42 protein-coding genes (1 of these 42 running past the window's edge) are annotated in these 57,671 nt (G+C 57.8%); 11 read left to right on the top strand and 31 right to left on the bottom strand.

The window, feature by feature from the left end:
• The 4 genes in view from mukB to cmoM are tightly spaced (each overlapping or abutting the next) and all read right to left on the bottom strand, a layout consistent with a single transcriptional unit that may run on beyond the window.
• On the bottom strand, positions 1-3,443 hold the 5' portion of the coding sequence (gene mukB, locus KHQ23_RS10325; protein WP_023328689.1) for a chromosome partition protein MukB. It extends 1,006 nt beyond the left edge of the window; the window shows 3,443 of its 4,449 coding nt (coding positions 1-3,443); it begins with the start codon at positions 3,441-3,443; its stop codon lies beyond the left edge, outside the window.
• Entirely contained in the window at positions 3,443-4,147 is a 705-nt protein-coding gene (gene mukE / locus KHQ23_RS10320; RefSeq protein ID WP_004150840.1) for a chromosome partition protein MukE, read from the bottom strand. The genes mukB and mukE overlap by 1 nt, the downstream gene beginning before the upstream one ends.
• Positions 4,128-5,450: a chromosome partition protein MukF gene (gene mukF / locus KHQ23_RS10315; RefSeq protein ID WP_002898189.1), complete on the bottom strand. Its 1,323-nt coding sequence runs from the start codon at positions 5,448-5,450 to the stop codon at positions 4,128-4,130. Before mukF ends, mukE begins: the two co-directional genes overlap by 20 nt.
• On the bottom strand, positions 5,447-6,247 hold the full coding sequence (cmoM, locus tag KHQ23_RS10310; RefSeq protein WP_002898187.1) for a tRNA uridine 5-oxyacetic acid(34) methyltransferase CmoM: 801 nt from the start codon (positions 6,245-6,247) through the stop codon (positions 5,447-5,449). Before cmoM ends, mukF begins: the two co-directional genes overlap by 4 nt.
• 121 nt (positions 6,248-6,368) lie before the next feature.
• Here cmoM and elyC point away from each other — a divergent pair, with 121 nt between their 5' ends.
• Entirely contained in the window at positions 6,369-7,148 is a 780-nt protein-coding gene (gene elyC, locus KHQ23_RS10305) for an envelope biogenesis factor ElyC (protein ID WP_032434231.1), read from the top strand.
• Here elyC and KHQ23_RS10300 read toward each other — a convergent pair.
• From KHQ23_RS10300 to KHQ23_RS10240, 13 genes are all read right to left on the bottom strand, one after another.
• Positions 7,125-8,018: a YcbJ family phosphotransferase gene (locus KHQ23_RS10300; protein WP_002898182.1), complete on the bottom strand. Its 894-nt coding sequence runs from the start codon at positions 8,016-8,018 to the stop codon at positions 7,125-7,127. The two genes, elyC and KHQ23_RS10300, sit on opposite strands and share 24 nt — an antisense overlap.
• 137 nt (positions 8,019-8,155) lie before the next feature.
• Complete coding sequence (kdsB, locus tag KHQ23_RS10295) at positions 8,156-8,902, bottom strand: 3-deoxy-manno-octulosonate cytidylyltransferase (protein WP_004191127.1); 747 nt, start codon at positions 8,900-8,902, stop codon at positions 8,156-8,158.
• Complete coding sequence (gene ycaR, locus KHQ23_RS10290) at positions 8,899-9,081, bottom strand: protein YcaR (RefSeq protein ID WP_002898177.1); 183 nt, start codon at positions 9,079-9,081, stop codon at positions 8,899-8,901. The genes kdsB and ycaR overlap by 4 nt, the downstream gene beginning before the upstream one ends.
• 63 nt (positions 9,082-9,144) lie before the next feature.
• On the bottom strand, positions 9,145-10,374 hold the full coding sequence (locus tag KHQ23_RS10285) for a winged helix-turn-helix domain-containing protein (RefSeq protein ID WP_032434229.1): 1,230 nt from the start codon (positions 10,372-10,374) through the stop codon (positions 9,145-9,147).
• A gap of 54 nt (positions 10,375-10,428) precedes the next feature.
• Positions 10,429-11,409, bottom strand: coding sequence for a tetraacyldisaccharide 4'-kinase (gene lpxK / locus KHQ23_RS10280; RefSeq protein ID WP_016946992.1), 981 nt, complete (start codon positions 11,407-11,409; stop codon positions 10,429-10,431).
• Positions 11,406-13,154: a lipid A ABC transporter ATP-binding protein/permease MsbA gene (gene msbA / locus KHQ23_RS10275; RefSeq protein ID WP_002898170.1), complete on the bottom strand. Its 1,749-nt coding sequence runs from the start codon at positions 13,152-13,154 to the stop codon at positions 11,406-11,408. The genes lpxK and msbA overlap by 4 nt, the downstream gene beginning before the upstream one ends.
• Positions 13,155-13,190: 36 nt before the next feature.
• Positions 13,191-15,455 carry a ComEC family protein gene (locus KHQ23_RS10270; RefSeq protein ID WP_038989491.1) on the bottom strand — a complete coding sequence of 755 codons (2,265 nt, stop codon included), beginning with the start codon at positions 15,453-15,455 and terminating at the stop codon, positions 13,191-13,193.
• A gap of 205 nt (positions 15,456-15,660) precedes the next feature.
• Complete coding sequence (ihfB, locus tag KHQ23_RS10265) at positions 15,661-15,948, bottom strand: integration host factor subunit beta (RefSeq protein ID WP_002898165.1); 288 nt, start codon at positions 15,946-15,948, stop codon at positions 15,661-15,663.
• A gap of 151 nt (positions 15,949-16,099) precedes the next feature.
• Positions 16,100-17,773 carry a 30S ribosomal protein S1 gene (gene rpsA / locus KHQ23_RS10260; protein ID WP_002898162.1) on the bottom strand — a complete coding sequence of 558 codons (1,674 nt, stop codon included), beginning with the start codon at positions 17,771-17,773 and terminating at the stop codon, positions 16,100-16,102.
• A 133-nt stretch (positions 17,774-17,906) separates the two neighbouring features.
• Positions 17,907-18,590: a (d)CMP kinase gene (gene cmk, locus KHQ23_RS10255; RefSeq protein WP_002898160.1), complete on the bottom strand. Its 684-nt coding sequence runs from the start codon at positions 18,588-18,590 to the stop codon at positions 17,907-17,909.
• A 174-nt stretch (positions 18,591-18,764) separates the two neighbouring features.
• Entirely contained in the window at positions 18,765-20,048 is a 1,284-nt protein-coding gene (gene aroA, locus KHQ23_RS10250; RefSeq protein ID WP_002898157.1) for a 3-phosphoshikimate 1-carboxyvinyltransferase, read from the bottom strand.
• A 73-nt stretch (positions 20,049-20,121) separates the two neighbouring features.
• Positions 20,122-21,210, bottom strand: a complete 1,089-nt coding sequence (serC, locus tag KHQ23_RS10245; protein WP_002898155.1) for a 3-phosphoserine/phosphohydroxythreonine transaminase — start codon at positions 21,208-21,210, stop codon at positions 20,122-20,124.
• A gap of 188 nt (positions 21,211-21,398) precedes the next feature.
• The gene (locus KHQ23_RS10240; protein ID WP_073553333.1) at positions 21,399-22,091 is read right to left on the bottom strand and encodes a DUF421 domain-containing protein; all 693 of its coding nucleotides are present in this window, start codon (positions 22,089-22,091) and stop codon (positions 21,399-21,401) included.
• A 115-nt stretch (positions 22,092-22,206) separates the two neighbouring features.
• Here KHQ23_RS10240 and ycaO point away from each other — a divergent pair, with 115 nt between their 5' ends.
• From ycaO to pflA, 4 genes are all read left to right on the top strand, one after another.
• On the top strand, positions 22,207-23,967 hold the full coding sequence (ycaO, locus tag KHQ23_RS10235; RefSeq protein WP_047694865.1) for a 30S ribosomal protein S12 methylthiotransferase accessory factor YcaO: 1,761 nt from the start codon (positions 22,207-22,209) through the stop codon (positions 23,965-23,967).
• A gap of 385 nt (positions 23,968-24,352) precedes the next feature.
• On the top strand, positions 24,353-25,210 hold the full coding sequence (focA, locus tag KHQ23_RS10230) for a formate transporter FocA (RefSeq protein ID WP_002898150.1): 858 nt from the start codon (positions 24,353-24,355) through the stop codon (positions 25,208-25,210).
• Between the two features lie 51 nt (positions 25,211-25,261).
• A complete protein-coding gene (gene pflB / locus KHQ23_RS10225) occupies positions 25,262-27,544 on the top strand; it encodes a formate C-acetyltransferase (RefSeq protein ID WP_002898148.1) in 2,283 nt (760 codons plus the stop codon).
• Positions 27,545-27,735: 191 nt separating this feature from the next.
• Positions 27,736-28,476 carry a pyruvate formate lyase 1-activating protein gene (pflA, locus tag KHQ23_RS10220; RefSeq protein WP_002898145.1) on the top strand — a complete coding sequence of 247 codons (741 nt, stop codon included), beginning with the start codon at positions 27,736-27,738 and terminating at the stop codon, positions 28,474-28,476.
• Between the two features lie 162 nt (positions 28,477-28,638).
• Here pflA and KHQ23_RS10215 read toward each other — a convergent pair whose 3' ends face one another.
• The 9 genes from KHQ23_RS10215 to lrp form a co-directional block, all read right to left on the bottom strand.
• Positions 28,639-29,787 carry an MFS transporter gene (locus KHQ23_RS10215; protein ID WP_004150843.1) on the bottom strand — a complete coding sequence of 383 codons (1,149 nt, stop codon included), beginning with the start codon at positions 29,785-29,787 and terminating at the stop codon, positions 28,639-28,641.
• 274 nt (positions 29,788-30,061) lie between these two features.
• Positions 30,062-30,925, bottom strand: a complete 864-nt coding sequence (locus KHQ23_RS10210) for a dimethyl sulfoxide reductase anchor subunit family protein (protein WP_004150844.1) — start codon at positions 30,923-30,925, stop codon at positions 30,062-30,064.
• Between the two features lies 1 nt (position 30,926).
• Entirely contained in the window at positions 30,927-31,544 is a 618-nt protein-coding gene (locus KHQ23_RS10205) for a DMSO/selenate family reductase complex B subunit (protein WP_004150845.1), read from the bottom strand.
• A gap of 10 nt (positions 31,545-31,554) precedes the next feature.
• Complete coding sequence (gene dmsA / locus KHQ23_RS10200) at positions 31,555-33,993, bottom strand: dimethylsulfoxide reductase subunit A (protein ID WP_032434225.1); 2,439 nt, start codon at positions 33,991-33,993, stop codon at positions 31,555-31,557.
• Positions 33,994-34,193: 200 nt separating this feature from the next.
• Positions 34,194-35,486: a serine--tRNA ligase gene (serS, locus tag KHQ23_RS10195; RefSeq protein WP_032434223.1), complete on the bottom strand. Its 1,293-nt coding sequence runs from the start codon at positions 35,484-35,486 to the stop codon at positions 34,194-34,196.
• 90 nt (positions 35,487-35,576) lie between these two features.
• Complete coding sequence (rarA, locus tag KHQ23_RS10190; RefSeq protein WP_002898137.1) at positions 35,577-36,920, bottom strand: replication-associated recombination protein RarA; 1,344 nt, start codon at positions 36,918-36,920, stop codon at positions 35,577-35,579.
• 8 nt (positions 36,921-36,928) lie between these two features.
• Entirely contained in the window at positions 36,929-37,540 is a 612-nt protein-coding gene (gene lolA / locus KHQ23_RS10185) for an outer membrane lipoprotein chaperone LolA (RefSeq protein WP_002898132.1), read from the bottom strand.
• A gap of 122 nt (positions 37,541-37,662) precedes the next feature.
• Positions 37,663-41,937: a DNA translocase FtsK gene (gene ftsK / locus KHQ23_RS10180; protein WP_080463795.1), complete on the bottom strand. Its 4,275-nt coding sequence runs from the start codon at positions 41,935-41,937 to the stop codon at positions 37,663-37,665.
• 135 nt (positions 41,938-42,072) lie between these two features.
• Positions 42,073-42,567 carry a leucine-responsive transcriptional regulator Lrp gene (gene lrp, locus KHQ23_RS10175; RefSeq protein ID WP_000228469.1) on the bottom strand — a complete coding sequence of 165 codons (495 nt, stop codon included), beginning with the start codon at positions 42,565-42,567 and terminating at the stop codon, positions 42,073-42,075.
• A gap of 532 nt (positions 42,568-43,099) precedes the next feature.
• On the opposite strand from lrp, the gene trxB reads away from it, so the two are divergent.
• The 5 genes from trxB to infA all read left to right on the top strand — a co-directional run bounded on the left by trxB (position 43,100) and on the right by infA (position 48,989).
• Positions 43,100-44,068 carry a thioredoxin-disulfide reductase gene (trxB, locus tag KHQ23_RS10170; protein ID WP_002898019.1) on the top strand — a complete coding sequence of 323 codons (969 nt, stop codon included), beginning with the start codon at positions 43,100-43,102 and terminating at the stop codon, positions 44,066-44,068.
• A gap of 114 nt (positions 44,069-44,182) precedes the next feature.
• On the top strand, positions 44,183-45,949 hold the full coding sequence (cydD, locus tag KHQ23_RS10165; protein ID WP_002898017.1) for a cysteine/glutathione ABC transporter permease/ATP-binding protein CydD: 1,767 nt from the start codon (positions 44,183-44,185) through the stop codon (positions 45,947-45,949).
• Positions 45,950-47,671 carry a cysteine/glutathione ABC transporter ATP-binding protein/permease CydC gene (gene cydC / locus KHQ23_RS10160; RefSeq protein ID WP_032434221.1) on the top strand — a complete coding sequence of 574 codons (1,722 nt, stop codon included), beginning with the start codon at positions 45,950-45,952 and terminating at the stop codon, positions 47,669-47,671. It begins immediately after the preceding gene.
• A gap of 44 nt (positions 47,672-47,715) precedes the next feature.
• A complete protein-coding gene (gene aat, locus KHQ23_RS10155) occupies positions 47,716-48,417 on the top strand; it encodes a leucyl/phenylalanyl-tRNA--protein transferase (RefSeq protein WP_002898014.1) in 702 nt (233 codons plus the stop codon).
• Positions 48,418-48,770: 353 nt separating this feature from the next.
• On the top strand, positions 48,771-48,989 hold the full coding sequence (gene infA, locus KHQ23_RS10150; protein ID WP_001040187.1) for a translation initiation factor IF-1: 219 nt from the start codon (positions 48,771-48,773) through the stop codon (positions 48,987-48,989).
• Positions 48,990-49,108: 119 nt separating this feature from the next.
• Here infA and clpA read toward each other — a convergent pair whose 3' ends face one another.
• Entirely contained in the window at positions 49,109-51,388 is a 2,280-nt protein-coding gene (clpA, locus tag KHQ23_RS10145) for an ATP-dependent Clp protease ATP-binding subunit ClpA (RefSeq protein WP_002896522.1), read from the bottom strand.
• A gap of 30 nt (positions 51,389-51,418) precedes the next feature.
• Positions 51,419-51,736, bottom strand: coding sequence for an ATP-dependent Clp protease adapter ClpS (gene clpS, locus KHQ23_RS10140; RefSeq protein WP_002896520.1), 318 nt, complete (start codon positions 51,734-51,736; stop codon positions 51,419-51,421).
• 325 nt (positions 51,737-52,061) lie between these two features.
• Here clpS and cspD point away from each other — a divergent pair, with 325 nt between their 5' ends.
• On the top strand, positions 52,062-52,283 hold the full coding sequence (gene cspD / locus KHQ23_RS10135) for a cold shock-like protein CspD (RefSeq protein ID WP_002896516.1): 222 nt from the start codon (positions 52,062-52,064) through the stop codon (positions 52,281-52,283).
• Positions 52,284-52,359: 76 nt separating this feature from the next.
• On the opposite strand, the gene macB is transcribed toward cspD, so the two are convergent.
• The 3 genes from macB to KHQ23_RS10120 form a co-directional block, all read right to left on the bottom strand.
• On the bottom strand, positions 52,360-54,300 hold the full coding sequence (gene macB / locus KHQ23_RS10130; protein ID WP_004150848.1) for a macrolide ABC transporter ATP-binding protein/permease MacB: 1,941 nt from the start codon (positions 54,298-54,300) through the stop codon (positions 52,360-52,362).
• Entirely contained in the window at positions 54,297-55,412 is a 1,116-nt protein-coding gene (macA, locus tag KHQ23_RS10125; protein ID WP_004191152.1) for a macrolide transporter subunit MacA, read from the bottom strand. Before macA ends, macB begins: the two co-directional genes overlap by 4 nt.
• A 146-nt stretch (positions 55,413-55,558) precedes the next feature.
• Positions 55,559-57,217 carry an ATP-dependent endonuclease gene (locus KHQ23_RS10120; RefSeq protein ID WP_004176693.1) on the bottom strand — a complete coding sequence of 553 codons (1,659 nt, stop codon included), beginning with the start codon at positions 57,215-57,217 and terminating at the stop codon, positions 55,559-55,561.
• Between the last annotated feature and the right edge of the window lie 454 nt (positions 57,218-57,671).

Below are 57,671 nucleotides of genomic sequence, written 5' to 3'. Positions count from 1 at the left end.
GAGCGCAGCTCATCGGCGGAGAGATAGGCCAGCTCGCGGCGATGCAGACGACGTTCGACGCCGTTGTCTTTCACCAGACGCATCACCGCGCACCAGCCCGCCTTGGCGGTCACCACCTGCTCGCGCATTTCGCAGTAATCGCGCTCCAGCTTGCGCAGTTTACGGGTCAGGTTGTCCATTTCCGCTTCGCAGAAGGTCAACGCTTTCTCCAGCTGATTGCGTCGGGAGCGGTTATTGCTCAGCTGCATGTGCAGTTCATCGCGACGCGCGCGAGCACGCTCTTCCGCGCCGGCGTCGGCGCGCACGCCAATGTCCTGCAACTCTTTATACAGATCGTTGAGCAGCTCTTTCTTGGTGTCATACGAGCTCTTCAGCGAGGCCAGCACCTGATTGTACTGACTAAGCTGCGCCGCATGGGCACGCATCGCGTCGCGCGCGCGGCTGCGTTCGGACTCCGCCTGCTCCAGACGCTGGCGCAGCTTCTCGTTGAGATCGCTGTTGCCGCTGAGCATTTCCGCCGAATCGGAGTAGCTGAAGTGGGCCCTGCGCTGCACAACTTCCGCCAGGGCAAAAGCCTGCTGACGCGCATCGCGCTGGGTTTGCTGCGCATAGGCGTAATCTTCTTTCAGCTGCTCAAACTGCTCCGGATCGCTCTGCAGCACCGAAACAATAGGCTCCAGCTTCGCCAGCTGGTTACCGTGCTGCTGAATAAAGCGCGCGGCCTCCTGCGCTTCGTCCAGACGTTCCTGGATCTCGTCCACGCGGTCGGCCAGCGTATCATCCGCCAGCAGGTTCAAGCGCGGCAGCAGGCGGTTGAGCGCCGACACGCCCTCTTTCGCCTGCTCGTACTGCACACGGTTCTGTTGGTTATCGCTTTCATGGGCGCTCAGCGCACGCTCCAGCTCGCCGCGGCGGCTGTTGAGTTTGCGGATCTCTTCTTCCGGATCGTCCTCGAAAGCCACCGCCAGATGGCTGCCGATAAAGCGGCTGAAGGCCTGGTGCAGGCGCTGGGTTTTCTGCACATCGAACGACAGGGTCGCAAAACGCTCTGACAGCGATTCACGCTCGGCATGCAGGGTTTCAATGCGGTTTTCACGTGCCGCGCGGCCAAACAGCGGCAGCGACGGGAAGCGCGAATAACGCCACTGGCGATCGGCAATCTTCACCACCACCGCTTTTTCCAGCTCGTCGACGCTGAATACGCTGTCGTCAAAGGATTGCGGATCGCCTTCGATCAGATAGAGATCTTCCGGGCAATCTTCCAGCCCCTCAAGCTGCTCGGCTACCCGCGACAGATCCGGAACCACGATCGCATGGCGCGACGGACCATACAGCGCGGAGAAGTACGGCGCATCGTCGAGGCTAACATCATCGTAGATCTCGGACAGCAGAACGCCGCCGAACCGTTCCGCCAGGGCGTTGAGGCGCGGATCTTCCGAACCGCCCGGCTGGCTGAGACGCTCGATTTCTTCGTCGATGGCGCGCTTGCGGGCGCCGACCTCGTCACGTTCAACGATAGCCTCTCGTTCACGCTCCAGCAGCTGCTGCAGGTATTCGGTGACCTCCTGGCCGGACGCAAACTGCTCGCCGCTTTGCTCGCACAGCTGGTTAAGGCTGTTCTGCGCCGCCAGCCAGACCGGCGCCCGACGCATCAGCGTCTGGGTACGCGACTGCAGTTGCTCCAGCTCCTGACGCAGCGCCATGCGCTGCTCCTGAGCATTGGAGACGCTGTCGGACAGCGACGCGATGCGCGCTTCCAGCTCCTGATGCAGCGTTTCCAGATCGTCGATATCGTAACGTTTACCCTGGCGTTTGCAGAACTCGGCCAGCTGACGCTCAGCGTCCTGCTGCTCGCGCAGACGCTGTTCAAGCTCGTTGAGGCGGCTGCGCAGCCCCTGCGCCTGCTCGGCCTGGTGGCGCTGGTTCACGCCGTCGCGCAGCAATTCGCGCGCCACGTCCCAGGCTTCATTGCGCGCCAGCGGGCCGTTAATCGCCGCCACCAACTGGTAAGCCTGTTCAAACTGGCTGTGCGCGGTTTGCGCCACGCTCATTTTCTGTTCCAGCGACAGCATTTTCTCCGTCGCTTCCTGCTCTTTCGCCTGGAAGGTTTCCAGCCACTCGTCGGCGCTCTCCGGGGTCAGATCCGGCAGATGGCACAGCGCCTTCGCGCGCTCCAGCGCCTGCAGCGCCTGGTTATACTGAATGGCGCGGGTCTGCTGCACATCGAGCGCCTGCTGATAGTCGGCGAGCTGGCTTTTCAGCTCATCCACTTCCAGCTCGGCGGCCTCAGCGCGGGCTTCGTTCTCTTCCTGACGATCGACGGCTTCCGCCACCACTTCATTCTGCTCTTCCAGACGGATCTGCAGCTCGTCGAGATCCGCTTCGTAGCGCTCGATTTTTTCCTGCTGACGCAGCGCAGTCTGCACCAGGTTCAGGTGATCGCTGGCGGCCTGGTAATCGGCTTCCAGATCGCCCTCCGCGCCGTTATGCTCCTGCAGTTCGCGCGCCATGTCGACGTGCTTATACTGCTCAGCCGCCAGCTGCGAACGCGAGGTGAAGAGATCGCGGCGATACTCCAGCGCCTTATCCAGGTGAATGCGCCTCTCGTTGGCGTGACGCATATAGTCCGCCGCCACGTAGTTGGTGGCTTCGCTGATCAGGTGTTTAAACAGATCGCGGTCGGACTGGGTAACGCGAATGGCTTCCAGCGTCATGCGGTTTTCCCGCAGCGCCGCTTCCATATCCTGGAACGCTTTACGCACGCCGCTGTTTTCCGGCAGCAGGTAGTCGCGCAGCGAGCGGGTAATGGTGCTGGAGATCCCGCCGTACAGCGAGGCCTCAATCAGGCGGTAGTACTTGCTACGATCGGAGGCGGAACGCAGGCGACGCGCCACCACGCCCAGATCGAACATTAGCGAGTGATATTCGGTGATCGAGTTGAACTGTTTAAACTGGACCCCTTCCATCGCCTCGAGTTTATCTTTCAGCTCGTTGAGGCTCACGACGCGCGCCTGGCGATCGTTCAGCGTTTCGGTCAACAGCTGGGTCGGCAGGATAGAGGTCGGCAGTCCCTGAATGGCGAAAGGTTTAATATCGACTTTACGATCGCGCCCGGCGACCTGCTGCAGGCGCACGCCGACCACCACGCGCTGGTGGCGGGAGTTGATCACATCGAGTACCGAGTAACACACCCCGGCGCGCAGCTTACCGTGCAGGCCTTTATCGCGTGAGCCGCTGGTGGCCCCCGCTTCGGTGGTGTTACGGAAGTGCAGCAGGGTTAAATCCGGGATCAGCGCCGTGACGAAGGCCGCCATGGTCGTGGACTTACCCGCGCCGTTCCCCCCGGAGAGGGTGGTCACCAGTTCATCAAGATCAAAGGTCCGGGCAAAGAAGCCGTTCCAGTTAACCAGCGTTAGCGAGCGAAACTTACCGCGTTCAATCATTACTCTTCCTCCCCGCTATCCGGCTGGTTTTCTTCATTCTCATCATTGAGCTGCAGGTGATTTTCCAGGGCCATCGCTTCCCCGTCGCGGATCAGACGGCGCTGCGCTTCGCGCGGGTCGTCGCCGGCGCGCACATCGGCGCCAAAGCGGAATACCGATTCGGTAATGCGAAACTTGCTGCTATCGTGGCCCATAAACCACACCATCCCCAGACGGCGTAAGCGGTTAAGCGAGGCCCGCATTTTTTCCTGCAGCTTCTGGCGGTCCAGATCCGAACCGGTGGAACGGTTGTTCACCAGCTTCAGCAGCCTGGATTCATCGGCCAGGGTCAGCAGCTCGTCATAGAGCTCCTGCTGGGTAAAAATCCCTTCGTTCGCCAGGCGCTCCGGGCTGAGATAGAGATAGCAAAGAATTTTGCCCACCATCATATCCAGCTCGGACAGTACCGAGCGCGAAATCAGCGTGGTGGACCGCGGGCGCAGGTAGAAGAATCCCTCCGGCGCGCGGATCAGCTCGACGTTATAGCGAGCGTAAAACTCTTCCAGGTAATCCTGAAAATCCATCAAAAATGCGTGATTATCCAGCTCGTCGAGACCGATATGACGGCCCGCGCGCAGGGCGCTGTCCAGCGCCGGAAATAACGGATTGGCCAACGCCTGCGCCAGCTTAACCGGCATCACTTGTTCAATATTTGTCAATGACATGCGCCTGTACCTTGGCTCCGTAATCATTAATCGGCTGCCATTTTGCCGGCAGTCCGGTGAAATCTGCCTGGGCGACGCCCAGCTGTACCGCCTGATCCACGACGATCCGCGCCACGTCGAAGTGACGCCCGCGCGGATACTGCGCCAGGAACTCCCGCGCCACCAGGCCGAGATCCAGCGGTATTCCTTTCTCTTTATAGACCGCCAGCTGCGCTTCGATCAGCGCCGCCAGCTGCTCGCGAATTTCGTTAAACTCTTCAAATTCGAGGTCCGCCGGCAGCTCGCCGGTGACCTCTTCATCGCGCAGGGCCATCTCTTCATCGCGCATATCCAGCAGGCGGTCGGCGTTGGCGTAAGTTAGCGCCCACGGTTCATCAAAATAGGTCTGTACCGACTGGCGCAGACGCTGGGCGAAGACGCGGTTCTTATCCATATCGATAGCGGTACGGATAAACTTGTGCACATGGCGGTCGTAGCCGATCCACAGGTCAATCGCCTGCTGACCCCAGCTGACGATGCGGTCGAGCTTGCTTTGCAGATCGAACACCAGCCGATCGACAAAATGGAGATCGTCGCGCGCCATGGTCGAGTCCTGAATGCGCAGCAGGTTCGCCTGCAGCTTATCCCCTGCCGCATCCAGCGTATCCTGCAGTTCGCGCAGGGTGCCGGAGGTTTCCGACAGCAGCAGTTCACAGCTGGAAATCGCCGCGCGCCAGTCTTTATTCAACAACTGCGCGATATCGTCTTTCACCAGCTGCTGCTGCTCATCCATAATGCGCTGCGTCAGGTCGATGCTGTCGAAAATTTCCGCTACGGAATACTTCAGCGGCGCAAAAACGTTGCGATGCCAGTGGAATTCATCACCGCCCTCTTCCGCGGCGTCCGCCGCGCGCTTCAGCTCGCCGGCGACGATCGACAGCTGCATCGAGAGACGCAGCGTCGAGAATTCGCGCTGACGGATATAATAATCGGTGATCCCAATCCCCAACGGCGTCAGGCGATAGATCGCATTGCCTTCGGTAATTTCGCTGGTAAAGCGGTTCAGCAGACGCTGGCGCACCAAATCGTTGATCGCGTTATTGGCGCGCTGGCTGATGGTTTCGCTGGTCTGCTCAAACGCATCACTGACGTGGCGGAACGCATCCACCAGTTCACCCTCGCTCATTTCCCCTTCCAGTCGTTCACCATTCAGAGTGGCGATCGCCAGCAGGAAAGAGAGTCTGTCGACCGGTAGCGAGATTGAAAAATCATTTTTTCTGGCCCAGGCAACCAGTTCGGGGACTGTCTGGGAAAATTCACTCATACTTTATCCTTGCATCTGCGGCTATGAGCCTGGCTCTTAAGCGCGGTGACATGAATATAACGGCCCAGGCTGAGATACGGCTCCTGACGACAGTAGCGCGTCTCCAGCGCCAGCAGCGCCGCATAGCTGTCATGCTGTTGGCGTTTTTCACGCAGATAATCATGAAACACCCGCACGCCGGTTTTGCTGACGATCTGCCAGCCAATCTCTTCCAGCCAGTGATAAACCTGCTGTGGTTCACGCGGATAATCCGGCGACAGCGTGCGTTTTTTCTTTTTTGGCATGCCCAGTTGAACGTAATCAAAATTACCGGCAACCATATTGTGCATCAACAGGCCGTTAGCATTGTAGAACATCAATGACAGTCCACCGCCAGCACGCAGCGTCGACCACAGGGTATGCAGTATTTCCTGGGGCTCCGCCACCCACTCCAGCACCGCATGAAACAGTACCAGATCGACCGGGCTTTCCAAATGCTGCGCAATATCCTGAGCCGCGCATTGTACAAAATGCATGTTGTCGATCACACCTTTATCGGCGGCCGCCTGGCGGGCGCGAGCCACCATCTCAGCGGAGAGATCGCAGAGCGTCACGTGATGGCCCAGTTGCGCGACTTTGATGGCCGTTTGCCCTTCGCCGCCGCCGGCATCCAGCACCCTCAGCGGTCCCGGCCCCAGCTGCGCCAACAGCGGTTCCAGATCCTGCCAGAGGATCGCCTGACGCAACTGGCCTTTTGTGGTGCCGTAAATATTGCGCGAAAACTTTTCAGCAATGTCATCGAAATTGCGATCCTGCACGAGTGACTCCACAAGCCAACACAAAACCGCTATTTTGTCATACCCGCGCCGAGAATGAAGCGATCTGTTATAAGATCCGAACATAACTTTGGTTATATGGTTAAAAAAGGAACCATCTGGCATGCTTTTCACGCTAAAAAAGATCGTCGGCGGCCTGCTGTTGCCGCTACCCGCCTTACTGTTGCTGATCGGTATCGGGATCGCGCTGTTATGGTTCAGCCGCTTTCAGCGTACCGGAAAGCTATGCGTGAGCCTCGGCTGGATGCTGCTGACGCTGCTGAGCCTGCAGCCCGTGGCCGACAGCCTGCTGAAACCGATTGAAGATACCTACCCCACCTGGCGCGGCGAGCAGCCGGTGAACTACGTGGTGGTGCTGGGCGGCGGCTATACCTGGAATCCGGAGTGGGCGCCAAGCTCTAATCTTATCAATAACAGCCTGCCGCGCCTGACGGAGGGCATCCGCCTGTGGCAGGCGAATCCCGGTTCGAAAATGATCTTTACCGGCGCGGCGGCGAAAACGAACCCCGTCAGCACGGCGGAAGCCGGGGCGAGAGTGGCGGAGAGCCTTGGCGTACCTCGCAGCGATATCATTGTGCTCGATCGGCCGAAAGATACAGAAGAGGAAGCGCTGGCGGTGAAGCGCGCCATCGGCGACGCGCCCTTCCTGCTGGTCACCTCGGCGTCACACCTTCCGCGGGCGATGATATTCTTTCGCCATGCCGGCCTGGATCCGCTTCCCGCGCCGGCCAATCAGCTGGCGGTGACCTCGCCGCTCAATCCGTGGGAGCGGGCCATGCCTTCTCCAGTGTGGCTGATGCACAGCGACCGGGTCGGCTATGAAACCCTTGGTCGCGTCTGGCAATGGCTGAAAGGCAGCTCAGGCGAGCCAGGGCAGGAGTGATTTTGCAGCGAGGTCAAAACGGGCGCGATCAAAGCGCCCGGTGTTGACCAGACTATCCACCTCATCCCACAGCAGATAAAGCCAGCGCCGCCAGACAAAGGCCTCGGAAACTGGCGCCTGCTGCAGGTAGCGCCACAGCAGCTGTTCCGCCTGGCCGCCTTCAGCAAGGCGGAACAGTTCATACTCGCGTGGCGCCCACAGCATCATCCCCGGCCCCACCATCGCCAGCAGCTGATCGCTGCGTGGATCTTTTAGCATGCTGCGCAGAGTGAAGTTGCCATGCACCAGCACAGCATTATCATTGAAATCGCGGAATAGCTCCGGAAGGCACTCGCGGGAGCGGAACAAAAGGCGCTTATCCTGCATGGTGAGACCGGTGTCCTGATACAGGTTCAGGGTGCTCCACAATATCTCTACCCGCTGGCGGTACCAGTTCGGCCACAGGTTTTCCTGGGTATTGTCGACCATTCCCACGCAGCCGCCACTGTCCTGCCGATGCCACGCCAGCAGCGCCTCGACGATTTGCTCCTGCAGTTGCTCCCAGCGCGCCGGGGTGCGCGTCGGCGCCTCCACCGGTACGCCGCGCAGGCGCTCAAGCAACAGCACATCTGGTCCGGGATGTTCTTCGTGCGTCATGACGCCATAAACCACCGGCATACGCACCGTACCATTACGCGCCAGGGTCGAGATCTTCCATGCCAGCTGCCGCGCCACGCCGGGCGTGGTGAAACTTCGCGCCAGCAGCGGCATCGGGTTTCCCTGCGCATCGTACAGGAACCACAGCGCCGTAGCGGCTTGTTCACTGACACACTCCACCCGGCTTAGCTTTTCGCCAAGAAGATGACTGAGTTCGGTTCGCAACTGTTCCATTGTCGATTACCCCTATGAACACTACTGGTTTCATAATGAGCGCCCGCACCTGGGTTGTCATCGGATAAGATCAAAAAGGGGTAAAAAAAGCGAAAAACTGACGGGGATGTCCCCTCCAGCAAGGAGGGGACAGAGGACTAACGCAGCTCAGCGCGGACGCGCTCCAGATCTTCCGGGGTATCCACGCCGGTGCCGGGCACTTCCGCCGCCACGGCGACATGGATTTTCTCGCCATACCACAGCACTCGCAGCTGCTCGAGCATTTCAATCTGCTCCAGCGGGCTCGGCGCCCAGCTGACATAGCGGCGGATAAAGCCGGCGCGATAGCCATAGATGCCGATGTGACGCAGCAGGGAGTCACCGATGGTCTCGCGGGTTTGGGCAAAGCGATCGCGATCCCAGGGAATAGTCGCGCGGGAGAAATAGAGCGCGTAACCCTTGGCATCCATCACCACTTTGACCGCATTCGGGTTAAACGCCTCTTCCGCATCATGGATCGGTACCGCCAGGGTCGCCATTCCGCTGCTGCTGGCAGCCAGATTCTCCGCCACCTGGCGGACAATCGCCGGGGGGATCATCGGCTCATCGCCCTGAATATTGACGATAATGGTGTCATCGCTGAACGCACACTTTTCCACCACTTCCGCCAGCCGTTCGGTGCCGGACTGATGGTCGGCGCGGGTCATACAGACCTCGCCGCCGGCGGCTTCAACCGCCCGGGCGACATCTTCGTGATCGGTGGCGACAATAATGCGATCCGCGCCGGATTCGCGAGCGCGCTCCAGCACATGGACAATCATCGGCTTACCATTAATGTCCTGCAGTGGTTTTCCCGGCAGGCGCGTGGAGGCGAAACGCGCAGGAATAATGACCACGAAACTCATGAGTGACTCTCTTCTAGCGCCAGCGGACGCGCCTCTGTCTCCAGCAGCACCGGGATACCGTCGCGCAGCGGAAACGCCAGGCTATCAAGTTTGCAAATAAGTTCTTGCTTATCCTGACTGTAATACAGCTTGCCGTTACAGACCGGGCAGGCGATGATTTCAAGTAAACGGTGATCCATGTTTCCTCCTGATGGACCGGATAGATTTCTCAGCAGCATATCACAGGAAGGCAGGCGCCGGGATCAATCGGCGTCGATTTCCCACCCCTGCTCCTGGCCGACAAACAGCCCTTCCGGCAGGCGTCGGCACAGGATCCGCTCTGCCGATTGCCAGCGTGCGAAGTCGTTAATCGCCCGGCGCAGCCCCTGCTCCAGACCACGGGTGATCTTCACCCCCTCCTCCAGCCACAGAGCGAAGATCTCCAGCTCCCGGCTTTTGCGATGTATTTTACTGTCCATCCGCCCGACCAGTTTTCCCTGGTGCAGCAGAGGCAGTACGAAGTAGCCATACTGACGCTTCGGCGCCGGGGTATAACACTCCAGGCGATAGCTGAAGTTGAACAGCTGCTCAGCGCGTTTCCGATCCCAGACCACCGGGTCGAAGGGCGAGAGCACGGCGCTATGGCTGGCGGTCAGCTTACCGCCGGGCGCGGTCTCCAGCTGCGCCAGCGCCTCGTGATGCAGCCACATCTCGCCGAGTGCTTCCACGTTAACCGGCACCACCAGCCCCTCTTCCTGCCAGGCCGCCAGCAGACCCGGTAGCGCCGGCTGGCGCAAGCGATAGTAATCGGCCAGCCACTGGGCGCGGAAGATGCCGAGGCTACGGGCGCTATTGCGCAACATAATGGCCTCTGCGTCTTCGCGGGAGAGCGCGTCGCGCTCGTCGTCCCAGTCCGGCATCACCCGCCGGGTTAGATCATACACGCGGTGAAAATTGCGCCGCTCCACCACCATCACTTCGCCGGCGGTAAACAGCCCTTCCAGGTGGCGCTTATGCGGTTTCCACTCCCACCAGCCGCTGGCGCCTTTGCGCGGGTGGGTAAAATCCGCCGAGCGAACCGGGCCGTTTTGCCCGATATGCGCCACCAGCTCGGCAATACTCCCGGCATGCTCCTCCATCCACGCGCGATGGTATTTCCAGCCCATATTGTCGGGATTCAACATGCGATGGCGCACCAGGGCGAAATCGCTGTGCGGCAGAAAGCAGGCTTCATGCGCCCAGTATTCCATTAGCTCGCCGTTGCGCAGCGACTCATCCAGCCAGTGCTGCGGATAGCTGCCAAGACGGCTGAACAGCACCAGGTAGGGGCTGCGGGCCACCACGTTGATGGTATCGATTTGCAGCAGCGACATCTGCTGGATGGTGGAAAGAATGTCTTTCGGGCGAGCGCGACGTCGGGGCTTCTTTAACAACCCCTGCGCCGCGAGATGGAGGTGGCGCGCCTCGTTAAGCGATAGTTGCAATACCGACATGCAGGTTCTCCGTCAGGAATTCCAGCACAGCGGCGAGCAAAGCCGGCGCGTCAGTTAACGTTGCGCCAACGTCGCTAAGTCCGCAAGCAACCGCTGTGCGCGTTCATCGGCCATTATGGCGTCGACCGGTAAATACCACCAGTTTGCAGCGGCGAAATCGCGACATTTCACGGCATCTTTCTCGGTCATCAGCAGCGTCTGATCGGCGGTCACCAGGGCGGCGACATCATCCTGGCTCAGCGCCTGATGGTCCGCCAGCGCCACGGTTTTGACCGGCTGGACGCCGCAGCTTTCGAGGGTGGCGAAGAAGCGCGGCGGATGGCCGATGCCGGCCATCGCCACTACGTTCGTGAAGGTGGAGACATCGCGACGTTCGCCGGTAAGCAGGTTAACCGCCATCCCTGGGCGCAGCCGCATCGGGATCTCACCCGGACGCGCCACGCCGCCGTTAACGATAACCGCATCAACGCTTTGCAAGCGCGACGCCCGCTCGCGCATCGGCCCGGCAGGCAGCCACCAGCCGTTGCCAAAGCGGCGCACGCCGTCAATAACGACAATTTCTCTGTCCCGCGCGAGCTTATAGTGCTGCAACCCGTCGTCGGTCACAATCATCTGCAGATCGTGCGCGCTGAGCAATGCTTTTACCGCGTCGCTGCGTAGCGGAGCGACAGCGACCGGGGCACCGGTACGCTGATGGATCAACACCGGTTCATCACCCGCCAGCGCCGTACTGGTTCTGTCGTCCAACACCAGCGGATAGCGTTCAGCTTTACCGCCGTAGCCGCGAGACACGACGCCAACGCGAATACCGCGCTGCTGCAGCTGCTCCACCAGCCAGATCACCACCGGCGTTTTGCCATTGCCGCCGGCGGTCAGGTTACCAACCACCACCACCGGCACCGGCGCGCGCCAGGCTTTTTGCCACCCCAGCTGATAGCTGAGGCGAATCACCCCGCTCACCAGGCCATACAGCCAGGAGAGCGGCAGCAGCAGGCGCCACAGCGGCGATTCCCCGGACCAGATGCGCGCGATCATTCGCCGAATTGCATCTTATGCAGCTGGGCGTACACGCCCTTATGCTCCAGCAGATCATGGTGCGTTCCGCGCTCCACGATCCGCCCGTCTTCAACCACCACGATTTCATCAGCCTGCTCAATGGTCGACAGACGGTGAGCGATAACCAGCGAGGTACGGTTTTTCTGCAGCTCATCCAGCGCCGCCTGAATGGCACGCTCGGACTCGGTATCCAGCGCCGAGGTGGCTTCATCGAGGATCAGGATCGGGCTGTTACGCAGCAGCGCGCGGGCAATAGCAATACGCTGGCGCTGGCCGCCGGACAGCATCACGCCATTCTCGCCGATGATGGTATCCAGACCATTATCCATCTTGTTAATGAAATCCATGGCGTAGGCCATGCGCGCGGCCTCTTCAATCTGCTCGCGGCTGTACTCTTCGGTACGGGCATAGGCGATATTGTTGGCGACGGTATCGTTGAACAGATGCACGTTCTGTGAAACCAGCGCCACCTGATCGCGCAGCGAGCTCAGCTTGTACTCGCGCAGGTCGTGGCCATCCAGCAGGATCTGCCCCTCGTCGACATCGTAGAAGCGGGTGATCAGGCTGGCAATGGTCGATTTACCCGACCCTGAGCGCCCCACCAGCGCCACGGTTTTCCCTTCCGGGATATCGAGATTGATATTGCGCAGCGCGGCCACTTCGCGACCCGGGTAGGTAAAGGTGACGTTCTCGAACTTGAGATTGCCTTTCGCCCGCTCAATGACCCGCGTACCTTCGTCTTTTTCCTGCTCGGAATCGAGGATCGCAAACAGCGTCTGGCACGCCGCCATCCCACGCTGGAACTGGGCATTGACGTTGGTCAGCGACTTCAGCGGACGCATCAGCGCAATCATCGAGGAGAAGACCACGGTAATGGTCCCGGCGGTCAGGGTGTCCATCACGCTCGGGAAGCTGGCGGCATACAGGACAAAGGCCAGCGCCAGGGAGGCGATAAGCTGAATGATCGGGTCGGAGATAGACGAGGCGGAAACCATCTTCATCCCCTGCAGACGCATTTTATTGCTGACTTTATCAAAACGTTTGGTTTCCACTTCCTGGCCGCCAAACATCAGCACCTCTTTGTGCCCTTTCAGCATCTGCTCGGCGCTGGTGGTGACCTGCCCCATCGTGTTCTGCATATTCTTACTGATATTGCGAAAACGCTTGGAGACCACGCGGATCGCCACCGACACAATCGGCGCCAGTACGATCAGGATCAGCGACAGCTGCCAGCTGTAATAGAACATCATCACGAACAGACCGATAATCGATGCCCCTTCGCGGACCACGGTGATCAGCGCGCTGGAAGAGGAGGAGGCGACCTGCTCAGAATCATAGGTGATGCGTGACAGCAGCGTTCCGGTAGACTGCTTGTCAAAGAAGGCCACCGGCATACCCATCATGTGGCCGAACAGGCGACGACGCATGGTCATCACCACTTTGCCGGAAACCCAGGAAATACAATAGCTCGAGATGTAGCTGGTGATCCCACGCAGCACCATCAGGCCGATAACCACCAGCGGCATCCATAGCAGCACTGAGCGATCCGTTTTACCAAAACCATCATCCAATAACGGTTTAAGAAGCGATAACATGAAGGTGTCACTGCCCGCGTTAAGCACCAACGCCACCGCCGCTACGATTAGCCCGGCTTTAAACGGCGCGATAATCGGCCAAAGTCGGCGGAAGGTCTGCCACGTGGAGAGATCTTTATCGTTCTGCATTCAATAAACCAGCTTGTGTTGAAATAGCCGCATATTCTACCCGTTATCGGCGGGCGCGCCAAACCACTGATGATACCAACGCGGTAAAACTTGATCCCGTAAGCTATGGATTTGCCACCCTTCTGCGGAAAAAACCACCGTTATCTGCCCCTGCTGCGGCGTGGCGAACCAGCGATAACCCCGCTGGCGGTAGCGCTGAACCACCTTGTACGAGGGCATCCGCCACGCATTGTAGCGCGAAGCGGAGGCCAGCGCGGCCGCGCCATCCACCCGGCGGACCAGCAGCGCGCTGGAGGAGGTATTGCTGCCGTGGTGGGGAACCTGAATAAGTGTAGACGTCAGATGCCGCCAGTAACGGCTGATCATCGCCTGCTCCGCCTGACGCTCTATATCGCCGGTGAGCAGGATGCTGGAGCGACCATCATCGATCCGCACCACACAGGAATGATTGTTACCCTTTGCCGTGCTGCCCGGTAGCGGCCACAGGGCCTGGAAGTTGAGTCCCTGCCATTGCCAGCGCTCACCGCGATGACACGGCAGATGATGCGCCCAGCCTAACGGGCTGCGCACCCACGCCTGCGGCCATGCCTGCAGCACTGAATCAAGGCCGCCGCGATGATCCAGATGTTCATGGCTCAGCATAATCCCTTGCAGCTGCAGATGGTGCCAGCGCAGCCACGGGATAATCACCTGTTGACCGCTATCACCCTGCGGCCAAGCCGGCCCGGTATCGTAAAGCAATGCCTTACCGTGACGCTCGATCACCATCGCCAGCCCCTGTCCGACATCCAGCATCGTCACCCGCCATTCGTCCGCAGGCGGTTGTCGGCTGAATGGCCGCGTCAGTAAAAACAGCACGCTGAGACACAGCGCCGGTGAATGCCGCCAGCTCTGAAAACGCCAGCCCATCACCAACAGCCACGGCAGGCTACTGATCCACAGCCAGCGAGCATCCAGCGTCAACCAGCCGTCCGGTAAACGTCTTAATCCCCAGAACAATACGGCCAGCACGCGATCGGCCGCCAGCCAGAGCAGCGACTCCACTATCTCCGGCCCCGAGAGATGCACCAGCATCGCGGTCAGAATAAGCGGCACCGCCAACAGGGTGACTAACGGTACCGCCAGCAAATTAGCCGCCATCGACGTCAGGCTGACTCCATGGAATAGCAACAACTGCAGCGGCAGCAGCAGCAGCGTCACGCCAGCCTGCAAATGAACAAGAGCAATTATGGTCTTCCACGGCCAGCGCCAGCGGCCGGCAGGCAACGGGAGCCACTGGAACCAGAAGATCAGCCCCGCCACGGCGAAGGCAGATAGCCACAGGCTTTGCGACAGCACCGCCAGCGGGTCGGCAACCAGTATCGCTCCCAGACAGCAGAGCCACACCTGCCACGCCGTCCAGCGTTGACCCGACAAACGTAAAGCACAACAGACCGCAAGCCCTAAGCAAGTGCGCAGGGCCGGCGGCTGCATACCGGTCAGCCAGGCATAGCCGACGGCGCCGGCCAGCCCGGCCAGCAGCGGCAACCGCCAGCCAATCCAGCGGCCCGGGAGAATATACTGCACGCCGCGCAGCAACAGCATGATAAGAGAAGCCGCGAGAGCGATATGCAGACCCGAGATAGCCATCAGATGGGAAGTGCCCGTGTTCTGCATCAGGACCTTTATCTCCGTCGGCAGAGACAGCCGCTCCCCCATTCCTAATCCCAACATCACCGCGCGCCAGGGATAAGTCTGCAGTCGCCGGGTCAGCGACGTCAGATAGCGGGCGCGCAGACTGCAGCGGGCATCCAGCGCGGAAGCGGCGACGATCCCTCCGCTCAGCGGTCGGTGCTGCGCCAGCGCATAGCGCTGGCTGTCGAAGCCCCCGTCATTGAGCTGCCCGTGCACCGGGCGCAGGCGCAGCGTCATCAGCCAGTGTTGACCCGCACAGGCTGGCGCAGGTGCAAGTTCCCCGTACAGCGTTACGCCTACCGGGGGAAACAGATAGCGGCCCCGCAGGCGCACCATCTGTCCACGGTGCAAGGTCTGGCCATCCGTCTCGCTAAGGATCACTTCCGCTTGCCGGATGGCGCCGGTAAGGTGCCGGGTCGGCCACAGCGCCTGATGCGCGCTCAATACTCCCCAGACCACCAGCAGAAGCGTCATCGCCACTCCGGCGACGGCCCTTCCATGCAGACGAATCAGCGCCAGCGCCAGTGCGCTCGCGCCCGCCAGACTGCACGGGCCCGGCAAGACGGGTAGCCAGAGAAGCGGCAGCATTGCAATGATGGCGCATCCGGCAAGCCATGGTAGACGCATAAACACCTCCCTGTGAGTGGGCAGTGTTACGCAAAGCGGTGCTGGCGTCCTGGCGGCGAATTCAGGTTTGCGCGGCGCATTCCAGACAATCGCCTCGCTTGCAGCCGGGCACGCTTTTTTTGTGAGGATGGCCGTAAATGGCGGGCACAAAAAAAGCACCCGAAGGTGCTTTCTTTATCGTCAGGCAGGCTGCACGTCGTGCAACTCACCCTTCATAAATATTGGCGCGGTCACGTAATTCTTTCCCGGGCTTAAAGTGCGGAACGTACTTACCTTCCAGTTCGACTTTATCACCAGTTTTCGGGTTACGTCCGGTGCGAGGTGCTCGATAGTGCAGAGAAAAGCTGCCGAAACCGCGGATTTCAATGCGCTCACCTTGAGCAAGCGTTGAGGCCATATGTTCCAGCATTTCTTTAACAGCATCTTCCACCGCTTTCGCCGGAATGTGAGATTGCTGGCTGGCAAGTCTTTCAATCAATTCTGACTTGGTCATTATTCCTCCGGTTTCCTTCAAGGCAAAAATTAGCTAACAGCTTAAACAAGGGCGGCCGTAGCCGCCCTTTGTGCTTGATTACAGGACGAATCCTGCAATCTGTCAAGTAAACTCGTCGCTATTCAGGTTGTTATTACCTGAATGACAAAGATTACTCGCCTTTCGCTGCTTTGAACGCTTCAGCCATAGCGTTGTTGGAGAAGTTCGCGTCTTCCTGCTTGTTCACGGTAGCGATAGCGTCTTTTTCTTCCGCTTCGTCTTTCGCACGTACAGACAGGCTCACTACGCGGTTCTTACGATCCACGCCAGTGAATTTCGCTTCAACTTCGTCGCCAACGCTCAGAACCAGAGTTGCGTCTTCAACGCGGTCACGGGATGCTTCAGAAGCACGCAGGTAACCTTCTACGCCGTCAGCCAGTTCTACGGTTGCGCCTTTAGCGTCAACTGCAGTCACTTTACCAACAACGATAGCGCCTTTCTTGTTCAGAGCAACGTAGTTGTTGAACGGATCTTCCGCGAGCTGTTTAACGCCCAGGGAGATACGCTCACGCTCTGCGTCAACCTGCAGAACAACTGCTGCGATTTCGTCGCCTTTTTTGTATTCACGAACTGCTTCTTCGCCTGCAACGTTCCAGGAGATGTCAGACAGGTGAACCAGGCCGTCGATGCCGCCGTCCAGGCCGATGAAGATACCGAAGTCAGTGATAGACTTGATTTTACCTTCAACACGGTCGCCCTTGTTGTGGGTTTCCGCGAACTGCTGCCATGGGTTAGATTTGCACTGCTTCAGACCCAGGGAGATACGACGACGCTCTTCGTCGATATCCAGAACCATTACTTCCACAACGTCGCCAACGTTAACAACTTTGGACGGGTGGATGTTTTTGTTGGTCCAATCCATTTCGGAAACGTGAACCAGGCCTTCAACGCCCTCTTCGATTTCAACGAAGCAGCCGTAGTCGGTCAGGTTGGTCACGCGACCGGTCAGTTTGGTACCTTCCGGATAACGTTTAGCGATAGCTACCCACGGATCTTCGCCCAGCTGTTTCAGGCCCAGGGATACACGGGTACGCTCGCGGTCGAACTTCAGCACTTTAACAGTGATTTCGTCGCCAACGTTTACGATTTCGCTCGGATGCTTAACGCGTTTCCAGGCCATATCGGTGATGTGCAGCAGGCCGTCAACGCCGCCCAGATCAACGAATGCACCGTAGTCAGTGAGGTTCTTAACGATACCTTTGACTTCCATGCCTTCCTGCAGGTTTTCCAGCAGCTGATCGCGCTCTGCGCTGTTTTCGGATTCGATAACGGCACGACGAGAAACAACAACGTTGTTACGCTTCTGGTCCAGCTTGATGACTTTGAACTCAAGCTCTTTGCCTTCCAGGTGCAGCGTGTCGCGCACCGGACGAACGTCTACCAGGGAACCCGGCAGGAACGCACGAATACCGTTCAGCTCAACAGTGAAGCCACCTTTAACTTTGCCGTTGATAACACCGGTAACAGTTTCAGCGTCTTCGTAAGCTTTTTCCAGCGTGATCCAAGCTTCGTGACGTTTAGCTTTCTCACGGGACAGCAGAGTTTCACCGAAGCCGTCTTCTACTGCATCCAGAGCAACGTCAACTTCGTCACCAACCTGGATTTCCAGTTCGCCCTGGGCGTTTTTGAACTGCTCAGCCGGGATGGCGGACTCAGATTTCAGACCGGCGTCAACCAGTACTACGTCTTTGTCGATAGCAACAACAACACCACGAACGATGGAACCCGGGCGGGTTTCGATTTCTTTTAAGGATTCTTCAAACAGTTGAGCAAAAGATTCAGTCATGTTTAATCTTCAGGTTAATATTAACGTCCACCTGGCTCCGTGCCGGATGGGGTTGTTTCACATACCCGCTGACCATCCATTGCCGCGGGGTACTGCTATAATTCGGAGGCTTCGGCGCGTTACCGGTTAAGGCCTACGCAACGGCCAATTTTTCGCGCGCATATTGTAGCGCTTTTTCAATCACTTGCTCAATGTTTAGTTCGGTTGAATCGAGAACTAATGCATCGGCAGCCGGGACAAGCGGCGCCACGGCGCGATTTCGGTCGCGATCGTCACGCTCTTTTATCTCGGACAAAAGACGTTCAAAGTTAACATCAAAGCCCTTTTCCTGCAACTGCCGCATGCGGCGATGCGCCCGCTCGTCGGCCGAGGCATCGAGGAAAATTTTCACCGGCGCGTCCGGGAAAACTACCGTTCCCATATCGCGACCGTCGGCGATAAGCCCCGGCAGTTCGCGGAAGGCGCGCTGGCGGCGCAGCAGCGCTTCGCGAACGCGCGGAAAAGCCGCCACTTTCGAGGCCGCGTTCGCGACCTCCTGAGTGCGAATTTCGCTACTGACATCTTCCCCTTCCAGCACCACTTCCAGGTTGCCGTCAGTAGAAATAAAACGCACGTCAAGATGGGCAGCCAGGGGCACCAGCGCCTCTTCGGACTCCACGTCGACATGATGATGCAGCGCCGCCAGCGCCAGAACGCGGTAGATCGCGCCTGAATCTAACAGATGCCAGCCCAGCGCTTCCGCCATTGCCTTGCACAACGTACCTTTACCCGCACCGCCAGGCCCATCAATGGTGATTACCGGAATATTCGCCGTCATCTTTTTCTCCTTCAGCAAGGCGCATGGAATATAAACGCCGCGCATTATACGCATCAATACGCCGGAAAGTGAGCATTGCTTGTAAATTACGGACTACAGGAAATGAAAAGCAGAAGTTTTGCGCAATTATAGCGGGCTGACAGGACATCAGCCCGCGGGATGACAAAGTTTTACTCAGGCGAGGGTACTGATCCGCGCCAGCTGCTCAAAGTAGTCAGGGAACGTTTTGGCCGTACATTTGGGATCAAGGATGGTCACCGGCGTATCAGACAGCGCTACCAGCGAGAAGCACATCGCCATCCGGTGGTCGTTATAGGTGCCGATTTCTGCGTACTTCAACTTTGCCGGCGGGGTGATGCGGATATAATCTTCCCCCTCTTCCACCTCGGCGCCCACTTTACGCAGCTCGGTCGCCATGGCGAACAGACGGTCCGTCTCCTTGACCCGCCAGTTGTAGATATTGCGCAGGGTAGTGGTCCCTTGCGCGAACAGCGCGGCGGTGGCGATGGTCATCGCGGCGTCCGGGATATGGTTCATATCCATATCGACCGCCTTGAGCTCGCCGTGGGTGCAGGCGATGAAATCGTCGCCCCAGGTGACGGTGGCGCCCATTTTCTCCAGTACGTCGGCGAAACGAATGTCGCCCTGTACGCTGTTGCGGCCGATACCGGTGACTTTTACCGTGCCGCCCTTAATGGCGCCAGCGGCGAGGAAATACGAGGCCGAGGAAGCATCGCCTTCCACCAGGTAATCTCCCGGCGACTGATACTGCTGCTTGCCGCGCACCACAAATCGCTGATAAGACTGATTGTCCACCTCAACGCCGAAGGTTTTCATCAGGTGCAGCGTAATGTCGATATAGGGTTTCGACACCAGATCGCCCTTAATGACGATGACGGTATCCTGCGGCGCCAGCGGCGCGGTCATCAGCAGCGCGGTCAGGAACTGGCTGGAGACGCTGCCGTCAACCTCGACGTTGCCGCCCTGAAAACCGCCGCGCAGGCGCAGCGGTGGATAATTTTCCTGCTCCAGATAGTCGATCTGAGCGCCGCCCTGACGCAGGGCATCCACCAGATGGCCGATCGGACGCTCTTTCATCCGCGGTTCGCCGGTCAGCACGATATCGTTGCTGCCAAGGCACAGAGCCGCCGCCAGCGGACGCATCGCGGTACCGGCGTTGCCAAGGAACAGCTCCAGCGCCGCGGCAGAGCGCAACGGGCCGCCGTTGCCGGTCACTTCGCAGCGGGTGCGGTCGGCAGACAGGGTATATTGAACCCCCAGCGCACTCAGGGCATTCAGCATATGGCGCACATCGTCGCTGTCCAGCAGGTTGGTCAGCACCGTCGTGCCGCGGGCCAGGGCAGCCAGCAGCAGCGCGCGGTTGGAGACGCTTTTCGAACCTGGCAGGTTCACGGTGCCCTCTACGCGTGCGATGGGTTGTAACGTCAGGGATTCCATCAAACTTCACTCTCAAACAAACAGAATAAAAACCCCGCAGACAGGCCGCGGGGAGGAAGAAAGAAACAGGCGATTAACCGTGGCGGCGTTCGAAGTCCAGCATAAAGTCGGTTAACGCCTTCACGCCGTCCAGCGGCATGGCGTTGTAGATGGAAGCACGCATGCCGCCCACCACCCGGTGGCCCTTCAGCGCGTGCAGCCCGGCAGCAAACGACTCTTCGAGGAACAGTTTGTCCAGGGCGCTGTCCGCCAGCTGGAACGGTACGTTCATACGCGAACGGTTGGCCTGCGCCACATCGTTACGATAGAAGCCGCTGTTATCGATCACGCCGTAGAGCAGTTCGGCTTTCTGCTGGTTGATTTTATCCATCGCGGCAACCCCGCCCTGCTGTTTCAGCCACTTAAACACCAGTCCAGCCAGATACCATGCGAACGTCGGCGGTGTGTTAAACATCGAGTCATTCTCGCTTAACACGGTGTAGTCAAGAATTGATGGGCAGGCCACGCTGGCTTTGCCCAGCAGATCTTCACGCACGATGACCAGCGTCAGCCCAGCCGGACCGATATTCTTCTGCGCGCCGGCGTAGATTACGCCGAAGCGGTTGACGTCAATTTCGCGGGAAAGAATGGTGGAGGAGAAATCGGCGGTCACGATGACGTCGTCGCCGAAGTTCGGCGTCTCATCAATCGCGATACCGTCAATGGTTTCGTTCGGGCAGTAGTGCAGATAGGCCGCTCCCGGGGTCAGCTGCCACTCGCTCATCGGCTTCACAGCGCGCTTGCCGTCGACGGTGATTTTCGCGTCGATAACGTTCGGCGTGCAGTATTTCTTCGCCTCTTTGACCGCGCTGGCCGCCCAGTAGCCGGCGTCCACATAGTCAGCGACCTTTTTATCGCCGAGGATGTTCAGCGGGATCCCGGCGAACTGGCCGCGGCCGCCGCCGTGGCAGAATAAAACTTTATAGTTGGAAGGGATGTTCAGCAGAGCGCGGAAGTCCTGTTCTGCCTCTTCTGCCACCTGGATAAACTCCTTACCACGGTGACTGATCTCCATGACCGACGTCCCCAGACCGTGCCAGTCGCACAGTTCCTGCTGCGCCAGTTTGAGTACTTCCGCCGGCAGCATTGCCGGGCCCGAACTGAAGTTATAGACCTGAGCCATTTCCCCTCACCACGTTGCTATGTTGTTTTGCCCGCGAACCGCCGCGGGCATAAGTTATTCCTGTGGCTATCGGTTTTATCATTCAGTGACACGGTCCGCAATGGCTAAAACTCGCCGACGGTAAAACGCGGCCGCCGTCACACAACAGAATCTATCGGCTTGACGTAATAAAACCGACATATTTGCTGTCAGGTAAGCCGTTTCGCCCGGCTGGCCTTCGACCATTCTGCATTTGCGCAGCGCGGACATATTCGTTTTTCTCCCGCCTGCATCGCCATTACGATGCTGCAGCGCACGCAGGCATAGATCCCCTCTTGCGGAATGGTGGTATAGCGTGTGGTACAATGCGCTGGAAGGATCGATAATCCGGCCCTCACCTCTTCATCGGGATAATAAAACACGCTGATCAGCCCGTTGGTTTCGAGGATTGCCAGCCGGACCTGGCCAAGCTGCTCGACGCTGTTGACCCGCAGCTCCATAAAAAATTCGAATTCGGTCATGTTTTCCGCATGCAGCTTCTCCCAGGCCAACTGTCCCTCTTCCACCACTACGATAGGTTTCCCCTCCAGTAGATCCTCCAGCTTTTCGCTATGCCCCATCAGCCACATAATGCCGCGATACAGTAGCGCCAGCGTAACGAAGACCACCAGCACCGGCAGCAGCGGCACATCGTCATAAAACGCCACGTCACCCGCCGCCGAGCCGAGGGTCAAAATAATCAGCACCTCGAACAGCGACATCTGCCGCACGCCGCGCCGTCCGGTAATCTTGAGGAAAATAAAGACCAGAACGAAGGTATAGAGGCTGCGCAACGCCACCTCCGCCAGGAATTCCACCGGTACTTTATCGAGCGCCATCCGCTGCCAGTCAAAGGCTTTCATTTTCCATCTCCCTGTGTATTAAAGATGCCTCTAAGCATAGCCAGATGATGGAGATAGCACCTGTCAGATAAAAGCCGTATCATTGCGCGCTTTCCGTACGACAAAAGTGATCGCCATGACCCAAACGTTTATTCCCGGCAAAGATGCCGCCCTGGAAGATTCCATCGCTCGCTTCCAGCAGAAATTGCTCGACCTCGGATTTGATATCGAAGAGGCCTCGTGGCTGAACCCGGTGCCGCACGTGTGGTCCGTTCACATTCGCGATAAAGCGTGCGCGCTGTGCTTTACCAATGGTAAAGGCGCCACCAAAAAGGCAGCCCTGGCCTCCGCGCTGGGCGAATATTTCGAACGTCTGTCCACTAACTATTTCTTCGCCGACTTCTGGTTAGGCGACACTATCGCTTACGGCCCGTTTGTTCACTACCCGAACGAAAAGTGGTTCCCGCTGACTGAGGATGATGAAGTCCCGGAAGGTCTGCTGGATGCCCGCCTGCGCGCGTTCTACGATCCTGACGATCAGTTAACGGCCAGTATGCTGGTGGATCTGCAGTCGGGTAACGATGAGCGCGGCGTGTGCGGTCTGCCTTTTACCCGCCAGTCCGACGGCGAAACCGTCTATATTCCGATGAATATTGTCGGCAACCTGTACGTCTCCAACGGCATGTCCGCCGGTAACACCCGCAACGAAGCGCGGGTACAGGGTCTGTCAGAGGTCTTTGAACGTCACATTAAAAACCGCATCATCGCTGAAAGCATCAGCCTGCCGGAGATCCCGGCGGAAGTCATGGCGCGCTATCCGGGCGTCGTGGAATCGATCGCCAAACTGGAAGCTGAAGGTTTCCCGATCTTTGCCTATGATGGCTCGCTCGGCGGCAAATATCCGGTTATCTGCGTCGTGCTGTTTAACCCGGCTAACGGCACCTGCTTCGCCTCCTTCGGCGCCCACCCGGACTTTGGCGTGGCGCTGGAGCGAACCGTCACCGAACTGCTGCAGGGCCGCAGCCTGAAAGACCTCGATGTCTTCACGCCGCCAACCTTCGATGACGAAGAGGTCGCCGAGCACGCGAACCTCGAAACCCACTTTATCGACTCCAGCGGCCTGATCTCCTGGGATATGTTCAAGCAGGACGCCGACTATCCATTCGTTGACTGGAGCTTCTCTGGTACTACCGAAGAAGAGTTCGCCACCCTGATGGCCATCTTCAAGGCCGAAGATAAAGAAGTGTACATCGCCGACTACGAGCACCTGGGCGTTTACGCCTGCCGTATCATCGTCCCGGGGATGTCGGACATATACCCGGCGGAAGACCTGTGGCTGGCGAACAACAGCATGGGCGCTCATCTGCGGGACACCATTCTGTCCCTGCCGGGCAGCGAGTGGGATAAAGAAGATTACCTGGCGCTGATCGAGCAGATGGACGATGAAGGTCTGGATGATTTCACCCGCGTTCGCGAACTGCTGGGGCTCGCCACCGGAAAAGACAACGGCTGGTATACCCTGCGCGTCGGCGAGCTGAAAGCGATGCTGGCCCTGGCCGGCGGCGATCTGGAACAGGCGCTGATCTGGACCGAGTGGACCATGGAATTTAATGCTTCGGTCTTCAGCGCGGAGCGCGCGAACTACTATCGCTGTCTGCAAACCCTGCTGCTGCTGAGCCAGGAAGAAGAGCGTCAGCCGCTGCAGTACCTGAACGCCTTCATCCGTATGTACGGCGCCGACGCGGTCGAAGCCGCCAGCGCGGCGCTGAGCGGGGAAGCGCCGTTCTATGGTCTCCAGGCGGTCGATAGCGATCTGCAGGCCTTCCCGGCCCATCAGTCGCTGCTGAAAGCCTATGAAAAACTGCAGCGGGCGAAAGCGGCGTTTTGGGCAAAATAAGCCCAGCTTGCGCCATCGTTCATGCTTACAACGGAGCCCTCAGCGGCTCCGTTATTTAACCCTGAGAAAGCGCCTCCTATAATTTGTAGTTGTAAAGTTAATTAATGTTAAATAACGCCATTTCATCATTTATCAATTGTTAAATTTAATAAAAATACTCCATTTTAATTAACTCAAAAATGGGGGTAAAAAAGAAATAATTCAACATTATCTATAAAATTTAAAAATTATTTTCTATATATATTTCATGCAGTTAGAAGTAATTTCAATAAAAACCACACACTAAAAAGGCATATAGTTCCGGTGAGATATGATCTATATCAATTTCCATTCTATAATGCTTTGTTAGTATCTCACCGCCAACTTATATAAAGAGAGAGTTAGTGTGAAAGCTGACAACCCTTTTGATCTTTTGCTCCCTGCCGCGATGGCGAAAGTCGCCGAAGAAGCAGGTGTCTATAAAGCAACGAAGCATCCGATGAAGACGTTTTATCTGGCGATCACCGCTGGCGTTTTCATCTCCATCGCTTTCGTATTCTATATCACCGCGACCACCGGCACTGCCGCGATGCCTTATGGGATTGCCAAACTTATCGGTGGGATCTGTTTTTCTCTGGGTCTGATTCTGTGCGTTATCTGCGGCGCTGACCTCTTTACCTCTACGGTACTGATCGTGGTGGCCAAAGCCAGCGGTCGAATTACCTGGGGGCAACTGGCAAAAAACTGGCTCAACGTCTATTTTGGTAACCTGGTGGGCGCGCTGCTGTTTGTGCTGCTGATGTGGTTATCAGGCGAATATATGACTGCCAACGGCGGCTGGGGGCTAAACGTTCTGCAGACCGCCGACCACAAAATGCACCATACTTTTGTGGAGGCCGTGAGCCTGGGTATCCTCGCTAACCTGATGGTTTGTCTCGCCGTATGGATGAGCTATTCCGGTCGTAGCCTGATGGATAAAGCGATGATCATGGTCCTGCCGGTAGCGATGTTCGTTGCCAGCGGCTTTGAGCACAGCATCGCCAACATGTTTATGATCCCGATGGGTATCGTAATCCGCAACTTTGCAAGCCCGGAATTCTGGACCGCCATCGGTTCGACTCCGGAAAGTTTCTCTCACTTGACCGTTATGAACTTCATCACTGATAACCTGATTCCGGTAACTATCGGGAACATTATCGGCGGGGGTCTGCTGGTCGGGTTGACATACTGGGTCATTTACCTGCGTGGCAACGACCATCACTAAGGGTTGTTTCAGGCAGTAAATAAAAAATCCACTTAAGAAGGTAGGTGTTACATGTCCGAGCTTAATGAAAAGTTAGCCACAGCCTGGGAAGGTTTTGCGAAAGGTGACTGGCAGAATGAAGTCAACGTCCGTGACTTTATTCAGAAAAACTACACCCCATATGAAGGCGACGAATCCTTCCTGGCTGGCGCGACTGAAGCGACCACCAAGCTGTGGGACACCGTAATGGAAGGTGTAAAACAGGAAAACCGCACTCACGCGCCTGTTGATTTTGACACTGCCCTGGCTTCCACCATCACCTCTCACGACGCGGGCTATATCGAGAAAGGTCTGGAAAAAATCGTTGGTCTGCAGACCGAAGCGCCGCTGAAACGTGCGATCATCCCGTTCGGTGGTATCAAAATGGTTGAAGGTTCCTGCAAAGCGTATAATCGCGAGCTGGACCCGATGCTGAAAAAAATCTTCACAGAGTACCGTAAAACTCACAACCAGGGCGTTTTCGACGTCTATACCCCGGACATCCTGCGCTGCCGTAAATCCGGCGTGCTGACGGGTCTGCCGGATGCTTACGGTCGTGGTCGTATCATCGGTGACTACCGTCGCGTTGCGCTGTACGGTATCGACTTCCTGATGAAAGACAAATTCGCCCAGTTCAACTCTCTGCAAGCGAAACTGGAAAGCGGCGAAGACCTGGAAGCGACCATCCGTCTGCGTGAAGAAATCGCTGAACAACACCGCGCACTGGGCCAGATCAAAGAGATGGCCGCTAAATATGGCTATGACATCTCCGGTCCGGCGACCACCGCTCAGGAAGCGATTCAGTGGACCTACTTCGGTTACCTGGCTGCCGTGAAATCTCAGAACGGCGCGGCAATGTCCTTCGGTCGTACCTCCAGCTTCCTGGATATCTACATCGAGCGTGACCTGCAGGCGGGTAAAATCACCGAGCAAGACGCGCAGGAAATGGTTGACCACCTGGTCATGAAACTGCGTATGGTTCGCTTCCTGCGTACCCCGGAATATGATGAACTGTTCTCCGGCGACCCGATTTGGGCAACGGAATCCATCGGCGGTATGGGCGTTGACGGCCGTACTCTGGTGACCAAAAACAGCTTCCGCTTCCTGAACACCCTGTACACCATGGGGCCGTCTCCGGAGCCGAACATTACTATCCTGTGGTCTGAAAAACTGCCGCTGAGCTTCAAGAAATTCGCCGCTAAAGTGTCCATCGATACCTCTTCTCTGCAGTATGAGAACGATGACCTGATGCGTCCGGACTTCAACAACGACGACTACGCTATCGCATGCTGCGTAAGCCCGATGGTTGTTGGTAAGCAAATGCAGTTCTTCGGCGCTCGCGCTAACCTCGCGAAAACCATGCTGTACGCTATCAACGGCGGCGTGGATGAAAAACTGAAAATGCAGGTTGGTCCGAAATCTGAACCGATCAAAGGCGACGTCCTGAACTTCGACGAAGTAATGGATCGCATGGATCACTTCATGGACTGGCTGGCTAAACAGTACGTCACCGCGCTGAACATCATCCACTACATGCACGACAAGTACAGCTACGAAGCCTCTCTGATGGCGCTGCACGACCGTGACGTTATCCGCACCATGGCGTGTGGTATCGCTGGTCTGTCCGTTGCTGCTGACTCCCTGTCTGCTATCAAATATGCGAAAGTTAAACCGATTCGTGACGAAGACGGTCTGGCTATCGACTTCGAAATCGAAGGCGAATACCCGCAGTTTGGTAACAACGACCCTCGCGTCGATGACATGGCCGTTGACCTGGTTGAACGTTTCATGAAGAAAATTCAGAAACTGCACACCTACCGCAACGCTATCCCGACTCAGTCTGTTCTGACCATCACCTCTAACGTGGTGTACGGTAAGAAAACCGGTAATACCCCAGACGGTCGTCGCGCTGGCGCGCCGTTCGGTCCAGGTGCTAACCCGATGCACGGCCGTGACCAGAAAGGCGCAGTAGCCTCTCTGACCTCCGTCGCTAAACTGCCGTTTGCTTACGCGAAAGATGGTATCTCTTATACCTTCTCTATCGTGCCGAACGCGCTGGGTAAAGACGACGAAGTTCGTAAGACCAACCTGGCGGGCCTGATGGATGGTTACTTCCATCACGAAGCGTCCATCGAAGGTGGTCAGCACCTGAACGTGAACGTCATGAACCGCGAAATGCTGCTCGACGCGATGGAAAACCCGGAAAAATATCCGCAGCTGACCATCCGTGTATCTGGCTACGCCGTACGTTTTAACTCCCTGACCAAAGAACAGCAGCAGGATGTTATTACCCGTACCTTCACTCAGACCATGTAATTCCCTGTCTGACTGAAAAGGCGTACAATAAAGGCCCCACATCAGTGGGGCCTTTTTAACAAGCATTCCCCGCCCCAGCCTGCTTTGCCAGTTATCTATACTTTGGGTACCTGTCAAAACAGACTCGACGCAGCCGCTGAGCTGCGCACCAACACGGCCCCGGATGGGCCACATCTGGAGAAAACACCGCAATGTCAGTTATTGGTCGCATTCACTCCTTTGAATCCTGTGGCACCGTTGATGGCCCGGGCATCCGCTTTATTACTTTTTTCCAGGGCTGCCTGATGCGCTGCCTGTACTGCCATAACCGTGACACCTGGGATACCCACGGCGGCAAAGAAATCACCGTTGAAGAATTAATGAAAGAGGTGGTGACCTATCGTCACTTTATGAATGCTTCCGGCGGCGGCGTCACCGCCTCGGGCGGTGAGGCGATCCTGCAGGCGGAGTTTGTTCGCGACTGGTTCCGCGCGTGTAAGAAAGAAGGCATCCACACCTGCCTGGATACCAACGGCTTCGTACGTCGCTACGATCCGGTTATCGACGAGCTGCTGGAGGTAACAGACCTGGTGATGCTGGATCTCAAGCAGATGAACGATGAGATTCACCAGAATCTGGTGGGCGTTTCTAACCATCGTACGCTGGAATTCGCCCAGTATCTGGCGAAGAAGAATATCAATGTCTGGATCCGCTACGTGGTGGTTCCCGGCTGGTCAGACGATGATGATTCCGCGCACCGCCTGGGCGAATTTACCCGCGATATGGGCAATGTCGAAAAAATCGAGCTGCTGCCCTACCATGAGCTGGGTAAACACAAATGGGTAGCGATGGGCGAAGAGTACAAGCTGGACGGCGTCCATCCGCCGAAGAAAGAGACCATGGAGCGGGTAAAAGGCATCCTTGAGCAGTATGGTCACAAAGTAATGTACTAATCCCGCCCGGGCCGGTGATGCGCTTATGCCGGCCTGCAACGGCGTGGGAAGCTGTGTCCGCCCCGCCGTTTCATTCTCATGAAAAACGACTTGTCCTCTTTGCGGCAGTAAGCCTATGCGATTGCAGCAGATGACGCGCAGCATGCGCTGCGCGTTGCAGGGTCAGGCGTGCGCCACCGGCGTCGGATGATGCCCGGCTTTGCGCAGCAGGGTCAGCAGATAGATAAACGACACGCTGGCGATCATGATAAACAGCAGGTTGTCTGAGAAGTTCTGCATCAGCATCGCCGTCAGGGTCGGGCCCAGCAGGCTGCCGATGGTATAGCTCATCAGCAGCGCCTGATTCATCGCCACCAGCTGATGGTGCTCCACTTTTTCACAGGCCCAGGCCATCGCCACCGGATACAGCGTGAAACCAGATGCCCCAAGCACAAACAGCGCCGGGGCCATTGCCGCCTGACTAAGCATCGCCAGACATCCCAGAATGACCACAAAGACCTGTACCCGCAGCACCAGCAGGCGACCGTAGCGGTCTGCCAGGCGCCCTACCGGCCACTGGCCGAGGATCCCCGCACTCACCATCACCGCCATCCAGAAGCCGATGCCGGAGTCGCTGACGCCCTGATGGTTCAGCCACAGCGGCATCAGGCCATACAGCGAGCCGAGGACAATCCCCGAAATAATACAGCCATTGACCCCGTGGCGCGCCTGGCGTAGCTTCAGCATCGGCCAGATACGTACCGTTTCATGCGGCTCTTCTGCCTGCCCCATAATGCGGGTAAACAGCAACGGCAGGATCGCCGCCAGCGCCAGGCCGGTCACCCACGGCAGGACGCTCATTAAATCGGTGGGTAATTTACTGACCATCAGCTGGCCCAGTACGGTACCGACGTAATAGACCATCATGTACGCCGCCAGCAGACGACCGCGACTGCGGGAAGTGCCGCTGCAAACCAGCGCGCTTTCCACCACCACCCAGATCATCGCGCAACCTACGCCGGCGATAAAACGCCAGCTCAGCCATGTCCAGAAGCCAACGGTGATCCCCAGCCCTACGCAGCCGACGGCGAAAATTAACGATGCGAGATAATAGCTACGGTTAAACCCCAGGCGCTTGATCACCCAGCCGGCCAGCAACGTACCGGCCAGGTTGCCGGTAAAATAGGATGACCCCACCATGCCGACCTGCCAGGTTGGCATGTTTTCATGGGCGAGCCAGAGCGGGACGAGCGTATTCAGCACCGCTATCGCCAGGGTCAATAAAAGCAGGCCACAGAGCAGCATTTGCACTGGCCGGGTGTAGATGGTCATGGGTAAAAACCGTGAGGAATGTTCAGATCGCGAGCGCATCATGCCACTGCTAAAAACATTGTCAATCCACCTGAAATCAGGCGTGACGCGGTTTTGTCGGCTACGATAGAAGTTTTTTATCCAGAGGATGGAAAAAGGTGAGACAACAGATAATACGCTATTGTTTTTGCTAGTTTATTAATAAATGCCGAAGTTAATTTCAGTTGAAAAATTTCATCTATCGACAGCACGTTTTCATCATGCCGGTGGTTAGGCACCGGCATGATGGAGGTGGTTAACTGGCGACAGCCATCCCAACGGTCATATGCAGGCCATAGAATACGCCGCGGCCGATCATCTCTCCCGCCAGTATCAGAACAAAGGCCAGGCCGAGCAGCGAGACCGCCGGTTTGCGGCCGCGAATCTGCGGCACGCACCAGCAGGCCAGGGCCAGGGCCAGCAGCACCACGCGCCAGGCCATAAGCAACCCGTAATCCGGCACCAGGGCGGAGGCCTGCTGAACTGAGCTGCGGATAGTGGCAAGTTCACTTCCCTGCATCACGACCACCATAATACTGACCAGCAGCGCCAGCAAACTAACCACCGGCAGCAGGCGCAGCGCCCAACCATCGACGCCCGCGACGCGCAGCAGCAGGTAGCCCAGCAGTGGACCGCCGATAAACAGCGTCAGGAAGAAGCTCAGCGGCGTCCAAACGGTGTACCAGGTCGGCACCGTGTCGATGGTGTTGTACACCCGCACCATCATCCACACGAAAATCACGCCCAGCACCATGGTCACCACCAGCCACAGGCTCCGCAGGCCGGCAGGCAGCTTTTTGCACACGGCCAGCAGCCAGCCAATTCCGCCGACGGCGAAGAAGATCGCCCCGCTGGCTATTTCATTACTCAGCGACGAGGCTCCCACGCGATTCAGCGAATTAAAGGCCCGCAGCGGCGAGCCAAGGTGCATCGTCGAGGCAATAAACCCGATCCCCATCAATACCCACAGGCCGAACATGCTGCCCACCACGCGCTGCTCCTGCTCACGGGAAAGCTTGCCTGTCATCAGCGCCAGCGCCAGAACAATAAAGCCGCCTACGACGCACTGGCCGAAGACCGTAAAGACCATCAGCGGCCATTCATGCCATCCGTTTCCCATCTCACACCTCCTTCGGGTTCGCCAGGTAACCGGTGGTATCGCCACACGGCCGGGCATTGGCGTTAGGTTTGATAACGATACTCGGCCGGGTAAAGTGCGCCGACGGCAGCGGCGCTACCGCGGCCAGCTGGCCGTGCTTAGCGCGCAGTTCGGCAATCGGCCCGAAATCCAACGCCCGCAGCGGGCAGGACTCGACGCAGATCGGCTTTTTCCCCTCGGCGACGCGCTCGTGACAGCCATCGCACTTGGTCATATGGCCTTTGTCGGCATTGTACTGCGGGGCGCCGTACGGGCAGGCCATATGGCAGTAGCGGCAGCCAATGCATACCTCTTCGTTGACCACCACAAAACCGTCTTCGCGCTTATGCATTGCGCCGCTCGGACAGACCTTGGTGCAGGCCGGATCTTCACAGTGGTTACAGGCGATGGAGAGGTAATAGGCAAACACGTTCTGCTGCCAGACGCCGTTGTCCTCCTGCCAGTCGCCGCCGGCATATTCATAGATGCGGCGGAAGCTGACCTCCGGGGTCAGGTTCTTGTAGTCCTTACAGGCCAGTTCGCAGGTTTTGCAACCGGTGCAACGGGCGGAATCAATAAAAAATCCATACTGAGTTGTCATCGGTTACTCCTTACAGCTTCTCAACCTGAACGAGGTTGGTATGCGACGGGTTTCCCTTCGCCAGCGGCGACGGACGCTGGGTGGTCAGCACGTTGATGCTGCCCGCCTGATCCACACGCGAGGCGTCCGGGTTGTACCAGGCCCCTTCCCCCAGCGCGACGACGCCCGGCATCATGCGCGGCGTCACCTTTGCTTCGATATGCACTTCACCCCGATCGTTGAAGATGCGAATACGATCGCCGTTGGCAATGCCGCGCTTGCGGGCATCGATCGGGTTAATCCACATCTCCTGCCGACAGGCGGCCTTCAGCACATCGACGTTGCCGTAGGTCGAGTGGACGCGAGATTTATAGTGGAAGCCGGTGAGCTGTAGCGGGTATTTCGCTGTCAGCGGATCGTTGTAGTTTTCGAAACCCGGGGTGTAGATCGGCAGCGGATCGATAACATCCCCTTCCGGCAGCTCCCAGGTGGCCGCGATTTTCGCCAGATCCTGCGAGTAAATTTCGATCTTGCCCGAAGGCGTGGTCAGCGGATTAGCCTGCGGATCCTCACGGAAGGCTTTGTAGGCCACATGATGACCTTGCGGATCGCGCTGCTTATAGATGCCCTGCTGACGGAAGGTGTCGAAATCCGGCAGGTCGGGAATCGCTTTGCGCGACTGCTCATACAGATAGCGCATCCAGCCTTCCTGGGTACGGCCTTCGGTAAACTGCTCTTCGACGCCCAGACGCTTTGCCAGTTCGCTGGTCATCTCATAGATGGTTTTGCATTCGAAACGCGGCTTGATGGACTGATCGGCAAAGATAACGTAGGACATGTTGCCGCAGGAGGCATCCAGCGCGAAATCCATCTGCTCGGAGGCGGTACAGTCCGGCAGCAGAATATCGGCGTATTTCGCCGAGGAGGTCATATGGCAGTCAATGACCACAATCATCTCGCATTTCTTGTCGTCCTGCAGGATTTCGTGGGTCCGGTTGATCTCAGAATGCTGGTTAATCAGACAGTTGCCCGCATAGTTCCAGATCATCTTGATCGGCACGTCGAGCTTATCTTTACCGCGTACGCCGTCGCGCAGAGCGGTCATTTCCGGGCCGCGCTCAATCGCATCGGTCCACATAAACATCGAGATACTTGTCTCAACCGGATTCTCCAGCGTCGGCATACGCTCAAAAGGCAGACTATACGAGCCCTCGCGCGCCCCGCTATTGCCGCCGTTGATCCCGACGTTACCCGTCAGAATGGCGAGCATTGAGATGGCGCGGGTGGCGATCTCACCGTTGGCGTGACGCTGCGGACCCCAGCCCTGGCTAATATAGGCCGGTTTAGCGGTGGCAATTTCGCGCGCCAGTTTAACAATGCGTTCGCGCGGAATACCGGTAATTGTCGAGGCCCACTCCGGCGTTTTGGCGATACCGTCAGTGCCCTGGCCAAGAATGTAAGCTTTGTAATGACCATTGGCTGGCGCACCGGCGGGCAGCGTTTTCTCGTCGTATCCCACGCAGTATTTATCGAGGAACGGCTGATCGACCAGATTCTCGGTGATCATCACCCACGCGAGGCCCGAAACCAGTGCCGCATCGGTCCCAGGACGAATCGGGATCCATTCATCTTCACGCCCGGTGCCGGTGTCGGTATAGCGCGGATCGATGATTATCATCCGGGCATTGGATTTCTGCCGCGCCTGTTCAAGGTAGTACGTCACCCCGCCGCCGCTCATCCGCGTTTCGCCGGGGTTATTGCCGAACAGCACCACCAGCTGACTGTTTTCAATATCCGATGGGCTGTTGCCGTCCGCCCAGCCGCCGTAGGTGTAATTCAGACCGGCAGCAATCTGCGCTGATGAATAGTCGCCATAATGGTTGAGATAGCCACCGCAGCAGTTCATCAGACGGGCAATCAGCGTTTTCCCCGGCGGCCAGGAGCGGGTCAGCGTCCCGCCGAGCGTGCCGGTGCCGTAGTTCAGATAGATGGATTCGTTGCCGTACTCTTTAATCAGCCGCTGCATATTGCTGGCGATGGTATCCAACGCCTCTTCCCAGCTGATTTGCTCGAACTTGCCCTCACCGCGTTTACCAACGCGCTTCATCGGGTACTTCAGACGGTCCGGATTATAGATCCGGCGGCGCATTGAACGCCCACGCAGGCAGGCGCGGACCTGGTGCAAACCGTCATAGTTATCGTCACCGGTATTATCGGTTTCGACGTATTTAATCGCGCCGTCCACCACGTGCATGCGCAGCGGGCAACGGCTACCGCAGTTGACGGTGCAGGCGCTCCAGACCACCTTCTCACTGGCGGGCGCCGGCGTATCGGCAGCATGCGACAGTCGGGTAAAGGGTAACGTTAGTGCGTTGCTGGCCAGCGCCAGGCCGCCTATTGCCGTGGTTTTCATCAGACCACGGCGGCTTACCTCAGCAGCCAGTAAAGCATCAGGGGCTTTAATTTTCATGGATACTCGCTTTGGTTGCTCACAATAAACTGACAAGCGTTATATAGATATATATATAATGCTTTGCGATATTATTAGTTTTTTATGCTGGTTTAATCCAAAGGGAGTATCACTGCATTCGCGGCAAGGATTATTGCCCGGTATCAATAAGGGCGTAAAAAAAGCGCCCGCAGGCGCTTTTAAAAGAAGGAGTGAGAAGTTTAGCCGATATATTCGAGGCCGCGCATATACGGGCGCAGCACTTCCGGGATCTCGATACGGCCATCAGCCTGCTGATAGTTTTCCATCAGCGCCACCAGGGTACGACCTACTGCCAGGCCAGAACCATTCAGGGTATGAACGAGACGGGTCTTCTTATCGGACTTGCTGCGGCAGCGAGCCTGCATACGACGCGCCTGGAAATCCCAGACGTTGGAGCAGGAGGAGATCTCACGATAAGTGTTTTGCGCCGGAACCCATACTTCGAGGTCATAGGTTTTGCAGGCGCTGAAGCCCATATCGCCGGTGCACAGCGCGACCTTACGGTACGGCAGGCCCAGCAGCTGCAGCACTTTCTCGGCGTGACCGGTCATCTCTTCCAGCGCGGCCATAGAGTCTTCCGGGCGGACGATCTGCACCATTTCAACTTTATCGAACTGGTGCATACGGATCAGACCGCGGGTGTCGCGGCCATAGGAACCGGCTTCAGAGCGGAAGCACGGCGTATGGGCGGTCATTTTGATCGGCAGATCGTCCTCGTTGATGATTTCATCGCGCACCAGGTTGGTCAGCGGCACTTCCGCCGTCGGGATCAGCGCGTAGTTGCTGCTGTCAGCCTCTTCTTCCAGCGGACGGGTATGGAACAGGTCGCCGGCGAATTTCGGCAGCTGGCCAGTGCCATACAGGGTGTCCTGGTTTACCAGGTACGGGACATAGTTTTCGCTGTAGCCATGCTGTTCGGTGTGCAGATTCAGCATGAACTGCGCCAGGGCGCGGTGCAGACGGGCCAGCTGCCCTTTCATCACCACGAAGCGCGAGCCGGTGAGCTTAACGGCGGCGGCAAAATCCAGCCCCCCGTGCATTTCACCCAGCGTCACATGATCGCGCACCTCAAAATCGAACTGACGCGGCGTACCCCAGCGGCTAACTTCAACGTTGTCGTTTTCGTCGCGGCCAACCGGCACATCATCATGAGGAATATTCGGGATCGCCAGCGCGATATCGCGAATTTCCGCCAGCAGCGTTTCCAGCTCGGATTTTGCAGCATCCAGTTGTTCGCCAAGCTTGTTAACTTCCAGGCGTAATGGCTCGATGTCTTCCCCGCGCGCTTTCGCCTGGCCAATGGATTTCGATCGGGAGTTACGCTCCGCCTGCAGGTTTTCCGTTTGCACCTGCAGAACTTTACGACGCTCTTCAAGCGCGCGAAGTTTATCTACATCCAGCTTAAAGCCCCGGCGTGCCAGTTTTTCTGCGACTGCGTCTGGCTCGGTACGCAGCAGATTGGGATCGAGCATGCTTATCCTGTGCTTATCGAATTAAAAAAGAAAAGTGGCCGCAGACTACGACCACGGAAATAGTGTAATAACCTTACCGCAACGCCTCAATTAGCGGTAGCGTTTTATCGGGCTATTTTGATCCTGTTCAGCGAGCCAGGCGAGCTTTTCGCCAATTTTGCCCTCAAGCCCCCGGTTTGTCGGGTGATAATAGCGCGTTTGCGCCATTTCCTGCGGGAAGTACTGCTCGCCGGCGGCGTAGGCGTTGGGTTCGTCATGAGCGTAACGATACTCCTGGCCGTAGCCCATCTCTTTCATCAGCTTCGTCGGCGCATTGCGCAGATGCACCGGAACGTCGTAGTCAGGACGATCCCGCGCGTCGGCCAGCGCCGCTTTGAAGGCGGTGTACACCGCGTTGCTCTTCGGCGCGCAGGCCAGATAGACGATGGCCTGGGCAATCGCCCGTTCGCCTTCCGCCGGCCCGACGCGGGTAAAGCAATCCCACGCCGAAATAGCGACCTGCATCGCCCGCGGGTCGGCGTTGCCGACATCTTCCGAGGCAATCGCCAGACAGCGGCGGGCAACGTACAGCGGATCGCCGCCGGCGGTGATGATCCGCGCGTACCAGTAAAGTGCCGCATCCGGCGCGCTTCCGCGCACCGACTTATGCAAGGCGGAAATCAAATCGTAGAACCGGTCGCCTTTGTTATCAAAGCGCGCGCTACGCTCGCCGGCGATCTCGGTCAGCAGTTCCGCCTTCAGCACCCGCTTGCCCGAGTCATCGCTTTCGGCCATATCGGCCATCATTTCCAGGGTATTCAGCGCTCGCCGCGCGTCGCCATTCACTAGCTCGGCAATGGCCCTGCGGGTCTCATCCGGCAAAATGATATCCTGGCCGCCGTAGCCGCGGGTTTTATCGTTCATCGCCTGGTCAAGCACCCGCTCGATATCGTCGGTGGTGAGCGATTTCAGTAAGTAGACGCGAGCGCGGGAGAGCAGCGCCGAGTTAAGCTCAAAGGAGGGGTTTTCGGTGGTCGCGCCAATAAAAGTAATGGTACCGTCTTCAATATGCGGCAGAAAGGCATCCTGCTGGCTTTTATTAAAGCGATGCACTTCGTCAACAAACAGGATGGTCCGCCGGCCGGCGTTGCGATTCTGCCGCGCGCGCTCAATAGCCTCGCGAATCTCTTTCACCCCGGAGGTTACCGCTGAGATCCGTTCGACATCGGCGCTGGCGTAGCGGGCAATCACTTCCGCCAGAGTGGTCTTGCCGGTACCCGGCGGCCCCCAGAGGATCATCGAATGCAGGTGCCCGGCCTCAATGGCCCGCGGCAGGGGTTTACCCGGCGCCAGCAGGTGCTGCTGGCCAATATACTGCGCTAAATTTTCTGGCCGCATGCGAGCGGCCAGAGGTTGAAACGCGTTGTCGGAAAAATCGAGCGACAGATTGCTCACTTTCGCCTCTACTTACGTTGATCGTCCACCGTCACCCCTTTCGGCGGCGTAAAGGTGAACTTAGCTGCGTCGACGGCGCCGTTCTGCTGCGATTTCAGCTGATAGCTGCTGCGCTGATCATCCTGCTCGACGGCGCTGAACTGATGGATAGTGCCGTCCCGACCGACGTTGATCGTGAACTGCTTGAGGTTGCCGCTGCCGCTTTTTGGCGTCAGCACAAAATCATCGCCATTTTGCTTGATATTATATTGCTGCCAGTCGCTGGACTGGTTGCGGGCAATCAGCATAAACGGCGTGTTGCTGGTGGCGTCTTTCAGCCAGGTCGCCGTGGCCTGCTCGACGAACGGGTTATAGAACCACAGCGTTTTACCATCCGAAACGAGGACGCTCTCATCCGGCTGGGTCATATGCCAGTTAAACAGGTTCGGGCGTTTCACCCACAGGTCTCCCTGCCCGTCCTGCACGGCGTTACCGCTACCGTCGGTGACTTTTTGCGTGAAGCTGGCATGGAAGCTGCTCACTTTATCAAGACGGCTTTTTAAGTCGCTGGCCGCATCTGCCCAGACCTGGCTGACGACCATACCAGACAGTAATGCACAGGTGATTGCGAGTTTTTTCATTGTTCTTCCTTAATGTGCGTCACTCCCGACGCGGGAGCCTCTTCTGCCCCTACTGTAGGACCGCCGGCGGCGGCGGGACAGAAGAATTGGCTGATTTTGCGCTTATTTACCCAACTTTGCACTCATTCAAAGGGCGGCGGCGCCAGCACTTCGCGGTTACCGTTATGGCCCTGCTCGCTGACGATACCCTGCGCTTCCATCTGTTCGATAATACGCGCGGCACGGTTATAGCCGATGCGGAACTGACGCTGAACCCCGGAAATCGACGCTTTGCGCTTCTCGGTCACAAAGTTGACTGCCTGATCGAACAACGGATCCAGCTCTTCCCCGCCGTCGAAGCCGCCACCGCCGCCTTCGCTTTCGCTGTCGGAGGTAATGCCATCCACATATTGCGGGCGACCGCGGGCTTTCCAGTCCTGAACCACGGCGTGGACTTCCTGGTCGCGCACAAACGCCCCGTGGACGCGCACCGGCGTGGTAGAGTTCGGCCCGGAGTAAAGCATATCCCCCATACCCAGCAGCGATTCCGCGCCGCCCTGATCGAGAATGGTACGTGAGTCAATTTTACTCGACACGGTAAAGGCGATGCGCGTCGGGATGTTGGCCTTAATCAGGCCGGTAATAACATCTACCGACGGACGCTGTGTCGCCAGCACCAGGTGGATCCCCGCCGCGCGCGCTTTCTGCGCCAGGCGAGCGATCAGCTCTTCCACCTTTTTGCCGACGGTCATCATCAGATCGGCGAATTCATCCACCAGCACCACGATGTACGGCAGTTTTTCCAGCACCGGATGTACGGCGTCCATGCTGTCGCCAGGCTTCCAGTACGGATCCGGGATCGGACGTCCCATGCGCGCGGCTTCGGCGATCTTCTCGTTGTAGCCCGCGAGGTTACGCACGCCCAGCGCCGACATCAGCTTGTAGCGGCGCTCCATCTCATTGACGCTCCAGCGCAGCGCATTGGCGGCGTCTTTCATGTCGGTGACCACTTCCGTCAGCAGGTGCGGAATTCCTTCGTAGACCGACAGCTCGAGCATTTTCGGGTCGATCATAATGAAACGCACATCTTCCGGCTGCGCCTTGTAGAGCATGCTGAGGATCATGGCGTTGACGCCAACAGACTTACCGGAACCGGTGGTACCGGCCACCAGCAGATGCGGCATTTTCGCCAGATCGGCTACTACCGGATCGCCAGCGATGTCTTTACCCAGCACCACGGTGAGCGGAGATGGGTTATCACGGAACTTGGCGTTGTCGAGCACTTCACGCAGGTAGACGGTCTGGCGTTTTTTATTCGGCAGCTCAAGCCCGACATACGGTTTGCCCGGGATCACCTCCACCACGCGCACGGCGACCGTTGACAGCGATCGCGCCAGGTCCCGTGACAGGTTAGAGATCCGTGCGGCCTTAACGCCAGGCGCCAGATTCAGTTCGAAGCGGGTGATCACCGGCCCCGGTGAGTAGTTCACCACATCCGCTTTAATGCGGAAATCGGCGAGTCGCGCTTCCACCAGGCGTGCCATCTGCTCGAGAGCAAAGGTATCCACCGGCTCGACTTCACTCGGCGGCGGGGTAAGCAGATCCAGCGACGGCAGTGGCGTGGTCGGCTTTTGCAGCGGTCGACTATCGCCATTGCGCATCAGCAGCGGGTGGATCAGGCTCTCCTGCGGCGCAGGGGCGGCAGGCTGATGCCCCTGAGGGGCAACCGGTTGTTGCGGCTGCACGGGCTGCGACGCAGTCGGATAGGACTGCGGCTGCGGCGGCACAGGCTGATGGTGTATCGGCTGATGCTGCGCAGGTTGATAACCCTGCTGCGGAGCGGCCGCCGGTTGTTGATAGTGCTGGGCCGGCTGCTGCGGCTGGACTTCCGGCGTCGGCGTAAACAGCGGTTCGCTCGGGCCGTCATTGACCAACGTTTTCATCGGCGAGAATTCATAATCTGCCGGCGAGAACGGGTTGGCGCCCGGCGGCTGCTCGGTAGCGTACCGCTGCTGCTGGGTAGCGGCAAACTGACGCGCCAGCTCCGCTTCCGCCGCGGCGTCGGCCTCATCGTCATCAGTCGCGTTATCGTCTTCCCAGCGATGACCGTAGCGCTGCTGCTGGGTGGCGGCGAACTGGCGAGCCAGTTCATCCTGCTCCATAGCATCCGCTTCCTCATCCGAGAGCAGCTCATCATCATAATGCGGATCGCGCTCCGCCTGCCGCGCGCGCTGTTCCGCCTCCCGCTGCGACGGTAGCTTGATGCCGTAGGAGGCCAGTTCCCGACGCGTAGGAACACGCACGCGATTGGGCCGCGGTAGTTTTGGACCGATGCCCTCTTTCACCTGAACCCGTGGGCCGCTGGACGCCGGGCTGAACAATGGCGTAGCCACAGCGGATGCGGCAGTGGACGAGGTTGCTGCCGCCGCGCCGCCGCTGGCGGCGGTAGCCTGATGCACCCCAGCCGCTACCGCAGAGACTACGGTTGTCTCCACTGGCGGTTTGGACGCAGTGGTCGGCGGCGTCAGCGGTTTAGTGGCAATCGGACTTTCCGGCTCAGGAATTGGCTGATACCAGGAGGCCAACAGCTCGCGTTCGCGCGCCCGCTTCTCTTCCACTTCCTCGAAATAATAGAGCGGCGGACGTTTCACTTCCTCCTGCACGACCTCGGGCTCTGGCTCCAGTGGGGGAACTGGCGCGCTTTGCGGCTGATACGCCGCTGGCTCCGGCTGATACGGCTGCGGCGCGGGCTGGCCGGCATGCGGATCGTAAGCCGGCTGCTGATAGGTCTGCGGCGCAGGTTGACCGGCATAGGGATCGTAAGCCGGCTGCTGATACGGCGCTGGCTCAGGCTGATAGGCCTGCGGCGCAGGTTGACCGGCATGCGGATCGTAAGTCGGCTGCTGATACGGCGCTGGCTCAGGCTGATAGGCCTGCGGCGCAGGTTGACCGGCATAGGGATCGTAAGTCGGCTGCTGATACGGCGCTGGCTCAGGCTGATAGGCCTGCGGCGCAGGTTGACCGGCATGCGGATCGTAAGCCGGCTGCTGATACGGCGCTGGCTCAGGCTGATAGGCCTGCGGCGCAGGTTGACCGGCATACGGATCGTAAGCCGGCTGCTGATACGGCGCTGGCTCAGGCTGATAGGCCTGCGGCGCAGGTTGACCGGCACGCGGATCGTAAACCGGCTGTTGATACGGCGCTGGCTCAGGCTGATACGCCTGCGGTGCGGTTTGCCCCGCTGGCGGCTGATAAGCAGCCTGCTGGAACGGAGCGGGTTCAGGCTGATAGGCCTGCTGCGGCGGATAGCTGGCTTCCGGCTGATAAGCTGGCGCAGCGCCGTGATGGCCCACCGGTGATTCTGCCCACGCCTGCGGCGCGGCAGTAGCCGCCGCCGCTGCACTTACCGGCTCAGCGATACTGTGGCCATTCAACAACGGATCGTAAGGGTCGAAATCGCCCGGGCGCACGGCGCTGGCACCGGAGAACAGCACATCATCCTCTGCGGGACGCGCGGCGCTGGCGCCGGAAAACAGTACATCGTCGGCGGCAACAGGCGCCCCGCTGGCGCTGTATTGCACCGCCTCTTCGCCGTCATCCATCCGTTTGCCGGAGAAAAGCGCAGCGTCGGTTTTACGCCCCATAGGGTTGGTAAACTTCTCGGCCAGACGCTTACGCCGCGCCAGCGCGCTGCGTAAGATACGGGCGCGACGCGATTCCTGCGGCCTGGCCGCCTCTTCGTCGTCGTACTCTTCCTCGTCGTCTTCGTATTCGCCTTCATCGACCCAGGTATCATCCCGACGGGTACGGTTGCTGGCAAAGGTGAGAACGGACAGGATGCCGCCGCCCAGCTTTTCCGCAATGCTGACCCACGACCAGCCGGTGAACAGCGTCAGCCCGGCCGCCCAGATACACAACAGGGCGATGGTGCCGCCGCTGCTGTGCAGCAGGGGTTGCAGCGTGGTGCTCAGCAGGCTGCCGATCACCCCGCCGGAGGCGAAGTACCAGATATCATCGGCGTTAATCGCCGCCAGACCACAGGAGGTCAGGATCAGGGCTAACGCACCGATGAGGCGAAGGGAAACGGCAAAATAATCAATGTATTCGTCGTTTTCCTGATGCCGCCAGGCAAACCAGCATCCGCCGATGATGATCACCGGGATGGTGTAGGCCATGACGCCAAAAATGAAAAAGAGGGTATCGGCAAGCCACGCGCCGGGGGCGCCGCCTAAATTATGAATAGGCTCATGCCATGCCGTTTGCGACCAGCTGGGGTCCGAGGGGTTAAAGCTCAGTAGTGCCGCCATCAGCCAGATGGCGAAGAGGGAGCAAAGGATGAGCATCGCCTCAAGGAGTCGGCGCCCGCTGCTGAGTTTGGTTAGTTTGACTTCTTTGTCTTCGGTGTATTCCTGGCTCAAGAAAGGCTCTCCAGGTATCAGGCTGTTTCCTGCCTGCTGCTAAAACGGACAACAGCGCCGGGTCTCCCCGGCACTGTTGCTGTATGGATTAACAGGAGTGTAATCAAACTACGTCGAGTTTGCACCTGTTCCGTGTTAGCGCGTCTTAATAACCAGACGATTACTTTGCTTGACTTCTTCCATTACCACGTAGGTACGGGTGTCGTTAACGCCCGGCAGGCGCAGCAAGGTCTCGCCCAGTAATTTACGATACGCTGACATATCCGGTACACGGGTTTTCAACAGATAGTCGAAATCACCGGAAACCAGATGACACTCTTGAATTTCTTCAAGTTTTTGCACTGCGGCGTTAAATTGCTCAAACACATCCGGTGCGCCACGATTCAGAGTAATCTCAACAAATACCAGAAGTGATGCATCCAGATAATGCGGGTTGAGCAGCGCCGTATAGCCCTGAATAAAACCCTGTCTTTCAAGACGACGCACACGCTCAAGGCAAGGCGTCGGAGAAAGTCCCACCCGTTTAGAAAGCTCGACGTTAGAAATTCGCCCATCTTTTTGCAATTCATTCAGGATGTTACGATCAATGCGGTCGAGATCTTTGCCAGGGCGCTTCTTGCTATCTACCATTATTATTGTCTCTCTGTATTCCTTCCCTACTCCTGTTCCGGCTCTGAGCCTTCACTGCCAGAGCCCATCCTGTTATCACCCGTACGACATTGGGTAACCCAGGGGTACGTGAGAAGCCCGTTGCCTGACGGCAGTCACCGACATCACGCATGGCGTCTGTCCACACCATGCGTAGATTTCGTTAACCCGGATAAAAATGGCATTTGCGTGCATGAAAATTCGCCGCACGCTAAATACTGCTTTTCTTCTTCCTTGAATGTTTTCGCAAAAGCACAGGTGATTGTCAAAGCAAAACATCGATTTTTAGTACAAGATGCCAGATATTCATCATCCGCCCTGGTTGATTCTCATTTTTTCGTCTTATAATTGTCCCGCCGACAGTAGAAATAGTTATATTCCTTGCCGGGAAAATCACCAATTCATTGGCAGCTTCTATTGCACACATCGTTAACAAAATCGCTGTGCTCTTTTTTTACGACAACAAATTCCCTACAATCCCAGCCCAATGTATGCCAATTATTATGGGGATCTCATGGGCACAGCCAAACACAGTAAACTGCTTATCCTTGGTTCTGGACCTGCGGGATACACCGCGGCGGTCTATGCCGCACGCGCCAACCTGCAGCCGGTGCTGATCACCGGGATGGAAAAAGGCGGTCAGCTGACCACCACGACGGAAGTGGAAAACTGGCCAGGCGATCCGAACGATCTCACCGGTCCGCTGCTGATGGAGCGCATGCACGAGCATGCCGCAAAATTTGAGACCGAGATCATTTTCGACCATATCAGCCGCGTCGATTTGCAAAACCGCCCGTTCCGTCTGACAGGCGACAGCGGCGAGTACACCTGTGACGCGCTGATCATCGCCACCGGCGCTTCCGCCCGTTACCTGGGCCTGCCTTCCGAAGAAGCCTTCAAAGGCCGCGGCGTTTCCGCGTGCGCTACCTGCGACGGATTCTTCTATCGCAACCAGAAAGTGGCGGTGATCGGCGGCGGCAACACCGCAGTGGAAGAGGCTCTGTATCTGTCGAATATCGCCTCTGAGGTACACCTGATCCACCGTCGCGATTCCTTCCGTGCGGAAAAAATCCTCATTAAACGCCTGATGGATAAAGTGGCAAGCGGCAACATCGTGCTGCATACCGATCGTACCCTCGAAGAGGTGACCGGCGACCAGATGGGCGTCAGCGGCCTGCGCCTGCGCGATACCAAAAACAGCGACAATGTCGAGTCCCTGGAAGTGGCTGGTTTATTTGTCGCCATCGGCCACAGCCCGAACACCGCCATCTTTGAGGGCCAGCTGGAGCTGGAGAACGGCTACATCAAAGTGCAGTCCGGTATCCACGGCAATGCGACCCAGACCAGCATCCCGGGCGTGTTCGCCGCCGGCGATGTCATGGACCATATCTATCGTCAGGCCATCACTTCTGCGGGCACCGGCTGCATGGCGGCGCTGGATGCGGAGCGTTACCTCGACGGTTTGGCTGACGCTTGCAAATAATCTTTACAATTCAGTAACAAAGGTAAAGAAGGCGACGAAAAGTCGCCTTTATTTTTGCTGCGATGTAACATTGCCGTGCCCAATACTCCGATAACGACACCTGCAAAGCGCGCAATGAATAAAACCCGTCAACAAGAGTTAACCCGCTGGTTAAAACAGCAAAGCATTATCTCCCGTCGCTGGTTGATGATTTCCCGCCTGCTTGGCGTGGCGAGCGGTCTGCTGATCGTGGCGCAGGCCTGGTTCCTGGCGCGGATCCTGCACCGGATGGTAATGGAGAATATTCCAGCGACCGCCCTGCTGCTGCCGCTCACGCTGCTGGTGCTGATCTTTGTACTACGCGCCTGGGTGGTCTGGCTGCGTGAGCGGGTCGGCTTTCAGGCCGGGCAGCATATTCGCTATGAAATTCGCCGCCAGGTTCTTGACCGCCTCCAGCAGGCAGGCCCGGCGTGGATCCAGGGCAAACCGGCCGGCAGCTGGGCAACGCTTATTCTTGAGCAAATCGACGACATGCACGACTATTATGCCCGCTACCTGCCCCAGATGACGCTGGCGGCCTGCGTACCGCTGCTGATCGTTATTACTATTTTTCCGATTAACTGGGCCGCCGCGCTAATCCTTCTCGGCACCGCCCCGCTGATCCCGCTTTTCATGGCGCTGGTCGGGATGGGCGCCGCCGACGCCAACCGGCGTAACTTCCAGGCGCTGGCCCGCCTCAGCGGCCACTTCCTCGACCGCCTGCGCGGCATGGAAACCCTGCGTATTTTTCATCGCGGTCAGGCAGAAACCGATAATATTCGCGACGCCTCGCAGGATTTTCGCCAACGCACCATGGAAGTCCTGCGTCTGGCCTTCCTCTCCTCCGGGGTTCTGGAGTTTTTCACCTCCCTCTCCATTGCGCTGGTAGCGGTGTATTTTGGCTTTTCTTACCTTGGCGAGCTGAACTTCGGCCACTATGGCGCGGGCGTCACGCTGATGGCGGGATTCCTGACGCTGATCCTCGCCCCGGAATTTTTCCAGCCGTTACGTGACCTGGGTACCTTCTACCATGCCAAAGCTCAGGCCGTGGGCGCCGCAGACAGCCTGAAAACGTTTATGGAAACGCCGCTGACCCAGGTAGAGCGTGGCGAGAAAACGTTAAATGATAACGATCTGATTAGCGTGGAAGCGCGCGACCTGGTGATCAAATCTCCGGAAGGTAAAGTTCTGGCGGGGCCGCTTAATTTTGCGCTGCCCGCTGGCGCTCGCGTGGTGCTGGTCGGCCAGAGCGGATCCGGGAAAAGCTCTTTGCTGAATACACTGCTCGGCTTTCTGCCCTATGAGGGGTCGCTGATGGTCAACGGCGTAGAGCTGCGCGAGCTGGACGCTGAGCGCTGGCGCCGCCTGCTGAGCTGGGTAGGACAGAATCCGCAGTTACCTGCCGCCACGCTGCGGGAAAACGTGCTGCTGGCGTGGCCCGAAGCTAGCGAAGCACAGCTTAGGCTGGCGCTGGACAAGGCCTGGGTCAGCGAGTTTATCGCCCTGCTGCCGCAGGGGATCCATACCGCCGTAGGCGATCAGGCGGGGCGTCTGTCGGTAGGCCAGGCGCAGCGTATCGCGGTCGCCCGCGCGCTGTTGGTGCCGTGCCGCCTGCTGCTGCTGGATGAACCTGCCGCCAGCCTTGACGCCCATAGCGAACAGCGAGTCATGCAGGCCCTGACCCACGCCTCCAGTGAGCAAACCACGCTGCTGGTCACCCATCAGCTTGAGGGGCTGGCCGACTGGGACGACGTCTGGGTGATGCAGGACGGACAGATTATCGAACAAGGCGACTACGCCACGCTGGCCCGTGCTGGTGGGGTCTTCTCGGCGCTGCTGGCCCATCGTCAGGAGGAGATTTAAATGCGCGCACTTTTACCCTATCTGGCGCTCTATAAACGCCATAAATGGATGCTGCTGCTTGGCGTCGTGCTGGCCATTGTGACCCTGCTGGCCAGCATCGGCCTGCTGACGCTCTCCGGCTGGTTCCTCTCCGCTTCAGCGGTGGTGGGCGTCGCCGGGATCTACAGTTTTAACTATATGCTGCCTGCCGCGGGCGTTCGCGGCGCGGCAATTATCCGTACCGCCGGGCGCTACTTTGAGCGCCTGGTCAGCCACGACGCTACCTTTCGCGTGCTGCAGCACCTGCGCGTTTTCACCTTCAGCAAACTGCTCCCCCTCTCTCCGGCGGGGCTGGCGCGCTTTCGCCAGGGTGAGCTGCTCAACCGGGTGGTGGCCGACGTTGACACCCTGGATCATCTCTACCTGCGGGTCATTTCGCCGCTGGTCGGCGCGCTGGTGGTGATTGTGGTCGTCACCTGCGGATTAAGTCTGCTCGACGTCCCCCTCGCGCTGACGCTCGGCGGTATCATGCTGGCGACCCTGCTGGTTATGCCGCCGCTGTTCTATCGCGCAGGTAAGCCAGCCGGCGAAAGTATGACGCAGCTGCGCGGCCAGTATCGCCAACAGCTCACCGCCTGGCTGCAGGGCCAGGCGGAGCTGATGGTATTTAACGCCAGCGACCGCTACCGCGCACAAATGGAAAAGACCGAGCTGAGCTGGCAGGATGCACAGCGGCGCCAGGCCGAGCTGACCGCGCTTTCGCAGGCGGTAATGCTGTTAATCGGTGGCATCGCCGTGGTGGCCATGCTCTGGCTGGCCTCAGACGGCGTCGGCGGCAATAGTCAGCCCGGGGCGCTGATCGCGCTATTCGTATTCTGCGCGCTGGCGGCTTTTGAAGCCCTGGCGCCGGTTACTGGCGCTTTCCAGCATTTAGGCCAGGTGATCGCCTCCGCGCGGCGGATCTCGCAGATTACCGACCAGCAGCCGGAGGTCACCTTTGTCGAAGATGAAGCCAGTTCGCCAGCGCAGGTGGCCCTAACGCTTCAGGAGGTCACCTTCCGCTATCCTCAGCAGCCCTCCCCTGCCCTGGAGAATATTTCCCTGCAGATTGCCGCCGGAGAGCACATCGCCATTCTTGGCCGGACCGGCTGCGGAAAATCGACGCTGTTGCAGTTGCTTACCCGCGCCTGGGACCCGTCACAGGGAGAGATTCTGCTCAACAATCAGCCGCTCTCCGGCCTCAGCGAAGCCACTCTGCGGCAGGCAATGAGCGTAGTGCCGCAGCGCGTGCACCTGTTCAGCGCCACCCTGCGCGACAACCTGCTGCTGGCGGCGCCTGAAGCGGATGACGCTCATCTCAGCGCTACCCTTGAGAAGGTGGGCCTCGAAAAACTGCTGCAAGATGGTGGTCTTAACGGCTGGCTGGGCGAAGGCGGGCGTCAGCTCTCCGGCGGCGAACTGCGCCGACTGGCCATTGCCCGCGCGCTGCTCCACGATGCGCCGCTGATGCTGCTTGATGAACCGACAGAAGGTCTGGATGCGGCCACCGAAAGCCAGATCCTGCATCTGTTGGCGGATGTCATGCGCGACAAAACCGTGCTGATGGTGACCCATCGCCTGCGGGGCCTGGCGGGTTTTAATCAGATAATAGTCATGGACAACGGCCAGATAATTGAGCAAGGTAGTCACGCGGAGCTGCTCGCTAAACAGGGCCGGTACTTCCAGTTTAAACAGCGTCTGTAGGCTATTCTATTATCTAATTTTTGCTGATGCGTATTGAGGTTAAAATGCGTCTGGTTCAGCTCTCCCGGCACTCTATCGCCTTCCCCTCTCCGGAAGGCGCCTTGCGAGAACCTAATGGCCTGCTGGCGCTCGGCGGCGATCTGAGCCCCGCGCGGCTGCTGATGGCCTATCAGCGTGGTATTTTTCCCTGGTTTTCCCCTGGCGACCCGATCCTCTGGTGGTCGCCCGACCCCCGGGCGGTACTTTGGCCAGAGCAATTCCATCTCAGCCGCAGCATGAAGCGCTTTCATCAGCGTTCGCCCTACCGGGTCACGCTCAACCACGCCTTTGGCGAAGTGATTGAGGGTTGCGCCAGCGATCGTGACGAAGGCACCTGGATAACCAGCAGTATCGTTCGCGCCTATCACCAGCTGCATGAGCTGGGTCATGCCCACTCCATTGAAGTCTGGCAGGAGAATACCCTGGTGGGAGGAATGTACGGCGTAGCGCAGGGAGCGCTGTTTTGCGGCGAATCGATGTTTAGCCGGGCAGAAAATGCCTCCAAAACCGCGCTGCTGGTATTTTGCCAGGACTTTGCGCACAGCGGCGGTAAATTAATTGACTGCCAGGTACTGAACAACCATACCGCGTCATTAGGCGCAGTGGATATTCCCCGCCGCGATTATCTGGACTATCTGTCGGTATTACGCGGCTACCGACTGCCCGAGCGATTTTGGGTGCCGCGGGTGCTATTTCCTGGCGGATAATAAAATGTTTTCAGCACATTTTGCGTCAGGATGGTATAATTGCGCGGTAGAGTAGCTTCTGCCTGTTGCCCCGCCGCCGTTTGGGAATAATAAGAGTCAGATAACGCCCATCGTTCTGTCACTCCCCTTTACGTTTGCGCCTGTCACGCGGCATGGCCGTGTGTGTCCCGGGCAATGCGCCAAAACTACTTCGGCGATTCATACCCGTCATATTTCCGTAGCCGCTGTGCTGACTATGCGCCTTGCGGCAAGGTGAATGATTCAGGGTAGATACGTAAAACTTTACTTACATGATGAACTTCGGCATTATCTTGCCGGTTCAAAACTACGGTAGTGATACCCCAGAGGACTAGATGGCCAAAGAAGACAATATTGAAATGCAGGGCACCGTACTTGAAACGTTGCCTAACACTATGTTCCGCGTAGAACTGGAAAACGGTCACGTGGTAACCGCGCATATCTCCGGTAAAATGCGTAAAAACTACATCCGCATTCTGACGGGCGACAAAGTGACTGTTGAGCTGACCCCGTACGACCTGAGCAAAGGCCGCATTGTCTTCCGTAGTCGCTGATTGTTTTCGCCCCTAAGGCGTCAGATGCTGAAGGCCGGGATAATTCCCGGTCTTTTCATTTCTGCCGTCAGCAAAAAAAAACCGGCCCTGGCCGGTTTTTTTACATTGAAGATATCGCCTTAGTGGGCCGCTTCCGGTTTGTGCTTCGGCGCGCTCTGGAAGTCGTAAGTCAGCGTATTTTTGTCGCTGTCCAGAGAGACAGTGACCTGACCACCGTCGACCAGCGAGCCAAACAGCAGTTCGTTCGCCAGCGGTTTTTTCAGGTTGTCCTGAATGACGCGTCCCATTGGACGTGCCCCCATCGCCCGATCGTAGCCTTTCGTCGCCAGCCAGTCGCGCGCTTCCTGACTCACTTCCAGGGAGACGCCTTTCTGGTCCAGCTGGACCTGCAGCTCGACGATAAACTTGTCGACAACCTGATGGATCACCGTGGTAGACAAATGATCGAACCAGATGATGTTGTCGAGGCGGTTACGGAACTCCGGCGTAAAGATCTTTTTGATCTCATCCATCGCATCCGGACTGTTGTCCTGCTGAATAAGGCCAATGGATTTACGCTCGGTTTCGCGCACCCCGGCGTTGGTGGTCATCACCAGCACCACGTTGCGGAAGTCCGCTTTACGGCCGTTATTATCGGTCAGCGTCCCGTTATCCATCACCTGCAGCAGCAGGTTGAACACGTCCGGATGCGCTTTTTCGATCTCATCAAGCAGCAATACCGCGTGCGGATGTTTAATCACCGCATCGGTCAGCAGCCCGCCCTGATCGAAGCCGACGTAGCCCGGAGGCGCCCCGATCAAACGGCTGACGGTATGACGTTCCATATATTCGGACATGTCAAAGCGCAGCAGCTCAATCCCTAACGCCTTCGCCAGCTGGACGGTCACTTCGGTTTTCCCGACCCCGGTCGGCCCGGCGAACAGGAACGATCCCACCGGCTTGTGCTCATGGCCCAGCCCGGCGCGCGCCATTTTAATAGCCTCGGTCAGCGCCTCGATGGCTTTATCCTGTCCAAAGACCAGCATTTTCAAACGGTCGCCCAGGTTTTTCAGCGTGTCGCGATCGCTGCGGGAGACGCTCTTCTCAGGGATCCGCGCAATGCGCGCCACCACTGATTCGATATCCGCCACGTTAACCGTTTTCTTACGCTTGCTGACCGGCATTAAGCGCGCCCGCGCGCCCGCTTCGTCAATGACGTCAATCGCCTTATCCGGCAGATGACGATCGTTAATGTATTTCACCGCCAGTTCAACCGCCGCACGCACCGCTTTGGCGGTATAACGCACATCATGGTGCGCTTCGTACTTCGGCTTCAGGCCGTTGATAATCTGGACCGTCTCTTCCACCGACGGTTCGGTAATATCGATCTTCTGGAAACGGCGGGCCAGCGCACGATCTTTTTCAAAGATGTTGCTGAACTCCTGGTAAGTGGTGGAGCCGATCACCCGGATCTTGCCGCTGGAAAGCAGCGGTTTGATCAGGTTAGCCGCATCGACCTGGCCGCCAGACGCCGCCCCCGCACCGATAATGGTGTGGATTTCATCAATAAACAGGATGCTGTTGGTATCCTGCTCCAGCTGTTTGAGCAACGCTTTGAAGCGTTTTTCAAAATCGCCACGATATTTGGTCCCTGCCAGCAAAGAGCCAATGTCGAGCGAGTAGATAGTGCAGTCGGCCATCACTTCCGGCACATCGCCCTGTACAATACGCCAGGCAAGGCCTTCGGCGATCGCGGTTTTACCGACGCCGGATTCCCCCACCAGCAGCGGGTTATTTTTCCGCCGACGGCACAGGACCTGAATCGCGCGCTCCAGCTCTTTTTCACGGCCGATCAGAGGATCAATGCCGCCGACGCGAGCAAGCTGATTGAGGTTGGTGGTGAAGTTTTCCATACGTTCCTCCCCGCCGGCTTGCTCTTCATTGCCAGGCTGGCTTCCGCTGTTATCGGAAGACTGGCTCGGCTCGTCTTTGCGTGTACCATGAGAAATGAAGTTCACCACATCAAGACGGCTCACTTCATGTTTACGCAGCAGGTAGGCGGCCTGCGACTCCTGCTCGCTGAAAATCGCCACCAGCACGTTGGCGCCGGTCACTTCGCTGCGGCCAGAAGATTGTACGTGGAAGACGGCGCGCTGCAGCACACGCTGGAAGCTTAGCGTCGGCTGGGTGTCGCGCTCTTCTTCCGTGGCTGGCAGAACGGGTGTGGTTTGTTCGATGAAGGCTTCAAGTTCCTGACGCAATGCCACCAGGTCCACTGAACACGCTTCCAGGGCCTCACGGGCCGAGGGGTTGCTTAGCAGAGCCAGCAGCAAGTGCTCGACGGTCATAAACTCATGACGGTGCTCGCGCGCTCTGGCGAAAGCCATATTTAAACTGAGTTCCAGTTCTTGATTGAGCATAGGCACCTCCCCCAATTTTCATGCCTGTATTCAGGCTTTTTCCAGCGTACACAGCAATGGATGCTCGTTCTCCCTCGCGTACTGATTCACCATAGCGACTTTGGTCTCCGCCACTTCCGCGGTAAACACGCCACAAATCGCCTTACCTTCATAGTGAACCGTGAGCATCAGTTGCGTTGCACGTTCAACATCATAAGAAAAGAATTTTTGTAACACGTCAATAACAAACTCCATCGGAGTGTAGTCATCATTGACCAATATCACTTTATACATAGATGGCGGTTTAATCGCATCACGAACTTCGTCGTCAACCAGGTGCTCGAAGTCCAGCCAATCTCTCTTACTCATCGTCAGTGTTCATCATCGGTTGCTGTTGCCAACAGGCGGAGGCCTGTCGATGACCAGAGGTTAGGCTCATCACAAATCTACAATAGATCATAGATAACTATCATCTATCGCTTCTATCCGCGACGGCTGTCACATTCCCCGGCAATAGCGTTAACTGCTTCAAATTTTGACGCATTTTTCGCCGTTCCCCCTCCTCAATCGCTTGACGCGTTTTCGTATTTCTCTAAATTGTAGTGGCGAGAGTTGGCGAGCAATTGAACAACTCGTCACTCCACCACCGGTTCATTCCATCTTACTAATAAAGATTTACGAAGGATGTCGAAGTATGGAAATGGGTACTGTTAAGTGGTTCAACAATGCCAAAGGGTTCGGTTTTATCTGCCCTGAGGGCGGCGGCGAAGACATTTTCGCCCATTACTCCACCATCCAGATGGATGGTTACAGAACGCTAAAAGCCGGACAAGCCGTTCGGTTTGATGTTCACCAGGGGCCAAAAGGCAATCACGCCAGCGTGATCGTCCCTGTGGAAGCGGAAACGGCTGCATAACTCTTTTGCTTCATTGTGTACATCCTGCTAATAAAATGCCAGTCCTTCTGACTGGCATTTTTATTTCTCGCCCCGCCTATTCTCGCGCCAGGGCATCCACCGGATCGAGCCGCGCCGCGTTGCGCGCAGGCAGCCAACCAAACAGCACCCCGGTCAGCGTCGAACAGAGAAACGCCGTCAGCAGCGCCAGCGGAGAAAAACCAATCTCCCAGCCGGGGAGAAACAGCTGTAAAATAAAGGCGATCATCAGCGACAATGCTACGCCCAGCGCGCCACCGACCAGGCAAACCAGCACCGCTTCAATGAGAAACTGCTGCAGCACATCGCTGGCCCGGGCGCCAACCGCCATGCGGATGCCGATCTCCCGGGTTCGTTCGGTCACCGACACCAGCATAATATTCATTACGCCAATCCCGCCGACCACCAGGGCAATCACCGCCACCAATGTCAGGAACAGCTGTAAGGTATGTGTGGTCCTTTCGGCGGTTTTCAAGACGCTGTCCATATTCCAGGTGAATACATCTTTTTTACCATGCCGCAGCTCCAGCAGACGCAGCAGCTGTTTCTCTGCGGTTTCACTGTCGTAGCCTTCATGAACGCGCACAGTGATGGAGTTCAGCCACGACTGGCCCATTACTCTTCCCGCCATGGTGGTGTAGGGCAACCAGACGCGGAGAATTTTGCTGCTGCCGAACATCGACTGCTTTTCATCCGCAACGCCAATCACCGTGGCCGGCATATTGCCCACCAGAATCACCTCTCCCACCACTTTCGCTTTATTAGGAAACAGCTGCCGACGGGTATTGCTGTCGAGCACTACCACCTGTGCCCGACTGTTGAGCTGCAGTTCATTGAAGGTATTGCCTTCGCTAAAGGTCATGCCGTAGACATTAAAATACTGTGGACCGACCCCCTCCGCGCTGGCGGCAACGTCAATATTGTTGGCGCGCAGGCGCAGGCTTTTTGAAACCGCCGGCGTGGCGGAGCGCACCCACGGCTGCTTCTGGATCGCCAGCAAATCGTCATACTTCAGCGCCTGCTGATAGCGCGGGTCGTCGTCGCCAAAATCCTTACCAGGATACACATCAATGGTATTGGTGCCGATGGCGCGAATATCTGCCAGCACCATCTGCTTGGCGGCATCCCCCACCACCACGATCGACACCACCGAGGCAATACCGATAATAATCCCGAGCATGGTCAGCAGGGTACGCATTTTATTCGCCGCCATCGCTCTCCAGGCCATCACCAGCGCTTCGCGAAAGCCGCTGGTAAACTGACGCCACGCCGAAGGCTCCGCCTGCGGACGGGCGCGCAGTCCGCCGCCCTGGCGACTGGCGGGCGGGTTGCGGACGATCTCGCCATCGCGGATCTCGACGATCCGCTCCGCCTGAGCGGCGACCTGCGGATCGTGGGTCACAATGATGACCGTGTGCCCCTGCGCTTTTAGCTGGTGCAGGATCGCCATTACCTCTTCGCCGGAATGGCTGTCCAGCGCGCCGGTCGGTTCATCAGCGAGGATCACCTCCCCGCCATTCATCAGGGCGCGGGCGATACTGACCCGCTGCTGCTGACCGCCGGACAACTGTGACGGTTGATAGTCGGCGCGCTCGCCCAGCCCCAGCCGCACCAGCAGCTCATGAGCGCGCGCCAGGCGCGCGCGCCGTTCACTGCCGGCATACACCGCCGGCACTTCGACATTCTGCGCGGCGGTCAGATGGGACAGCAAATGGTAGCGTTGAAAGATAAAGCCAAAGTGTTCCCGCCGCAGACGGGCCAGTGCATCGCCATCCAGCTGCGCGATATCGGTTCCCGCCACCCGATAGGTGCCGCTGGTGGGTTTGTCGAGGCAGCCAAGGATATTCATCAGCGTCGATTTTCCCGAGCCGGAGGCCCCGACGATCGCCACCATCTCACCCGCATGGATGCTGAGGGTGATCCCCTTCAGGACCTCAACGCTGCCGTCGCCGGAAGGATAGCTGCGACGTATATCTCGCAGCTCAAGCAGCGCCGTCATTTTGCCGCCCCGCTCGCGCTCTCGCCGACGATCACTTCGTCGCCCTCTTCCAGACCTTGCACCACTGCGACGTCGGTATCATTGCGGGCGCCAATGATAACCTCACGCTCTTTGACCTCACCGGTGCGCAACAGTCGAACGTGGTAGCGGTTATCGCCTACCGCGTCGCCCAGGGCGCTCAGCGGGATAGTAATCACGTTCTTCACCTCAGCCAGCTGAATGTGCACCTGCGCAGTCATATCGAGGCGCAGGATCCCCTGCGGGTTCGGTACCTCGAAGCGGGCATAATAGAAGATGGCGTCATTCACTTTTTCCGGCGTCGGCAGAATGTCTTTCAGTTTACCTTCATAACGGGTAAGCGGGTCGCCCAGCACGGTAAACCACGCTTTTTGCCCCGGTCTGAGGTGGATGACATCCGCTTCAGAGACCTGCGCTTTAACCAGCATGGTGCTGAGATCCGCCAGCGTCAGAATGTTAGGCGCCTGCTGGGCGGCGATCACTGTCTGTCCCTGCAGGGTGGTAATTTGCGTCACTTCGCCGGCCATCGGCGCCAGGATCCGCGTGTAATCGAGGTTGGTCTTCGCCGTATCGAGCGTCGCCTGGTTACGCTTTATTTGCGCTTCAATAGTGCCGATCTGCGCCTGTTTCACCGCCAAATCGGTGGCCGCGGTATCAAGGTCCTGCCGCGAGACCAGCTGGCGCTGCGCCAGCTGCTGCTGACGGGCCAGAGTCACTTGCGCCAGTTTGCTCTCCGCGCGCGCCTGATTGAGCTGGGCGCGCAGCTCCATGAGCGTCGCTTCCACCTCTTTAATCTGGTTTTGCGCCTGCTCCGGATCGATAACCCCCAGCAACTGATCCTTTTTAACCTTATCGCCAATATTGACGTGCAGCGTTTTCAGCTGTCCGCTGACCTGGGCGCCGACGTCAACTTTTCGCAGGGCATCCAGTTTGCCGGTGGCCAGCACGCTCTGCTGGAGATCCCCTTTGCGAACTACCAGCGTCTGGTAGCTCGGCAGCGGCGCATTGAGGATCCGCCATCCCCAGATAGCCAGCCCCAGCACAACGATCGCCAACAGCCACCAGACGGTCCTGCGTTTTCCCTTCACTTTCATATTCCGATTCCTGCTGTTTCCCTGCCGCTCCAGGCGGTGATTCTATCGAAACCCGTTGGCAACAGGACACCCATTTTTCGCGTCAATGAGTTTTTGTTTAGCTGCCGGAGAGCTTTGTGCCGCCGTAAATGACGACGGCGGTGAGATTAATCGGCACGACCGCGGGCTAGCCACAGCACCCGTGAGAACATTTTCTTCAGCAGCGTCGGCACAGCGTCCACGCCACGGCGGCCGGCCTCCATCGCCACCTCAATCGCCAGGTCCGGCTTGGATGAGCGATGGATGGCTTTGGTGATCACCCGCCGCATATTCATCGGGACATTATCCGGGATCTGCGCCACCCGATGATAAACGTCATCAAATCCCTGACGATACATAAAGTGTTCCATATCCAGCGCCGGCAGACTGGTCAGATGGTCGCGCTCCAGCTCGCGATCGTTATTAAGCAGACCTCGTACCGTCGCGGCATATTTTTTCCCCGCCTCATCGCCGTCCACCAGCACGTGCCACTGGATCCCCATCCGGCGGGCAAACTTGATCAATGGCTTCAGGCCGGACTGGGCGAATTCGATCACCTTAACCCCTTCAGCATCAAAATGATGACCGCACTGCCGGGCCAGTTCGTTGATAACCCAGGTTTCCGTCTCTCCCTCCACCAGCAACCAGCAGCGGGCGAAGAGCGATGAGGCGCGATTGAAGCGGATGTGAAAAGCAATGCGCCGGCTCTCTTCGGCATTCATTCCGCCCGGCCCCAACCGCCACGCCGATACCCGCGTCGACTCACGCACCAGCCGGCAGACCTGCTCTACCGGCGTCAGGGACAGCAGCTCTCCGGAGTTGGTGGTGGTCACACGCTGCAGCGGCAACAAATTCAGCAGGTGCCAGGCAACGGAAAGCATGATCGGATGCAGACGGGTCTCGGGATCTTCAATCAACAGCAGCGGTCGCGCGTCGCGATCGAGGCGCACCGTCCCTTTCGCCTGCAGAAGGGTGGCAAACAGCCCCAGCAGGATCACCCGATGGCTGCGCCCGCCGGGCTTGTCGATCATCCGGTTGATAATATCCAGATAACGCCAACTGCGCTGTTCATCATGGGAGCGCCGCCGCATCAGGCGATGCCGCGTCTGAGCGCTGCTTTGCTCGGCAAAGTAATGCTCAAGCAGTTGCACCATGGCCGATAGCCCCTGACGGATCTGACCGTCCGATAAATTTTGCGGATGGCTGACCAGTTCGCGGGAGAGAAAATCCAGCTGACGGGCGGTGATCTCTATCTGCGGCGAGTGCGGTACCGTCCCGTTATGGATGCGGCGCATAAAGCGCGCATCGCGCAGGCGCAGCACCGGCATCAAACGCACCAGGTGTCGGGCCAGCTCATCAATCTCCTCCAGCACCAACGCTTCGCCTTCACCATCGATAAAGCTCCGCAGGGTCATCACGCTGTCATCTTCGGCGAGCTCGCCCTCCAGGCGATAGAACACCCGGTGATACCCGTCATCGCAAGGCACCCAGCAGCGCTGAAGCGGACGGAAACGCCGGACCCGATGGCGGCCTGGCTCCGTTTCGCGGAAGGTCAGGATAATATGCAAATGGTGTTCGCGCCCCTGGATGTCGCCCGGGGGAAACCAGAAATCATCGCGAACAAAGTGATAAAGATCGAACTCCGGCGACAAAAGCAGGGTCAGCGCATCAAGCAGACTGGACTTCCCCCACGCGTTCTCCCCGATCAGGACGTTATTTTGCTCCAGCATCAACGACAAACGATTGATACCGCGAAAACCGACGATTTCTACGCGCTCAAGAAGCATATCCCCTCCGCTACACCACCACTCTCCTTCAGTAATCAACAGTATAGCGAGGGCGGAGGCAAGATGACACTCTGCTTAATCGCATCCGTGGCTCATATTCAGCGGATTAAATATATTCATAAAATTACTCACTTATCGCCTATTACCGGCTGTTGATTATTCATCAAACAAAATAGTTTTATTTCAGGCGTTATGATCTACACTATTGATAATCTTCCATGGATAAAGGAAAGGCTAAACTGGCAAAAGGAATCCACTCACCTTGCCCTAAATCAAATAATATCAATATATTTAACTGGCTCCGGGATGGCGATTATCTCTAGAATAACGCCGCTTTATTTTTATCGTCATCCCTTATCACGATAAATAAAGACCGGCACGGTCCGCTCGTGCGCGTAAACAATTTAATTGAGGTGGTTATGTTCAGAAAATTAGGGAAGGTGCGAACAAGTTC

It is taken from the genome of Klebsiella sp. 64, assembly GCF_018223915.1.
GTDB classification, from domain to species: Bacteria; Pseudomonadota; Gammaproteobacteria; order Enterobacterales; family Enterobacteriaceae; genus Klebsiella; species Klebsiella pneumoniae.
Note: the sequence above shows the minus strand (reverse complement) of the source record. Positions and strands in the feature narration are given on the sequence as shown.

Bases quoted from the DNA above. Each gene is read 5' to 3' on its own strand.
- mukE (WP_004150840.1), bottom strand. From the start codon at position 4,147: ATGTCATTGACAAATATTGAACAAGTGATGCCGGTTAAGCTGGCGCAG.
- mukF (WP_002898189.1), bottom strand. From the start codon at position 5,450: ATGAGTGAATTTTCCCAGACAGTCCCCGAACTGGTTGCCTGGGCCAGA.
- elyC (WP_032434231.1), top strand. From the start codon at position 6,369: ATGCTTTTCACGCTAAAAAAGATCGTCGGCGGCCTGCTGTTGCCGCTA.
- KHQ23_RS10300 (WP_002898182.1), bottom strand. From the start codon at position 8,018: ATGGAACAGTTGCGAACCGAACTCAGTCATCTTCTTGGCGAAAAGCTA.
- kdsB (WP_004191127.1), bottom strand. From the start codon at position 8,902: ATGAGTTTCGTGGTCATTATTCCTGCGCGTTTCGCCTCCACGCGCCTG.
- ycaR (WP_002898177.1), bottom strand. From the start codon at position 9,081: ATGGATCACCGTTTACTTGAAATCATCGCCTGCCCGGTCTGTAACGGC.
- KHQ23_RS10285 (WP_032434229.1), bottom strand. From the start codon at position 10,374: ATGTCGGTATTGCAACTATCGCTTAACGAGGCGCGCCACCTCCATCTC.
- lpxK (WP_016946992.1), bottom strand. From the start codon at position 11,409: ATGATCGCGCGCATCTGGTCCGGGGAATCGCCGCTGTGGCGCCTGCTG.
- msbA (WP_002898170.1), bottom strand. From the start codon at position 13,154: ATGCAGAACGATAAAGATCTCTCCACGTGGCAGACCTTCCGCCGACTT.
- KHQ23_RS10270 (WP_038989491.1), bottom strand. From the start codon at position 15,455: ATGCGTCTACCATGGCTTGCCGGATGCGCCATCATTGCAATGCTGCCG.
- ihfB (WP_002898165.1), bottom strand. From the start codon at position 15,948: ATGACCAAGTCAGAATTGATTGAAAGACTTGCCAGCCAGCAATCTCAC.
- rpsA (WP_002898162.1), bottom strand. From the start codon at position 17,773: ATGACTGAATCTTTTGCTCAACTGTTTGAAGAATCCTTAAAAGAAATC.
- cmk (WP_002898160.1), bottom strand. From the start codon at position 18,590: ATGACGGCGAATATTCCGGTAATCACCATTGATGGGCCTGGCGGTGCG.
- aroA (WP_002898157.1), bottom strand. From the start codon at position 20,048: ATGGAATCCCTGACGTTACAACCCATCGCACGCGTAGAGGGCACCGTG.
- serC (WP_002898155.1), bottom strand. From the start codon at position 21,210: ATGGCTCAGGTCTATAACTTCAGTTCGGGCCCGGCAATGCTGCCGGCG.
- KHQ23_RS10240 (WP_073553333.1), bottom strand. From the start codon at position 22,091: ATGAAAGCCTTTGACTGGCAGCGGATGGCGCTCGATAAAGTACCGGTG.
- ycaO (WP_047694865.1), top strand. From the start codon at position 22,207: ATGACCCAAACGTTTATTCCCGGCAAAGATGCCGCCCTGGAAGATTCC.
- pflB (WP_002898148.1), top strand. From the start codon at position 25,262: ATGTCCGAGCTTAATGAAAAGTTAGCCACAGCCTGGGAAGGTTTTGCG.
- pflA (WP_002898145.1), top strand. From the start codon at position 27,736: ATGTCAGTTATTGGTCGCATTCACTCCTTTGAATCCTGTGGCACCGTT.
- KHQ23_RS10215 (WP_004150843.1), bottom strand. From the start codon at position 29,787: ATGACCATCTACACCCGGCCAGTGCAAATGCTGCTCTGTGGCCTGCTT.
- KHQ23_RS10210 (WP_004150844.1), bottom strand. From the start codon at position 30,925: ATGGGAAACGGATGGCATGAATGGCCGCTGATGGTCTTTACGGTCTTC.
- KHQ23_RS10205 (WP_004150845.1), bottom strand. From the start codon at position 31,544: ATGACAACTCAGTATGGATTTTTTATTGATTCCGCCCGTTGCACCGGT.
- dmsA (WP_032434225.1), bottom strand. From the start codon at position 33,993: ATGAAAATTAAAGCCCCTGATGCTTTACTGGCTGCTGAGGTAAGCCGC.
- serS (WP_032434223.1), bottom strand. From the start codon at position 35,486: ATGCTCGATCCCAATCTGCTGCGTACCGAGCCAGACGCAGTCGCAGAA.
- lolA (WP_002898132.1), bottom strand. From the start codon at position 37,540: ATGAAAAAACTCGCAATCACCTGTGCATTACTGTCTGGTATGGTCGTC.
- lrp (WP_000228469.1), bottom strand. From the start codon at position 42,567: ATGGTAGATAGCAAGAAGCGCCCTGGCAAAGATCTCGACCGCATTGAT.
- trxB (WP_002898019.1), top strand. From the start codon at position 43,100: ATGGGCACAGCCAAACACAGTAAACTGCTTATCCTTGGTTCTGGACCT.
- cydD (WP_002898017.1), top strand. From the start codon at position 44,183: ATGAATAAAACCCGTCAACAAGAGTTAACCCGCTGGTTAAAACAGCAA.
- cydC (WP_032434221.1), top strand. From the start codon at position 45,950: ATGCGCGCACTTTTACCCTATCTGGCGCTCTATAAACGCCATAAATGG.
- aat (WP_002898014.1), top strand. From the start codon at position 47,716: ATGCGTCTGGTTCAGCTCTCCCGGCACTCTATCGCCTTCCCCTCTCCG.
- infA (WP_001040187.1), top strand. From the start codon at position 48,771: ATGGCCAAAGAAGACAATATTGAAATGCAGGGCACCGTACTTGAAACG.
- clpA (WP_002896522.1), bottom strand. From the start codon at position 51,388: ATGCTCAATCAAGAACTGGAACTCAGTTTAAATATGGCTTTCGCCAGA.
- clpS (WP_002896520.1), bottom strand. From the start codon at position 51,736: ATGAGTAAGAGAGATTGGCTGGACTTCGAGCACCTGGTTGACGACGAA.
- cspD (WP_002896516.1), top strand. From the start codon at position 52,062: ATGGAAATGGGTACTGTTAAGTGGTTCAACAATGCCAAAGGGTTCGGT.
- macB (WP_004150848.1), bottom strand. From the start codon at position 54,300: ATGACGGCGCTGCTTGAGCTGCGAGATATACGTCGCAGCTATCCTTCC.
- macA (WP_004191152.1), bottom strand. From the start codon at position 55,412: ATGAAAGTGAAGGGAAAACGCAGGACCGTCTGGTGGCTGTTGGCGATC.
- KHQ23_RS10120 (WP_004176693.1), bottom strand. From the start codon at position 57,217: ATGCTTCTTGAGCGCGTAGAAATCGTCGGTTTTCGCGGTATCAATCGT.